Source organism: Enterobacter cloacae complex sp. AR_0002 (assembly GCF_001922365.1).
GTDB classification, from domain to species: Bacteria; Pseudomonadota; Gammaproteobacteria; order Enterobacterales; family Enterobacteriaceae; genus Enterobacter; species Enterobacter hormaechei_C.
This window is the reverse complement of record NZ_CP018814.1, coordinates 1,551,759-1,608,315: the sequence shown is the minus strand read 5'-3', so window position 1 is coordinate 1,608,315 and position 56,557 is coordinate 1,551,759. Positions and strand designations below refer to the sequence as shown.

53 protein-coding genes, 1 other RNA gene and 1 pseudogene (2 of these 55 only partly in view) are annotated in these 56,557 nt (G+C 54.9%); 31 read left to right on the top strand and 24 right to left on the bottom strand.

The genetic code is table 11. From position 1 onward, the window contains the following. From AM329_RS07895 to ppsR, 4 genes are all read right to left on the bottom strand, one after another. A protein-coding gene (locus AM329_RS07895) for a TonB-dependent hemoglobin/transferrin/lactoferrin family receptor (RefSeq protein ID WP_032609038.1) crosses the window boundary here: on the bottom strand, positions 1 to 1,801 show its 5' portion. Its footprint begins 182 nt before the window's first position; 1,801 of the gene's 1,983 nt are visible here — the first part of the coding sequence; its start codon is at positions 1,799 to 1,801; its stop codon lies beyond the left edge, outside the window. A 76-nt stretch (positions 1,802 to 1,877) separates the two neighbouring features. Next, positions 1,878 to 2,066, bottom strand: a complete 189-nt coding sequence (gene hemP, locus AM329_RS07890) for a hemin uptake protein HemP (RefSeq protein ID WP_015570723.1) — start codon at positions 2,064 to 2,066, stop codon at positions 1,878 to 1,880. 211 nt (positions 2,067 to 2,277) lie between these two features. Next, positions 2,278 to 3,324, bottom strand: a complete 1,047-nt coding sequence (gene aroH / locus AM329_RS07885) for a 3-deoxy-7-phosphoheptulonate synthase AroH (RefSeq protein ID WP_032609039.1) — start codon at positions 3,322 to 3,324, stop codon at positions 2,278 to 2,280. 150 nt (positions 3,325 to 3,474) lie between these two features. Then, positions 3,475 to 4,308, bottom strand: a complete 834-nt coding sequence (ppsR, locus tag AM329_RS07880) for a posphoenolpyruvate synthetase regulatory kinase/phosphorylase PpsR (protein WP_017384644.1) — start codon at positions 4,306 to 4,308, stop codon at positions 3,475 to 3,477. A gap of 335 nt (positions 4,309 to 4,643) precedes the next feature. Between ppsR and ppsA the strand changes: the two genes are divergently transcribed. From ppsA to AM329_RS07865, 3 genes are all read left to right on the top strand, one after another. Then, positions 4,644 to 7,022, top strand: coding sequence for a phosphoenolpyruvate synthase (ppsA, locus tag AM329_RS07875; RefSeq protein WP_023296353.1), 2,379 nt, complete (start codon positions 4,644 to 4,646; stop codon positions 7,020 to 7,022). A 234-nt stretch (positions 7,023 to 7,256) separates the two neighbouring features. Continuing rightward, the gene (locus AM329_RS07870) at positions 7,257 to 8,657 is read left to right on the top strand and encodes an MFS transporter (RefSeq protein WP_003857776.1); all 1,401 of its coding nucleotides are present in this window, start codon (positions 7,257 to 7,259) and stop codon (positions 8,655 to 8,657) included. Between the two features lie 3 nt (positions 8,658 to 8,660). After that, positions 8,661 to 11,036, top strand: coding sequence for a glycoside hydrolase family 3 N-terminal domain-containing protein (locus tag AM329_RS07865; RefSeq protein ID WP_032609040.1), 2,376 nt, complete (start codon positions 8,661 to 8,663; stop codon positions 11,034 to 11,036). 5 nt (positions 11,037 to 11,041) lie between these two features. Here the strand turns inward: AM329_RS07865 and rprA are convergent. Both rprA and ydiK read right to left on the bottom strand, forming a co-directional pair. Beyond that, an RNA gene (gene rprA, locus AM329_RS07860) (antisense sRNA RprA) lies at positions 11,042 to 11,149 on the bottom strand. A 209-nt stretch (positions 11,150 to 11,358) separates the two neighbouring features. After that, a complete protein-coding gene (gene ydiK, locus AM329_RS07855; RefSeq protein WP_015570721.1) occupies positions 11,359 to 12,474 on the bottom strand; it encodes an AI-2E family transporter YdiK in 1,116 nt (371 codons plus the stop codon). Positions 12,475 to 12,673: 199 nt separating this feature from the next. On the opposite strand from ydiK, the gene AM329_RS25190 reads away from it, so the two are divergent. The 3 genes from AM329_RS25190 to AM329_RS07835 all read left to right on the top strand — a co-directional run bounded on the left by AM329_RS25190 (position 12,674) and on the right by AM329_RS07835 (position 16,417). Next, positions 12,674 to 15,730, top strand: coding sequence for an FAD-binding and (Fe-S)-binding domain-containing protein (locus AM329_RS25190; protein ID WP_032609041.1), 3,057 nt, complete (start codon positions 12,674 to 12,676; stop codon positions 15,728 to 15,730). Further along, complete coding sequence (menI, locus tag AM329_RS07840) at positions 15,727 to 16,137, top strand: 1,4-dihydroxy-2-naphthoyl-CoA hydrolase (RefSeq protein ID WP_003857767.1); 411 nt, start codon at positions 15,727 to 15,729, stop codon at positions 16,135 to 16,137. The genes AM329_RS25190 and menI overlap by 4 nt, the downstream gene beginning before the upstream one ends. 85 nt (positions 16,138 to 16,222) lie before the next feature. After that, the gene (locus AM329_RS07835) at positions 16,223 to 16,417 is read left to right on the top strand and encodes a YdiH family protein (protein WP_003857766.1); all 195 of its coding nucleotides are present in this window, start codon (positions 16,223 to 16,225) and stop codon (positions 16,415 to 16,417) included. Positions 16,418 to 16,463: 46 nt separating this feature from the next. Here AM329_RS07835 and AM329_RS07830 read toward each other — a convergent pair whose 3' ends face one another. Together AM329_RS07830 and AM329_RS07825 are read right to left on the bottom strand one after the other, a co-directional pair. After that, positions 16,464 to 17,093, bottom strand: coding sequence for a helix-turn-helix domain-containing protein (locus AM329_RS07830; protein WP_032609042.1), 630 nt, complete (start codon positions 17,091 to 17,093; stop codon positions 16,464 to 16,466). Positions 17,094 to 17,170: 77 nt separating this feature from the next. Further along, positions 17,171 to 17,830 (bottom strand): winged helix-turn-helix transcriptional regulator, encoded by a 660-nt coding sequence (locus AM329_RS07825; protein ID WP_003857763.1) that lies wholly within the window; start codon positions 17,828 to 17,830, stop codon positions 17,171 to 17,173. 354 nt (positions 17,831 to 18,184) lie between these two features. Here AM329_RS07825 and AM329_RS07820 point away from each other — a divergent pair, with 354 nt between their 5' ends. The 6 genes from AM329_RS07820 to AM329_RS07795 are packed head-to-tail and all read left to right on the top strand — an operon-like array spanning position 18,185 to position 24,189. Beyond that, positions 18,185 to 18,715, top strand: coding sequence for a fimbrial protein (locus AM329_RS07820; protein WP_022650915.1), 531 nt, complete (start codon positions 18,185 to 18,187; stop codon positions 18,713 to 18,715). 57 nt (positions 18,716 to 18,772) lie between these two features. After that, positions 18,773 to 19,450, top strand: coding sequence for a molecular chaperone (locus AM329_RS07815; RefSeq protein WP_023315939.1), 678 nt, complete (start codon positions 18,773 to 18,775; stop codon positions 19,448 to 19,450). A gap of 27 nt (positions 19,451 to 19,477) precedes the next feature. Beyond that, positions 19,478 to 22,021: a fimbria/pilus outer membrane usher protein gene (locus AM329_RS07810; RefSeq protein WP_032609043.1), complete on the top strand. Its 2,544-nt coding sequence runs from the start codon at positions 19,478 to 19,480 to the stop codon at positions 22,019 to 22,021. 1 nt (position 22,022) lies between these two features. Continuing rightward, complete coding sequence (locus tag AM329_RS07805) at positions 22,023 to 22,970, top strand: fimbrial protein (protein WP_032609044.1); 948 nt, start codon at positions 22,023 to 22,025, stop codon at positions 22,968 to 22,970. Positions 22,971 to 22,981: 11 nt separating this feature from the next. Further along, positions 22,982 to 23,494: a fimbrial protein gene (locus AM329_RS07800; RefSeq protein WP_022650916.1), complete on the top strand. Its 513-nt coding sequence runs from the start codon at positions 22,982 to 22,984 to the stop codon at positions 23,492 to 23,494. 41 nt (positions 23,495 to 23,535) lie between these two features. After that, positions 23,536 to 24,189 carry a LuxR C-terminal-related transcriptional regulator gene (locus AM329_RS07795; RefSeq protein ID WP_023324523.1) on the top strand — a complete coding sequence of 218 codons (654 nt, stop codon included), beginning with the start codon at positions 23,536 to 23,538 and terminating at the stop codon, positions 24,187 to 24,189. A gap of 51 nt (positions 24,190 to 24,240) precedes the next feature. Here AM329_RS07795 and fdhF read toward each other — a convergent pair whose 3' ends face one another. From fdhF to ycgZ, 4 genes are all read right to left on the bottom strand, one after another. Beyond that, positions 24,241 to 26,391 (bottom strand): formate dehydrogenase subunit alpha, encoded by a 2,151-nt coding sequence (fdhF, locus tag AM329_RS07790; protein WP_032609045.1) that lies wholly within the window; start codon positions 26,389 to 26,391, stop codon positions 24,241 to 24,243. Between the two features lie 193 nt (positions 26,392 to 26,584). Beyond that, positions 26,585 to 26,863, bottom strand: a complete 279-nt coding sequence (locus AM329_RS07785) for a biofilm/acid-resistance regulator YmgB/AriR (protein WP_003857748.1) — start codon at positions 26,861 to 26,863, stop codon at positions 26,585 to 26,587. 29 nt (positions 26,864 to 26,892) lie between these two features. Further along, positions 26,893 to 27,213, bottom strand: a complete 321-nt coding sequence (locus tag AM329_RS07780; RefSeq protein WP_032658210.1) for a hypothetical protein — start codon at positions 27,211 to 27,213, stop codon at positions 26,893 to 26,895. Between the two features lie 4 nt (positions 27,214 to 27,217). Next, the gene (gene ycgZ / locus AM329_RS07775) at positions 27,218 to 27,457 is read right to left on the bottom strand and encodes a regulatory protein YcgZ (protein WP_003857747.1); all 240 of its coding nucleotides are present in this window, start codon (positions 27,455 to 27,457) and stop codon (positions 27,218 to 27,220) included. A gap of 339 nt (positions 27,458 to 27,796) precedes the next feature. Here ycgZ and AM329_RS07770 point away from each other — a divergent pair, with 339 nt between their 5' ends. After that, positions 27,797 to 29,017 (top strand): diguanylate phosphodiesterase, encoded by a 1,221-nt coding sequence (locus AM329_RS07770; protein WP_003857746.1) that lies wholly within the window; start codon positions 27,797 to 27,799, stop codon positions 29,015 to 29,017. A gap of 189 nt (positions 29,018 to 29,206) precedes the next feature. Beyond that, entirely contained in the window at positions 29,207 to 29,935 is a 729-nt protein-coding gene (locus AM329_RS07765) for a MerR family transcriptional regulator (RefSeq protein WP_003857744.1), read from the top strand. A 109-nt stretch (positions 29,936 to 30,044) separates the two neighbouring features. Here the strand turns inward: AM329_RS07765 and AM329_RS07760 are convergent, their stop codons facing one another. Together AM329_RS07760 and AM329_RS07755 are read right to left on the bottom strand one after the other, a co-directional pair. Continuing rightward, entirely contained in the window at positions 30,045 to 30,497 is a 453-nt protein-coding gene (locus AM329_RS07760; protein WP_032609046.1) for a DUF3828 domain-containing protein, read from the bottom strand. Between the two features lies 1 nt (position 30,498). Further along, on the bottom strand, positions 30,499 to 30,858 hold the full coding sequence (locus tag AM329_RS07755; RefSeq protein ID WP_017693570.1) for a hypothetical protein: 360 nt from the start codon (positions 30,856 to 30,858) through the stop codon (positions 30,499 to 30,501). 496 nt (positions 30,859 to 31,354) lie between these two features. On the opposite strand from AM329_RS07755, the gene sufA reads away from it, so the two are divergent. The 7 genes from sufA (at position 31,355) to AM329_RS07715 (ending at position 37,983) form a co-directional block, all read left to right on the top strand. Continuing rightward, positions 31,355 to 31,723 (top strand): Fe-S cluster assembly scaffold SufA, encoded by a 369-nt coding sequence (sufA, locus tag AM329_RS07745; RefSeq protein WP_003857741.1) that lies wholly within the window; start codon positions 31,355 to 31,357, stop codon positions 31,721 to 31,723. Positions 31,724 to 31,731: 8 nt separating this feature from the next. Then, the gene (gene sufB / locus AM329_RS07740) at positions 31,732 to 33,222 is read left to right on the top strand and encodes a Fe-S cluster assembly protein SufB (protein WP_003857739.1); all 1,491 of its coding nucleotides are present in this window, start codon (positions 31,732 to 31,734) and stop codon (positions 33,220 to 33,222) included. A 9-nt stretch (positions 33,223 to 33,231) separates the two neighbouring features. After that, positions 33,232 to 33,978, top strand: coding sequence for a Fe-S cluster assembly ATPase SufC (gene sufC / locus AM329_RS07735; protein ID WP_003857736.1), 747 nt, complete (start codon positions 33,232 to 33,234; stop codon positions 33,976 to 33,978). Then, positions 33,953 to 35,224, top strand: coding sequence for a Fe-S cluster assembly protein SufD (gene sufD, locus AM329_RS07730; RefSeq protein WP_022650922.1), 1,272 nt, complete (start codon positions 33,953 to 33,955; stop codon positions 35,222 to 35,224). The genes sufC and sufD overlap by 26 nt, the downstream gene beginning before the upstream one ends. After that, positions 35,221 to 36,441, top strand: coding sequence for a cysteine desulfurase SufS (gene sufS / locus AM329_RS07725; RefSeq protein WP_003857731.1), 1,221 nt, complete (start codon positions 35,221 to 35,223; stop codon positions 36,439 to 36,441). Before sufD ends, sufS begins: the two co-directional genes overlap by 4 nt. Positions 36,442 to 36,455: 14 nt before the next feature. Beyond that, the gene (sufE, locus tag AM329_RS07720) at positions 36,456 to 36,872 is read left to right on the top strand and encodes a cysteine desulfuration protein SufE (protein ID WP_003857730.1); all 417 of its coding nucleotides are present in this window, start codon (positions 36,456 to 36,458) and stop codon (positions 36,870 to 36,872) included. A gap of 97 nt (positions 36,873 to 36,969) precedes the next feature. After that, positions 36,970 to 37,983, top strand: a complete 1,014-nt coding sequence (locus AM329_RS07715; protein ID WP_022650923.1) for a L,D-transpeptidase family protein — start codon at positions 36,970 to 36,972, stop codon at positions 37,981 to 37,983. Between the two features lie 60 nt (positions 37,984 to 38,043). On the opposite strand, the gene lpp is transcribed toward AM329_RS07715, so the two are convergent. The 4 genes from lpp to AM329_RS07695 all read right to left on the bottom strand — a co-directional run bounded on the left by lpp (position 38,044) and on the right by AM329_RS07695 (position 42,920). Beyond that, positions 38,044 to 38,280: a murein lipoprotein Lpp gene (gene lpp, locus AM329_RS07710; protein WP_001082307.1), complete on the bottom strand. Its 237-nt coding sequence runs from the start codon at positions 38,278 to 38,280 to the stop codon at positions 38,044 to 38,046. 312 nt (positions 38,281 to 38,592) lie between these two features. Next, positions 38,593 to 40,014 (bottom strand): pyruvate kinase PykF, encoded by a 1,422-nt coding sequence (gene pykF / locus AM329_RS07705; RefSeq protein WP_003857687.1) that lies wholly within the window; start codon positions 40,012 to 40,014, stop codon positions 38,593 to 38,595. Between the two features lie 377 nt (positions 40,015 to 40,391). Further along, on the bottom strand, positions 40,392 to 41,537 hold the full coding sequence (locus tag AM329_RS07700) for a PLP-dependent aspartate aminotransferase family protein (RefSeq protein ID WP_032609047.1): 1,146 nt from the start codon (positions 41,535 to 41,537) through the stop codon (positions 40,392 to 40,394). Positions 41,538 to 41,549: 12 nt separating this feature from the next. After that, a complete protein-coding gene (locus AM329_RS07695; RefSeq protein WP_032609048.1) occupies positions 41,550 to 42,920 on the bottom strand; it encodes a cystathionine beta-synthase in 1,371 nt (456 codons plus the stop codon). Positions 42,921 to 43,320: 400 nt separating this feature from the next. On the opposite strand from AM329_RS07695, the gene AM329_RS07690 reads away from it, so the two are divergent. The 4 genes from AM329_RS07690 (at position 43,321) to fumD (ending at position 46,158) form a co-directional block, all read left to right on the top strand. Beyond that, on the top strand, positions 43,321 to 44,343 hold the full coding sequence (locus AM329_RS07690; protein ID WP_032609049.1) for a methionine ABC transporter ATP-binding protein: 1,023 nt from the start codon (positions 43,321 to 43,323) through the stop codon (positions 44,341 to 44,343). Further along, entirely contained in the window at positions 44,336 to 45,004 is a 669-nt protein-coding gene (locus AM329_RS07685) for a methionine ABC transporter permease (RefSeq protein WP_032609050.1), read from the top strand. Before AM329_RS07690 ends, AM329_RS07685 begins: the two co-directional genes overlap by 8 nt. A gap of 23 nt (positions 45,005 to 45,027) precedes the next feature. Next, complete coding sequence (locus AM329_RS07680; RefSeq protein WP_003857677.1) at positions 45,028 to 45,840, top strand: MetQ/NlpA family ABC transporter substrate-binding protein; 813 nt, start codon at positions 45,028 to 45,030, stop codon at positions 45,838 to 45,840. A 108-nt stretch (positions 45,841 to 45,948) separates the two neighbouring features. After that, a complete protein-coding gene (gene fumD / locus AM329_RS07675) occupies positions 45,949 to 46,158 on the top strand; it encodes a fumarate hydratase FumD (RefSeq protein ID WP_003857676.1) in 210 nt (69 codons plus the stop codon). Here the strand turns inward: fumD and AM329_RS07670 are convergent. From AM329_RS07670 to AM329_RS07655, 4 genes are read right to left on the bottom strand one after another with little or no spacing between them, the layout of a single operon-like run. Continuing rightward, positions 46,139 to 46,825 (bottom strand): amino acid ABC transporter permease, encoded by a 687-nt coding sequence (locus AM329_RS07670; protein WP_032609051.1) that lies wholly within the window; start codon positions 46,823 to 46,825, stop codon positions 46,139 to 46,141. The two genes, fumD and AM329_RS07670, sit on opposite strands and share 20 nt — an antisense overlap. Beyond that, on the bottom strand, positions 46,809 to 47,555 hold the full coding sequence (locus tag AM329_RS07665; RefSeq protein ID WP_032609052.1) for an amino acid ABC transporter permease: 747 nt from the start codon (positions 47,553 to 47,555) through the stop codon (positions 46,809 to 46,811). The genes AM329_RS07670 and AM329_RS07665 overlap by 17 nt, the downstream gene beginning before the upstream one ends. Then, on the bottom strand, positions 47,555 to 48,370 hold the full coding sequence (locus AM329_RS07660; protein ID WP_023324533.1) for an amino acid ABC transporter ATP-binding protein: 816 nt from the start codon (positions 48,368 to 48,370) through the stop codon (positions 47,555 to 47,557). Before AM329_RS07660 ends, AM329_RS07665 begins: the two co-directional genes overlap by 1 nt. A gap of 1 nt (position 48,371) precedes the next feature. Continuing rightward, positions 48,372 to 49,202 carry an ABC transporter substrate-binding protein gene (locus tag AM329_RS07655; RefSeq protein ID WP_003857668.1) on the bottom strand — a complete coding sequence of 277 codons (831 nt, stop codon included), beginning with the start codon at positions 49,200 to 49,202 and terminating at the stop codon, positions 48,372 to 48,374. A gap of 245 nt (positions 49,203 to 49,447) precedes the next feature. Between AM329_RS07655 and AM329_RS25865 the strand changes: the two genes are divergently transcribed. Both AM329_RS25865 and AM329_RS07645 read left to right on the top strand, forming a co-directional pair. Continuing rightward, positions 49,448 to 49,615 (top strand): hypothetical protein, encoded by a 168-nt coding sequence (locus AM329_RS25865; protein WP_032609053.1) that lies wholly within the window; start codon positions 49,448 to 49,450, stop codon positions 49,613 to 49,615. Between the two features lie 144 nt (positions 49,616 to 49,759). Further along, a complete protein-coding gene (locus AM329_RS07645; RefSeq protein ID WP_032609054.1) occupies positions 49,760 to 51,166 on the top strand; it encodes a DUF1996 domain-containing protein in 1,407 nt (468 codons plus the stop codon). A 56-nt stretch (positions 51,167 to 51,222) separates the two neighbouring features. On the opposite strand, the gene AM329_RS25455 is transcribed toward AM329_RS07645, so the two are convergent. After that, positions 51,223 to 51,363, bottom strand: coding sequence for a hypothetical protein (locus AM329_RS25455; RefSeq protein WP_003857665.1), 141 nt, complete (start codon positions 51,361 to 51,363; stop codon positions 51,223 to 51,225). A 125-nt stretch (positions 51,364 to 51,488) separates the two neighbouring features. Between AM329_RS25455 and AM329_RS07635 the strand changes: the two genes are divergently transcribed. Further along, positions 51,489 to 52,271, top strand: coding sequence for an MBL fold metallo-hydrolase (locus tag AM329_RS07635; RefSeq protein ID WP_032609055.1), 783 nt, complete (start codon positions 51,489 to 51,491; stop codon positions 52,269 to 52,271). 72 nt (positions 52,272 to 52,343) lie between these two features. Then, positions 52,344 to 52,979, top strand: coding sequence for a carbonic anhydrase (locus AM329_RS07630; RefSeq protein WP_003857662.1), 636 nt, complete (start codon positions 52,344 to 52,346; stop codon positions 52,977 to 52,979). Between the two features lie 28 nt (positions 52,980 to 53,007). Here AM329_RS07630 and AM329_RS07625 read toward each other — a convergent pair. After that, positions 53,008 to 54,603: pseudogene (locus AM329_RS07625) on the bottom strand (FAD-NAD(P)-binding protein). 594 nt (positions 54,604 to 55,197) lie between these two features. On the opposite strand from AM329_RS07625, the gene tssB reads away from it, so the two are divergent. Both tssB and tssC read left to right on the top strand, forming a co-directional pair. Next, positions 55,198 to 55,689 (top strand): type VI secretion system contractile sheath small subunit, encoded by a 492-nt coding sequence (gene tssB, locus AM329_RS07620; protein ID WP_003856899.1) that lies wholly within the window; start codon positions 55,198 to 55,200, stop codon positions 55,687 to 55,689. A 40-nt stretch (positions 55,690 to 55,729) separates the two neighbouring features. Next, a protein-coding gene (gene tssC, locus AM329_RS07615) for a type VI secretion system contractile sheath large subunit (protein WP_032610204.1) crosses the window boundary here: on the top strand, positions 55,730 to 56,557 show its 5' portion. 702 nt of this gene lie beyond the right edge of the window; only the first 828 of its 1,530 coding nucleotides appear in the window; it begins with the start codon at positions 55,730 to 55,732; its stop codon lies beyond the right edge, outside the window.

Genomic DNA, 56,557 nt, shown 5'->3' with positions numbered 1-56,557 from the left:
AGCTGCTGCTGATGTGCGTTGAACGTTCGACGAAGGTGCCGATCCAGCCCACGGAGAATCCGCTTTGCGCCACCGGGATATCCAGCTTGCTGGTGACGGTGTCCGGGTTGATGCTGGAGATGTATTCGCCCGTGTCGGTATCTTTCCCGCGCGTGCGGTTGTAGGCCACGTCCAGGTTGAACAGGCTGGTCGCGTAGGTTGCCATCATGTCCCAGCCCCAGATTTTGGCATTTGGTACGTTATAGGACATGGTGGTGGCCGCCGCAAAATCGACGGTAGTGGAGATGTAATCTTTCGCTTTGGTGTCGAAGTAGCTGGCTTTGAACTCCAGCGCGTCGTTGGCGAGCAGCAGATCGTCAAAACGTAGCCCAAAACCGAACTCCTGGGTTTCGTTAGTTTCCGGACGCAGGTTCGGGTTCGGCACCCAGTAGTTGGTGTAGAAGCTGCCGATAGAGAAGTGCTTCGAGTCGTTATACATCTCGCCCATCGTTGGCGCGCGGAAGGCCTGGGCGTAAGAGCCGAACAGCATCAGCCAGTCGGCTGGACTCACGGTTAACCCGGCGCGTGATGACCACTTATCCGCATCCACGTCATCGTAACCGCTGCTGCTGCCGCGGTAGTTGTCGTAACGCGTCCCGCCGAGAAGCGTTACCGGCAGGTCGCGCAGGGTAATCTCATCCTGCAACCAGCCGGAGCTGAAGTCGATTTTAGCGTCCGGGAAGCCGGTGGTCGCGCCGCCAGGGTGTTGCTCCTGACGATAGTATTCCCCGCCGTAGGTCAGCAGGTGCGAGGCGAAGGAGTCGCTGAACAGGCGGGTGCGGTTTTCGACTTTTCCGCCTTTGGTGGTCTGCTTACGGAACTCGCCGCTGGCGTCGATGTTCTGGGCGTTGATCCTCGCTTCGGACCAGTAAATTTTCGCATCGGCGTTGAGCCAGTTGTTTCCGGCTGGCGCAATGCGGTAGCCAAGCTGGGCATCGCGCTGAATGGTGGAACGATCGGTCATCGGGTTACTGCTGCTGGCATCCGTGGTCTGCGGATTTTTCGGCTCCTGCGCGTCGTTGTTGTAGTAGCGCAGGGAGCCGCTCAGCGTCTGCGCCGGATCGATTTTCCAGCTGCCTTTCGCCAGCATATTGTTGATGGATTCGTCGTTTGGCGCCCTCGCGCCGTCACTCTGGCGAATGTCGCCGCGATCGCGGCTGGACCATGAGACCAGGCCGTCCAGGGTATCGGTGCGGCCATAGGCGCTGGCGCCCATCCCGATGCTGTGATCGCCCGTTGCACCGGTAGCAAATACGCGATAGCCGCTGTTTTTACCTGCATCCAGCAGATCGCTGGCGTCGACGGTGTCATACGAAATTACGCCGCCCAGCGCGCCGCTGCCGTACAGCAAGGCGGAAGGGCCGCGCACCACTTCGATACGTTTGATCAGCGCCGGATCGAGGAACGTGCTGTTCAGGTGTCCGGTATCGGTGCCCTGGCGCACGCCATCCACCAGCACCAGCACGCCACGGCGGTCATAGCCACGGAGGTTAACGTCCTGACCGTTGGTGCGCCCGGTGCCGTCCAGCGTCAGACCTGGCACCTTGCGCAGCAGGTCGGCAGCGGAGCTGGCGGTCTGGTTTTCCGGCGCGGTGGCGTCAATCACGCTCACCATCATGGGGGCTTCAAAGGCGCTGCGGGCATTGCCGGTGGCGGTGACGGTGATCTCGTCTGCAGCGGCAAACGTAACGCCCGGCAGGGTGCTGACAATCGCCAGCGCCAGAAGAGACGGGCGTAAAGACGCGGATTGCAGGTGTGGCATAGCAACTCTCCATAAGAATTGAAAAGCGCTGGCTGCCTGGGGATCACCTGGGTGGCTGGCGAATGTGTTGTCTGGTTTATTTAGTCAGGATCAGTTTTCCGGCATTGGTCTGGCGCAGCAGGTAGTGCTGGCCGTCATGCTCGATAATGACCCGTCCCTCCTCACCCAACAGGCTTTTACTGTCGATTCGGCGATCGGTGGGAGCAGGGGACGGCGCTGTGTGTGTTTTTGTTGGCGTTGCCGCGCTGTTATCGGTCGGTGACATAATGTTTATAAATAACAATCAATGTAACAATGATAATCATTATCAATAAACTGCAAATTCACAGCAAGCGTTTTTGTGAAAATTGTATGACGGGATCAAATTTGGGGGAGAGATGCGGTCTGACGCCCTCACCCCGACCCTATCCCACGGGGAGAGGGAGAAGGGCACGAATCGTAGGCCGGGTAATGCAAAGCCGCTACCCGGCAAGGGGTTAGAAGCGCGAATCTACCGCAGACGCCAGCATCTCCAGCAGCCGTTCGCTGTCTTCCCAGCTCAGGCACGGGTCGGTGATTGACTGGCCGTAGACCATTTGCTGTCCGGCGACGATCTTCTGCGTGCCTTCTTTGATAAAACTCTCCGCCATAATTCCTGCAATGGCGGTCGAGCCGCTGCGGATCTGCTGGCAAACTTCCTCGCAGACGTCTAGCTGGCGGCGGTGCTGTTTCTGACAATTGCCGTGGCTGAAATCCACCACCAGATGCTCGGGCAGGTCAAATTCCGCCAGCGTTTCGCAAGCGGCGGCAATATCTTCTGCATGGTAATTCGGTTTTTTACCGCCACGCATAATGATATGTCCGAACGGGTTGCCGCTGGTCTGGTAGATGGTCATCTGGCCGTTTTTATCCGGGGAGAGGAACATATGGCTGGCGCGTGACGCGCGGATGGCATCTACGGCAATTCGGGTATTACCGTCCGTTCCGTTTTTGAAGCCCACCGGACAGGAGAGCGCCGACGCCATTTCACGGTGGATCTGACTTTCGGTGGTACGCGCGCCAATCGCGCCCCAGCTTATGAGGTCGGCAATAAACTGTCCGGTCACCATATCCAGAAATTCGGTGGCAGTCGGCACGCCCAGCTCGTTAACCTGTAACAGCAGCTTGCGCGCCAGCGCAATACCGTGATTCACCCGGTAGCTACCGTTCAGATCCGGATCGGAAATCAATCCTTTCCAGCCCACGACGGTACGCGGCTTTTCAAAGTAGGTACGCATCACGATCTCCAGGCGATCCTGATACCTGCCGCGCAGCGTCTGAAGGCGTTGTGCATAATCCATTGCCGCGTCCAGGTCGTGGATGGAGCAGGGGCCAATCACCACCAGAAGACGTTTGTCTTCACCATTGAGAATTTTTTCGATGCGGCGACGGGAGGCCGTCACATGGTCCGCCACCTCGGCGGAAACGGGATGCAGCCGGGCCAGTTCAGCCGGTGTGACCAGGCTATCAATGCGCGCGGTGCGCAGTTCGTCGGTTTTGTTCATGGAATGTCTCAGAAATTTTTTGCTTCATCGGCAGACTACCGGGAAGTGATGGGCATCACCTTAAACCAATCCCTGCTGATTTCAAGTTCGGGGCACGTCGCCCCGAGGATGGCATGATAATAACTGAAACTGGATTAATGTACTAGCATATTAGTACATGCGGCGATTTAGCCCCATGATATCGAGGATCTTGGTGGCAATTTCTTCTACTGAATAGTTGGTACTGTTCAGCCAGGGAATTTGATTTTTCCGGTACAGCGCTTCGACTTCAGAGACTTCCATTCGGCACTGGCGCATCGAGGCGTAGCGGCTGTTCTCGCGACGTTCTTCGCGGATCGCCGCCAGTCGTTCCGGGTTGATAGTCAGCCCAAACAGCTTATGCTGGAGCGGCTTGAGCGCGGCGGGCAGCACCAGGTTATCCATATCATCGGCAATAAAGGGGTAGTTGGCGGCGCGGATGCCAAACTGCATTGCCAGGTATAGGCTGGTGGGAGTTTTACCGCAGCGCGACACGCCGAGCAAAATCACCTGCGCCTGGTCGAGATTGCGCAGCGAGATCCCGTCGTCGTGCGCCAGGGTGTAGTCAATAGCGGCAATACGCGCATCGTATTTGGTCAGGTTACCGGGGTTCAGCCCGTGGGTACGGTGGGCGATCGGCGTCGGGTCGAGCTTCAGTTCGCTTTGCAAGGGGGCAACCAGCGCCTGCACGATGTCCTGACAGAAGCCCTCGCTTTGCAGAATGATATTGCGGATCTCAGGGATCACAATGGAATAGAACACCAGCGGACGAACGCCGGTCTGCTGGTAAATAGCGTCGATCTGGTCCTTGACCGCTTTGGCCCGGCTCTCATTTTCCACGAACGGCAGCGTGATGCTGTTTATCGATACCGGAAACTGCGACATCACCGCGTGTCCCAGCACCTCGGCGGTAATCGCCGTCCCATCAGAAATATAAAAAACGTGGCGATCGACAGCATTATCCATTTTATCCACCCTGAATAGCGTACGTAATTGCCTGAAAGCATAAATTAAAAAAGTTAATTTCACAGCAAAGAACTTATCTGAATTTAAAATGAAATGGTGTTTTTGATTTTCCTGAAAAGTGGATTTCATTTTCCGAATAGCGGCTTTATTTCTATGGTTTTTGCCGGAATCTATAGGAATCATCGGGTTAGCGAATGCCGGGAAACTGTCCGAAAAGTTGAAAATTTAAATTGCTTACACGATTCACCGTTTTTTTAGCGGAAATAAATATGCCAGTATAAATACGTAGTCAGGTGTTTCTTACTCCGATCAAATATCACAAAAGGATTGTTTCGATGTCCAACAATGGCTCGTCACCGCTGGTGCTTTGGTATAACCAACTCGGCATGAATGATGTAGACAGAGTTGGGGGCAAAAATGCCTCCCTGGGTGAAATGATTACAAATCTGTCCGGTATGGGTGTCTCCGTACCTAACGGATTTGCCACAACCGCCGATGCGTTTAACCTGTTTTTAGACCAGAGCGGTGTAAACCAGCGCATTTACGACCTGCTGGATAAAACGGATATTGATGATGTCACCGAGCTTGCCAAAGCCGGCGCGCAAATCCGCCAGTGGATTATCGACACACCTTTCCAGCCGGAACTGGAAAAAGCCATCCATGACGCCTACAACCAGCTCTCCGCTGACGACGCGCAGGCCTCCTTTGCCGTGCGCTCTTCCGCTACCGCAGAAGATATGCCGGATGCCTCTTTCGCCGGGCAGCAGGAAACCTTCCTCAACGTCCAGGGTTACGAGGCGGTACTGGTGGCGGTGAAGCATGTGTTTGCTTCCCTGTTCAACGACCGCGCCATCTCCTATCGCGTCCATCAGGGCTATGACCACCGCGGCGTCGCGCTCTCCGCAGGCGTACAGCGCATGGTGCGCTCCGACGTGGGCTCTTCCGGCGTGATGTTCTCTATCGACACTGAATCCGGCTTCGACCAGGTGGTGTTTATCACCTCCGCATGGGGTCTGGGCGAGATGGTGGTGCAGGGGGCGGTGAACCCTGACGAATTCTATGTGCACAAGCCTACGCTGGCGGCTAACCGTCCGGCAGTGGTACGCCGCACCATGGGCTCGAAAAAAATCCGCATGATCTATGCCCCGACGCAAGAACATGGCAAGCAGGTCACCATTGAAGATGTGCCGCAGGAGCAGCGGGATCGCTTCTCCCTGACCGACGCCGAAGTGGAAGAGCTGGCGAAGCAGGCGGTGCAGATTGAAAAACACTATGGCCGTCCGATGGACATCGAGTGGGCCAAAGACGGACACACCGGCAAGCTGTTTATCGTGCAGGCGCGTCCGGAAACCGTCCGTTCACGCGGTCAGGTCATGGAGCGCTACACCCTGCACGCGCAGGGCAAAATTGTCGCGGAAGGCCGCGCAATCGGCCACCGCATCGGTGCCGGTCCGGTGAAAGTGATCCACGACATTAGCGAGATGAACCGCATTCAGCCCGGCGACGTGCTGGTGACCGACATGACCGACCCGGACTGGGAACCGATCATGAAGAAAGCGGCTGCCATCGTCACGAACCGCGGCGGCCGTACCTGTCACGCGGCTATCATTGCCCGTGAGCTGGGGATCCCGGCGGTAGTCGGCTGCGGTGACGCGACCGAACGCATGAAGGACGACCAGAAGGTGACGGTCTCCTGTGCCGAAGGCGATACCGGTTACGTGTATGCCGATATCCTCGACTTCAGCGTGAAAAGCTCCAGCGTGGATACCATGCCGGATCTGCCGCTGAAGATCATGATGAACGTCGGCAACCCGGACCGCGCGTTTGACTTCGCCTGCCTGCCGAACGAAGGCGTGGGCCTGGCGCGTCTGGAATTTATCATTAACCGTATGATCGGGGTGCACCCGCGTGCGCTGCTGGAGTTCGACGACCAGGACGCAAAACTGCAAAACGAAATCCGCGAGATGATGAAGGGTTACGACTCGCCGAGAGAGTTCTATGTTGGTCGTCTGACGGAAGGGATCGCCACGCTCGGCGCGGCCTTCTACCCGAAACGCGTGATCGTGCGTCTGTCGGACTTTAAGTCCAACGAATACGCCAACCTGGTGGGCGGCGAACGCTACGAGCCGGAAGAAGAGAACCCGATGCTGGGCTTCCGCGGCGCCGGACGCTACGTGTCGGAAAGCTTCCGCGACTGCTTCGCGCTGGAGTGCGAGGCGGTAAAACGCGTGCGCAACGACATGGGGCTGACCAACGTGGAAATCATGATCCCGTTCGTCCGTACCGTGGATCAGGCGAAGGCAGTGGTAGATGAGCTGGCGCGTCAGGGGCTGAAGCGCGGCGAGAACGGGCTGAAGATCATCATGATGTGTGAAATTCCGTCCAACGCCCTGCTGGCAGAGCAGTTCCTGGAGCACTTCGACGGCTTCTCCATTGGCTCGAATGACATGACGCAGCTGGCGCTCGGCCTGGACCGCGACTCCGGCGTTGTCTCTGAGCTGTTCGATGAGCGTAACGAGGCGGTGAAAGCGCTGCTCTCCATGGCCATCCGCGCGGCGAAGAAACAGGGTAAATATGTCGGGATTTGCGGCCAGGGTCCTTCTGACCATGAAGACTTTGCGGCCTGGCTGATGGACGAGGGAATTGATAGCCTCTCCCTGAACCCGGACACCGTGGTGCAGACCTGGCTGAGCCTGGCAGAGCTGAACAAGTAAAACCTGCATAATCTGAAAAAGGCGAGGATATCTGTCCTCGCCTTTTTTATTTTCCTGCGAATATGCTCACCATCACAAATAAAGCAAAAAACCAAATATCATAATTTATCTGTTAATTTAGACAATTGTTAGCGGGCAGTGCGTTGCTAATACTTGAGCCTTACCGCGTACATCCGTCGGGATGATGCGCGACTGGTTGAAATACGTTTTAACCTGATAAAAAGGCAAATAACAATGACAATCTCCTCTGTATTACGTACCAAAGATAAAATAGGTTATGGCCTCGGCGATATGGCCAGCGCGCTGGTCTGGCAAACGGCAACGTTATTTCTCGCTTATTTCTATACGGACGTATTCGGTTTGCCTGCCGCCATTATGGGCACCATGTTTTTAGTGGTGCGCGTGGTCGATGCGTTTGTCGACCCGTGCATTGGCGCGCTGGTGGACCGCACTCAGACCCGCCACGGTCGTTTTCGTCCCTGGCTGCTCTGGTTTGCCATTCCGTTTGGCGTGAGCTGCCTGATTACCTTCTACGTACCGGATGCCGGGCAGACGGCAAAAATTGTCTATGCCTGCGTAACCTATGCCATCCTGAGTCTGATCTATTCTGCGATTAACGTCCCTTACTGTGCCATGCCCGGCGCGCTGACGCTCGACCCGCGCGAACGCCACTCGCTGCAATCCTGGCGCTTTGGCCTGTCGTTTATCGGCGGGTTGATTGTAACGGTCATCGCGCTGCCGCTGGTCTCATTATTAGGCCAGGGGAATGTGCAAAAAGGCTATTTCTATGCCATGAGCCTGATGGGGCTGCTGGGCATTGTTTTATTCTTCTGCTGCTTCTTTATGACCCGGGAGCGTTACTCGCCGCGCAATGACACCTCCGGTTCGATGCTGACGGATTTAAAACTGCTGGCCGCCAATAGCCAGTGGCGAATTGTTTTTCTGTTTAATATTTTACTGTTAACCGCCGTCGTGACGCGTGGCTCTGCGACCATGTATTACGTTAACTATGTTCTGTTACGTCCGGAACTGGTTTTTGCCTTTATTGTTTCCGGCATGGTGGCCTCCTTAAGCGGCGCATTATTATCTGAACGCCTGCTGGGGAAATTTGACCGGGTGCGTGCCTATCAGTGGACCATTATTTCTTTCGTTATTTTTGGCGCGCTGATTTTCTTCATTCCGCCTTCGCAGGTGTGGCTGATATTCGGTCTGAATATTGTGTTTAGCTTTATTCAGAACCTGACCACGCCGCTGCAATGGACCATGTTCTCCGATGTGGTGGACTACGAAGAACACCGTAGCGGCCGCCGCCTGGACGGGCTGGTCTTTTCTACCGCCCTGTTTGCCATCAAGTTTGGGCTGGCGCTGGGTGGGGCGGTGGTCGGTTGGGTGCTTGGCATGGTGGATTACGCTCCGGGTCAGGCAAACCAGGCGCCTCATGTTCTTGCAACCATCAATGCCCTGTTCACCCTGATCCCCTGCGCGCTGTTCCTCTGCATGGTGGCGCTCCTTGCCATCTACAAACTTAACAGCCGGCTGGTGGACAGCATCGCCCGCGAGCTGGCCAGCAAACGCGATAGTCGAAACGATGCGGGGCAGCTCAGCCCGGCAACCCAATCCGCACTACAGGAGTAAACCATGACTGCGATCTACAAGGACGCGGGACGTCCCGTACACGAGCGTGTCGCTGATTTACTGGCGCGTATGACGCCGGAAGAGAAATTTGCCCAGATGCACGCGTACTGGCTGATCCTCGATGAACACGGCAACCACCGCGAGCGCAGCGATCTGAGCGATGAATTCGCTGGCGTGAGCGAACAGGCGTCCCTCAATGAAAGGCTGAAGCTCGGCGTCGGGCAGATCACCCGTCCGCTCGGCACGCACATTGTTAATGCAAAAACCGGCGTGCGTGCCGCCAACCGCCTGCAACGCATGATGATGGAGGAGACCCGGCTCGGCATTCCGGCGCTGTTTCATGAGGAGTGTCTGGTGGGGCTGCTGTGCAAAGATGCAACCCTGTTCCCGTCGTCGCTAAACTACGGTTCCACCTGGGACCCGGCGCTGGTGCAGCGCGCGGCGGAGCAGATTGGCAAAGAGGCCCGATCCGTCGGGTGCCAGCAGGGGCTGGCCCCCGTGCTGGATGTCTCGCGCGATGTGCGCTGGGGACGGACGGAAGAGACATTTGGGGAAGATCCGTGGCTGGTAGGGGTGATGGCGACGGCGTACGTGGAGGGGTTGCAGGGCGATAAGCGCGATCTGCTGGCGACCCTGAAACATTACGTCGGCCACTCCTTCAGCGAAGGGGCGCGCAACCATGCGCCGGTCCATCTCGGTTTCAGCGAGCTAAACGATACCTTCCTGCTGCCGTTTGAGATGGCGGTGAAGCTGGCCAACGCCGGTTCGGTGATGCCAGCCTATCACGACATTGATAATCAGCCAGGGCACAGCGACCATTTCCTGCTCACTACCGTGCTGCGTGAACAGTGGGGCTTCGACGGCATTATCGTGGCGGATTACGGCGGCGTCAGCCTGCTGCACCAGCACCACGGAATTTCTCACGATCCAGCGGAATCGGCGGCGCTGGCGTTTAACGCCGGGCTGGACGTGGAATTGCCGAAGGATGACTGCGCGCGTCATCTGGCAGAAGCGGTAGAGCGTGGGCTTATCTCAATGGCGAAAGTGGATGAGATTGTGGCGCGCGTGCTAAGTGAAAAATTCCGTCTCGGGCTGTTTGAAAAACCGTACGCCGCCGAAGACGGCATCGATTTGCAGAGTGAGGCGACCCGGCAGGTGGCGCGCGAGGTGGCAACAAAATCGATCACGCTGCTGGAAAATAACGGCATATTACCTCTCGGCGGAAAACCCCGTGTAGCGGTGGTGGGGCCGACGGCTGACGATCCGCTGGCGCTGCTGAGCGGCTACAGCTTCCCGGTTCACCTGATCATCAGCGATATGGTTGAAGAGACCTCGCAGGTGACCACCCCGCGCGCGGCGCTGGAACAGTACCTTGGCGCATCGCTGATACGTTACGCCAAAGGGTGTCACATTATCGAAAAACGGATGGCGGGCGCGCCGGTGTTCCCGGGCGACAGCGGCGGTAAACCGATACAGCAATCGCCGGTTTCACAACGTATGGATCTGATCCCCGACGCCGTAAGCGCGGCAAAAGAGAGTGACGTGGTGATAGCCTGCGTCGGCGATCTCGCCGGGCTATTCCAGAGCGGCACAGTGGGGGAAGGCTCGGATACGGATTCGCTAAACCTGCCGGGCGTGCAGCAACAGCTGCTGGAGGCGCTGGTGGCAACCGGTAAGCCGGTGATTGTCGTCATGACGGGCGGGCGTCCTTATAACCTTCAGGGGCTGGAAGAGAAGGTGGCCGCGCTGATGATGGCCTGGGCGCCGGGGCAGGAAGGGGGCTGGGCGATTGCCGATGTCTTAACCGGCCGCGCGGAGCCGCAGGGCAGGCTGGTAGTGAGCGTGCCGAAAAACGCCGGGGCGATGCCGTACTACTATAACCACAAGCTGAAAAGCGGCGGCACGCCGTTTGCGTTCCATTTCGGCGCACTTTACCCGTTCGGTTACGGTCTCGGCTGGACGCAGTTTCGCTGGGGCGCGGCCCGCCTGGCTGAAAGCCGCGTCCCGATCGACGGAGAGGTGGCGTTAAGCGTCGATATCACCAACACCGGCGAGCGCAGCGGCAGCGAAGTGGTACAGGTGTACGTACGCGATAAGGTCGCCACGCAGGTGCGTCCGCTTCAGGAGCTGAAAGCGTTCCAGCGCGTTACGCTTTCACCGGGAGAAACCGCCACGCTGACCTTTACCCTGCCGGTGGAGATGTTTAATTTCACCCGCCGGGACGGAAAGCGAATTGTCGAGCCAGGGGAGTTTGAGCTACAGGTTGGCGCGTCCTCGGCGGATATTCGCGCGGTGGTGAACGTGCAGGTAAGCGGAAAGACGCGGGTACTGGCGGGGGATTGGCGGATGCTTAGTCGCTGTGACATTACACTGGCGTAAAAAGGATAAAAAAAAGCCCATCGTGGGAGATGGGCAAAGACTACACACAGCAATTCGTTGTTTCACTCAGGGGATTTCCATGCTTATAAATCAAGGTGTTGATTTATAACCGTGTCTTAATAGTAGGCATGCCAGGATTTTGAGTCGATCGGATTCGTCTCAATAGTTAAAGGCAGGTAAAGATTTCTTGAAGAGAATGACGGTTTTAGGCAGGAAAAGGCGGGTCTGACCAGTGTGCAGAGAATAAATAGTTTAGCAACGTTTAAGTATTGCTGTGGAGAGTGTAGGCCGGGTAAGCGTTAGCGCCACCCGGCATCCGTTCTTACTGCGCGTTCTTATCTTCCAGCTCTTCAAGTTCGCTTAAGATGACGTCTGGATCGGTTCCCGGCGGCGGTACTTCATGCACCCAGGCGGAGAAGAGACGCCAGGTCACCGCTAGCAGAACCGGACCGATGAACAGGCCAATCATGCCGAAGGCAATTAACCCCCCGATTACCCCGGACAGGATCAGAATCAGCGGCAGGTCAGCGCCCATGCGGATGAGGAGGGGACGGATCACGTTATCCATGGTGCCCACCACGCAACTCCAGACCAGCAGCACCGTGCCCCAGGTCGTATCCCCCGTCCAGTAAAGCCAGATAATGCAGGGAACCAGCACCAGCAGCGGACCGAGCTGCGCCAGACAGGTCATCAGCATGACGACGGTGAAAATGGTGGCATAAGGTACGCCGGAAATCGCCAGCCCGATTCCGCCAAGTACAGCCTGCACCAGCGCTGTGACCACCACACCGAGCGCCACCGCGCGGACGGCCTGGGCTGCCAGCAGCACGGCCGCATCGCCGCGTTTACCTGCCAGTCGGGTGGCGAAATGACGTACCCCCAGCGCAACCTGCTCGCCGCGCCAGTACAGCAGGGCGCTGAAGACCAGCATCAACGTACAGTGCATCATGAAGCGACCGATGTGCGCAGCCTGCCCCACAAACCAGGTGGTGGTTGTGCCGATGTACGGACGCACTTTGGCCATCAGGGCGCTACCGCCCATCTCCAGCAGGCTGTGCCAGCCGCTGTACAGTTTTGCGCCCACAACAGGAATACTGTTCAGCCACGCGAGATCCGGCAGCGTCATATCACCGCTGGTGACCGCGCGAATAACCGGGCCGCTACTGTCAACCAGGCTGTTAACCAGTAGTGCAATGGGAATAATAAACAGCAGGAACAACAGCAACGTCATCACCAGCACGGCCAGGCCGCGGCGACCAAACAGCAGTTTCTGCAAACGCAAGAGTAAAGGCCAGGTGGCGACGACGACGGTCGCGGCCCAGGCAAATCCGAGCACGAAAGGACGAACGATCCACAGACACGCAATAATCATAATGGCTAAGAACAGCACCGACAGCAGTATCTGCGCGACATCCCTGGGCTGACGAAGATTGACCATAAACGAAACTTTCCTTAAATGAACACCAGCAAGGCTGATGGGAATATAAACCGCATCTCTCTAATCATTAGTGATTTCAGCGATTTTTGACAGGCGGATTTTGCCCGTAATTCTACGAAGCACATAAGAAAAAAATGTGATAAAACTTTCCAGACACAACGCAAACGATTTCACACTATTCTCATTAGGGTCGACAGCAATGATCCCACAGATTTCTCAGGCACCGGGCGTCGTTCAGCTGGTGCTTAATTTTTTGCAGGCACTGGAGCAACAGGGTTTTACAGGTGACACCGCTACCGATTATGCCGACAGGCTGACGATGGCGACCGATAACAGTATTTACCAGCTTCTTCCCGATGCCGTCGTTTTCCCGTGCTCTACCGCCGATGTGGCGCTCATCGCCCGTCTGGCATCGCAGGAGCGTTTCAGCTCCCTGGTCTTCACCCCGCGTGGCGGCGGGACGGGTACCAATGGGCAGGCGCTGAACCAGGGCATCATCATTGATATGTCCCGCTATATGAACCGCATCATTGAGATCAACCCGGAAGAGGGGTGGGTGCGTGTGGAAGCGGGGGTGATCAAAGATCAGTTGAATCAGTTTTTGAAACCTTACGGCTATTTTTTTGCGCCGGAGCTTTCCACCAGTAACCGCGCGACCATTGGCGGGATGATCAACACCGATGCCTCGGGGCAGGGCTCACTGGTGTACGGCAAAACCTCCGACCACGTTATGGGTGTGCGGGCGGTGCTGCTGGGGGGCGATATCCTCGATACCCAACCGATGCCGATCGAGCTGGCCGAAACGCTGGCAGCAGAGAGCACCACCAGCGGACGGATTTATCGCACCGTGCTGGAGCGCTGCCGCGAAAATCGCGAGCTGATCCTTGACAAATTCCCGAAGCTAAACCGCTTCCTGACGGGCTACGATCTGCGACATGTCTTCAATGACGATATGAGCCAGTTTGATCTTACCCGCGTACTGACCGGGTCAGAAGGGACGCTGGCCTTCATCACCGAAGCGCGTCTGGATATCACCCGGTTGCCAAAGGTGCGCCGTCTGGTGAACGTCAAATACAACTCCTTTGACTCGGCGCTGCGTAATGCACCGTTTATGGTGGAGGCGCGGGCGCTGTCGGTGGAAACCGTCGATTCAAAAGTCCTGAACCTGGCCCGGGAGGATATTGTCTGGCATTCGGTGAGCGAACTGATTACCGACGTGCCGGATAAAGAGATGCTCGGCCTGAACATCGTCGAGTTCGCCGGGGATGACGCAGAGCTGATTGAGAGCCAGGTAAGCACGCTCTGCCAGCGTCTGGACGAGCTGATTGCGCAGGGGGAAGGCGGCGTCATTGGCTGGCAGCTGTGTAACGATCTCTCCGGCATCGAGCGAATCTACGCGATGCGTAAAAAGGCGGTGGGGCTGCTCGGCAACGCGAAAGGGGCGGCGAAGCCGATTCCGTTTGCGGAAGATACCTGCGTGCCGCCGGAACATCTGGCGGATTATATCGTGGAGTTTCGCGCGCTGCTCGACAGCCATGGTCTGAGCTATGGCATGTTCGGGCACGTTGACGCGGGCGTGCTGCACGTGCGCCCGGCGCTGGACATGTGCGATCCGCAGCAGGAGATCCTGATGAAGGCGATCTCCGACGAGGTCGTGGCCCTCACGGCCAAATACGGCGGTTTGCTGTGGGGCGAGCACGGCAAGGGGTTCCGCGCCGAGTACAGCCCGGCCTTTTTTGGCGAACAGCTCTACGCCGAGCTGCGTAAGGTGAAGGCCGCGTTCGATCCTCATAACCGCCTCAATCCGGGAAAAATCTGCCCGCCGGAGGGCGTTGATGCGCCGATGTTGCAGGTGGATGCCGTTAAGCGCGGCACCTATGACCGCCAAATTCCGATTGCGGTACGCGCTTCCTGGCGCGGCGCGATGGAGTGTAACGGCAACGGGCTGTGCTTTAACTTCGATGTGAAAAGCCCGATGTGTCCGTCGATGAAAATCACCAGCAACCGCATCCACTCCCCAAAAGGGCGTGCCACGCTGGTGCGCGAATGGCTGCGCCTGCTGGCCGACCGCGGCGTTGACCCGCTCAAGCTGGAACAGGAGCTGCCGGAAAAACGCGCGAGCCTGCGCGGGCTTATCGAACGCACCCGCAACAGCTGGCATGCGAACAAAGGCGAATACGATTTCTCGCATGAGGTGAAAGAGGCGATGTCCGGCTGCCTGGCGTGTAAGGCGTGTTCAACCCAGTGCCCAATTAAAATTGACGTACCGGAATTCCGTTCCCGCTTCCTCCAGCTGTACCACACGCGTTATCTGCGCCCGATGCGCGATCATCTGGTAGCAACGGTGGAGAGTTACGCGCCGCTGATGGCCCGTGCGCCAAAAACCTTTAACTTCTTTATCAACCAGCCACTGGTGCGAAAACTGTCTGAAAAACATATCGGCATGGTGGATCTGCCGCTGCTGTCGGTGCCATCGCTCCAGCGTCGGCTGGTGGGGCACCGCTCGGCGAATATGACCCTGGAACAACTGGAAGCATTAAGCCCTGAGCAGAAAGCGAAGGTGGTGCTGGTGGTGCAGGATCCATTTACCAGCTATTACGATGCGCAGGTGGTGGCCGATTTTGTCCGACTGGCCGAGAAAATCGGCTACCAGCCGGTGGTGCTGCCGTTCTCGCCGAACGGCAAGGCGCAGCACATTAAAGGCTTCCTCACCCGCTTTGCGAAAACCGCGCAGAAAACTTCAGATTTTCTGAATCGCGTGGCGCAGCTCGGCATGCCGATGGTGGGCGTCGATCCGGCGCTGGTGCTCTGTTACCGGGACGAATATAAGCAGACTCTCGGCGATAAGCGCGGTGATTTTCAGGTCTTACTGGTACACGAGTGGCTGCCTGCGGTGCTGACGCAAACGCCCCCTCAGGAGGTCAGCGGAGAATCCTGGTACCTGTTTGGGCACTGCACCGAAGTGACGGCGCTGCCGACGGCGCCTGCCCAGTGGGCTTCTATCTTCTCCCGGTTTGGCGCGAAGCTGGAAAGCGTCAACGTGGGCTGCTGCGGTATGGCCGGAACCTACGGCCATGAAGTCAAAAACCACGCTAATTCGCTCGGCATTTACGAGCTGTCATGGCATCAGGCGATGCAGCGCCTGCCACGCAACCGCTGTCTGGCGACGGGCTACTCCTGCCGCAGCCAGGTGAAACGGGTGGAAGGTAACGGCGTCCGCCATCCATTGCAGGCTTTACTGGAGATTATCGGATGATCTGGAAACGTGCGGTCACGCTGGAGGCCTTAAATGCCATGGGCGCGGAGAACATGGTCGGTTTGCTGGACATCCAGTTCACGCGCATTGGCGACAACGAACTGGAAGCGACGATGCCGGTAGACTGCCGTACTCATCAACCGTTTGGCCTGTTACACGGCGGCGCGTCCGTCGTGCTGGCCGAAACGCTGGGATCGGTGGCGGGCTACCTGTGTACGGAAGGAGAGCAGAAGGTGGTGGGTCTGGAGGTCAATGCCAACCACATCCGCTCCGTTCGCAGCGGGCGCGTGCGCGGCGTCTGCCGGGCGCTGCATGCTGGAAGCCGCCATCAGGTGTGGCAGATTGATATCCTGGACGAGCAGGATCGCCTGTGTTGTTCATCAAGGCTGACGACGGCCGTTGTGTAAAGTTTCCGGATGTCTTGCTTTTGGTCAAAAATTAGCCGCCTGATTGTGATATACTGGTCACGTTTTGAACATAAGCGAGGACATCATGGATACTGAAATAACCCCAACACAGCTGGCAATTGAATATTTACGTCGCGATAAAAGCAATCTGTCTCCAGCGCAGTACCTGAAAAAGCTGAAACAGCTTGAGCTGGAATTTACGGATTTGCTGGCGCTCTCTTCAAACGAACTGAAAGAAGAGATCTACTTTGCCTGGCGGTTGGGCGTTCACGTCCATTAAGCAGTGAAGAAAAGGCCGCAAGCGCGGCCTTTTTTGTGTCTGACAGTCAGTATCTGGCAGGCAGTTTATTAATTTTAATCAGCCGGCCTTCTTCCATTTCGATGAACCCGCCCGTTTTCAGGTCAGCCAGGATCCGCATTACGCCGCTGCGGGAAAGCTGGGTTTTATCCCTGATATACCTTTCCGCCGTCACGCTACGTCGGTAGCTGTCATCTTCCTGCATCAGCAGCACGAGCTGCTGGCGAATCATCTCGTACGCGGTTGGCGCGCCTTTCGGCATGACGTTGTGATAAAGCCGGTTATAGACAAACATTAGATGATTAGAAAGCAGCCCCCACAGCGCCTTCTCTTTGATAATTTCAGCCACCCGATCGGTCGTGAGCACACCAATCAGGCAAGGCGTTACCGTTCGAAGGTAGTCGGTAAAATAGATGTCCGTCAGGTTAGCGAGGCCAAACAGGGCGGGACTGCGCGCCGTCGAAAGCATCATGTCGTCGCTTCTTCTGTATATGGCGACCGTGCCGTCAAGAATTAAATAACACATGCTCTGCCCGTTTACCTGGAGATTAAGTTGCTCGCCGGGATCGGTTTTATGCGTGGTGCAGTGCGGCTGTAAATGAGAAATCAGTTCCTGAGCATAGGGAGATCCGCGATGCGATGGTTTGTCAGAAGACATAGCGTTAACCTGGAAAGAGACTGTACTCTCTATAGTGTCGCTCTTCTTTTCCACCTTCTCCAGAGATAAATACAGCCTCAGTATTTACGGGGTAAGTGATGGATCTCTACTAGAACGCCACGCTCCATGGTGATGTATTTCCCCGTCCGCAACTCCGCGAGGATCCGCATAATGCCGCTGCGTGAAAGATAGGTGCGGCTTTTGATATAGGCTGCGGCGGTAATGTTTTGTCTAATGGCTTCAGGCTCCTGCATCAACTCAACCAGCTGAAAGCGGATAATGTCATAAGCCGACATTTGCGATATCTGGGCGCAATGTTCGTAAACGCGCGATGCGGTATAGATCAGCAGGTTTGAGAAGTGCTCCCATAAATTCTGTTGTGCGACAACATGATTGAAACGCGCCAGCGAAACGCTGGCCACCTCTGAGGTTTCCAGCGCTCTGACGTACAGGTGCTCAGACGATAACTGGCTGCTCACGCCGAGTATAAATGGCGCAGATTCAGAATTTAAGACGATACCGTCCCCGCGACGGTGCAACGCCACGCTGCCATGCAACAGTAAAAAGCATTGACGGGTATCGCCGGAGCAATAATGGATAATTTCTCCTCTGGCAATAATGCCTCTCTCCGCATGCGGCAAAACATTATCGATTATTTTTTCAATGTGCTTAAAAGGCTTAGCGCCGAGCACTGTTGATTTATCAATTTCTGACTCAGGCGCGAATCGGGTATTCATTTGAGACCTCACTGACTGATGCGATCATTTTTTGATCGGCATAAAGAATTATCTTAAAAAACAGCAGGTCAGGGAATGTTAGCAGCGAGTCTAATTATAGACTTATCTTTTTTTAAGTGTTAATTAATTGAAATTGCAACTTTTTTTGTTCAGGTCTAAAAGTAGACTGTGGACATTATTCTTAAGCTATTCCCGAGTGAATATGTTTTTTATTTGTTAAAAGAGGGTCTACAGCTAGACCTCAAAATTGATTGTATGCGGAAAAGGAGTTGTATAAATTTTGACTCGTCGGAAGGGGTTTAATTTCTGCAACTGAATGTCGGTAATAAATAGAGTAATACGGGATATAAAATTATGAATAAAAAATTGATGATGGCAATGTTAGCGGCAGGTTCTGTACTCACTATGACCAATGCATTGGCAGCGGCCGGTACCGTTAATTTTAACGGAAATATTCTGGATTCTGCCTGCGACGTTGATGTGGCATCCCAGAATCAGGTGGTGGTATTGGGCGATTATTATAAAACGGAATTCCCGACAACCGGGGCGAGAACGGCTGCGACGCAGTTTAATATTATTTTGAAAAACTGTCCGGTAACGGTCACCAATGCAAAAGTCCGTTTTGATGGCACGCCGGATTTAACCAACGCCAGCCTGCTGGCGATTGATACGTCCGTGGCGGGAGCGGCTACCGGGGTGGCGATTAACCTGATGACGGCAGATAAAGCCGATCTGCCGCTGCACGGCAGCAACAGCTATACCTACGCACTCAGCAGTACGGCTGATAATACGTTGAGCTTCTACGCGCAGTATATTTCCACCGCGGCATCCGTTACCGCGGGCCCGGCTAACTCGGTCGCGAACTTCTCTGTGGTGTACAACTAAGTCAATGGCAGTAATTAGCAGGGGGCCGCCTGGCCCCTTGTTTTATGAGGTAAAAAAATGCGTTTTATCACCACAACGGGCCTGGTTATGGCGCTGTTACCGCTGACGTTAACATCCGCCAGTGCAGGAGTAATTATTGGCGGCACCCGTGTTATTTTTGATGGGGCTAAAAAAGAAGCGTCAATAAATATTACGAATCCTGATAACGGTCCTTATTTAATTCAGTCGTGGATAGATGTTCAGGATGAACAATCGGGTAAAGCGCCTTTTATTATTACTCCTCCGCTGTATCGGCTGGACGGCGGACAAAAAAACCTCGAGCGTATTGTCATGACAGGCTCTCTGCCTCAAGGGCAGGAGAGTTTATTCTGGCTGAACATCAAAGCTATTCCGTCAGCCTCTAAGCAGATGAACTCGCTGCAAATTGCCGTCAAAACGCGCATCAAATTAATTTATCGACCAGAGGCTCTTCGTGCGTCTACCCCCGAGGAGCAGGCCAATAAATTAACCTGGCGTCGTGCGGGAAATACCCTTCTGGTTAATAATCCAACGCCGTACGTTATCAATTTCAATGAAATTACGTTGGGTAATAAGAAACTTGACGATGTCACGTATGTGATGCCTTCGGGCACAGCCCGTTTCCCGTTACCGAATGGAACCAGTGGCAATACGCTGACGTTTAAAGTCATTAACGATTATGGCAGCCCTGGTGAATTACACCGGGCCAGTTTGTGATCCTTACGCGTTAATCAGGTGCTCGTCATGACAACGGCATTGAATACAATGCAGCCTGCGCGCCTGGCAATATTTATTGCCCTCGCGCTTGCTGGTGTCTCTCCCACACTGTATGCCAGTGAGACGTTTAATACGGAACTGGTAGAGCTGGATAATCCCGGAATGGGGAAAGCGGATTTATCTGCCTTTGAATCCGGCTCGCAGGCGCCCGGGACATACCATGTTGATATTATTCTTGACGATCGGCTGCTGGAAACGCGGGATATTCGTTTCATGGCAGTGAAGGATGCTAACGGCAGTGAAACGTTGCAGCCGTGCCTGAGTATCGGGCAGTTAAAAGCGTGGGGCGTGAAAACGGCGCTTTTCCCGCAGCTCGACGCCGGGGAAGGAGAATGCGCCGATCTCAGGGCGATTCCACAGGCCAGCGCGGATTTCCAGTTTGGCGCCCAGCGCCTGGCGATCAGCATCCCACAGGCGGCCATAGACCTGCCAGCGAGAGGTTACGTTCCGCCGGATATGTGGGATGAAGGCATTACCGCGGCCATGCTCAACTACAGCCTGAGCGGGGCAAACAGCCGGGCAAGAAGCGGGGCAGGCACCCGCAGCGACAGCCAGTATGCAAACCTGCGGCCGGGGATCAACGTCGGTCCCTGGCGGTTACGCAACTACACCACCTGGTCCCGCGATGCGTCCGGCCTGGATAAGTGGGACAACGTCTACACCTTGATGCAGCGCGCGATTATTCCCCTGCAAGCCCAGCTTACGCTCGGAGACAGTTCCGCGCCTGCCGATGTCTTTGACAGCATGCCGTTTCGCGGCGTCCAGCTGGCGTCCGACGACGATATGCTGCCGGATTCCCTGAAAGGCTATGCGCCGGTGGTGCGCGGTATTGCGCGAACTAACGCGCAGGTCGTGGTGCGTCAGAATGGCTATCAAATCTACCAAAGCTACGTGGCGCCGGGCGCGTTTGAGATCGCGGATATGTATCCCACCGGCGGCGCGGGCGATCTTGATGTCACGATCGTCGAAGCCGATGGCAGTGAGCAACATTTCACCCTGCCGTACGCTTCGCTGCCGGTCCTGCAACGGGAGGGGCGACTGAAATATGCCCTTACCGCCGGGCAATATCGCTCGTATAACCGTAGCGTGGAGAAAACCCCCTTCGGGCAACTGACCGGAATTTACGGCCTCCCTCACGGAATCACGCTCTATGGCGGCGTCCAGGGGGCAGATAAGTACCAGTCGGCGGCTCTGGGGATGGGCAAGAACATGGGCGATCTCGGGGCAGTATCCGCAGACGTCACCCTGGGCTGGTCAACGCCGGAGCATACCGCGAAAACAAACGGTCAGTCGTGGCGGGCCAGATACAGCAAGAATTTTATCACTACCGGAACCAACTTTTCGATTGCCGGGTATCGCTACTCGACCCGCGGCTATTACGGGATGCATGACGTCCTCGGTTCGTACGGCGACAGCAGCGCGCTTCAGGACAGGCGACGTAACCGTGCCGAGCTGACGATGAGCCAGACGCTGGGGGACAACCTGGGCGCGCTTACCCTCAGTGCGGCGCGGGAAGATTACTGGAATGACGGTAAGTCGATGGCTTCGTGGAGCGTCGGCTATAGCAACTACTGGCACAACATCAGCTATGGCCTGACATGGACCTACAGCAAAAATGTCCGCTCAGCGTCAGAAAACCGCAAAAGCCAAAAAAACGCTGACCACGACCAGCTTCTGTCGTTCAACGTCAGCATTCCGCTGGATAAATTTTTGCCGCAGACATGGGCTAATTATGGCATGAACGCCAGCAGCAATAACGGGACGACGCATAACGTCGGCCTGAACGGGGTGGCACTCGAGAACCGTGCCCTGAGCTGGAACGTCCAGCAGGGATATGGCACAGAGGGCGTGGGGAATACCGGCAACGTGAACGCGGACTATAAAGGCACCTATGGCGAAGTCACGGCAGGTTATGGTTATGACAAAAACAGTGAACGCCTGAATTACGGGCTGCAAGGCGGCATTCTCGCCCATGCTGATGGCATCACGCTTTCCCAGCCGCTGGGGGAGACCAGCGTCTTAATCAAAGCCCCAGGCGCCTACGACGTGGATATCCGCAATCAGCCCGGTGTACGGACAGATTTTCGCGGATATACGGTCGTGAGCAACCTTTCTGTCTACCGGAAAAACGATCTCACCCTCGACCCGGAAACGATGCCGGACGATGTCGAGCTGGAGATCAACACCCGCACGGTGACGCCGACGCGGGGAGCGGTGGTGAGAGCCGATTATCTGCCGAAGTCAGGTCGCCGGGTGCTGATGACCTTGACCGACAACGACCGCGCCGTTCCGTTTGGGGCGGTGGTCACCCTTGTGGGTGATGAAAGCGGCAGTTTTATTGTCGGCGATCGCGGTCAGGTCTATTTAACCGGGATGCGCGAGCAGGGAACGTTAGTCGCCACATGGGGAAGTCAATCCAGCCAGCAATGCCGCGCTGATTTCACGCTGCCGAATCACTCAATGTACGGTGGGATCGCTGATATGCGCGCCACCTGCCGTCAGGAACGCTAACATGAAATGTCTTAACTCGATGCTGCTGCTCTGTTTGCTCGCGGCGGGAAGTATCGCTCGTGCCGGTACCTGCACCACCATCATCCCGCAGCTTTCCACCCTGTCCGTGGGGACGATCAACGTGCAGCGCGATGCGCCTGTCGGCACGGTGGTATTTTCCGGCGCGGCGTCAGCCACAGGCTCCTATCTTACCGGGTGTACGAATCCGCTGATGCTGGGATTCAGCATGCGCTACAACAGCGCCACGTTGAGCAGCTACGGCAACCATGTTTACAACACGAACGTCATCGGGATAGGGATACGCTTTTCCTCCAACGGCTATTTTGAAAACCCGAGCAATACGTTCTCGTACAATGCGCAGACCTCCTATGTGGACTGGTACGGCGGGAGGATTGAGCTGGTGGTGACCGGCCCGGTCTCATCGGGGGCATTAACCCCGGGGGTGATTGGCGTCGTGACGCTTCAGGGAAGCGACGGCCTCTACCGTGACGGTCTGACCACGCAGCTCACCTCCGGCAACATCAATGCCCTGGCGTGCACGGTGAATACGGCCCAGCTGACGTTTCCGATAGGGGATATTCCCGCTTCGGCGTTCGGCACCGTGGTGGGCACCACGCCAGCGGGAGCACAGAACACGCAAAACCTGGGCTTAACCTGCGCCGCCGGAACCAATATTACGGTCTCGCTCAGTGGAATACAGAATCCGGACAGCGCCAATACCAGCGTGATGGCCTTAACCGGGCAGGGAAATGCCGGCACTGCAAAAGGGGTGGGGGTGCAGCTAATCTATAACGGTGCACCGCTGGCGATGAACAGCCGACTATTTTTGCGACAGTCTGCCGGGGGGCAAGAGACGTTGCCATTAACGGCCCGATATTACCAGACGTTAACCCGCGTGGAGTCAGGTTCAGCGAATGCCTCCGCCACCCTGAATTTGACCTACCAGTAGCAGGTAAGAAGATGAAAATAAGATGCAGGACACTGCTGTTACTTGCCTTACTCAGCGGGAAGGTATGCTCCGCTGATAGCGTCAACATCGGTGTGACGGGAAATATCGTGGCGTCGCCATGCATATTTAATGGCGGCAATAACAATCTCGATGTCAATCTGGGCAATATTCAGGCAACCAATATGGCGACGCCGGGCTCAACATCGGATCCGGTGCCTTTCAGTCTGCTGTTTACCCAGTGCCCAACGGGAACGCAGAGTGTGACCGTCGCTTTCACCGGCAGCCCCGATCCTGAGGCGGGCGCGGACTATTTTATGAACAGCGGTTCGGCCACACATGTGGCGATAGCCATGCGCGATGCCCAAACCGGTGCGCTTAAAGGAACAGGCTCCAGCATGACCCAGACCATTGCCGCGGACAGAACCGCGACATTAGCTATGCTGGCCTCGGTAAAATCCATGACGGGGGGCGCCACGCCGGGAAGCATCCGCGCGGTTGTGGTGATGACGATGCAGTACAACTGAATGCCGGTGATAAGCCTTTTTTAAAGACGTTGGTGTGAACTATGTTAAATATTCTGATTCAGGAAACGGATCTGTTTTTTCAGGCTGGGCTACAGAGCTTTTTCGAAGATTTTTTTAAGCATAACTTTCATCGCTCCATCACTTTTCACCTGGCGCTGACCAATGAAAACGTCAGCCAGGCCGATATTATTGTTCTTTCATTATGTCAGGGGGAAACGCTGACCTGTTTTCCGGAATTACTGGCCCGGCAAAAAGGAATTGTGATAGGTCTCGTCGACGATGAGCTGCGCTTTTCGGCGCTGCCTTCCTGCTTTCAGGACATTATTTTTCTTCCTCGCCGGGCATCGCTTGATCGTATTAGCGGCGTTCTGTTTATTGCGTGGTTCACGACGCAATTACCGGGTTACACCTGGAATAAAAAGACCTGTTTCGACTGCCAGCATAAAGGGTTATCCCGGCAACAAATTCGTATTCTGGTCAATTTTTACCGAGGGCTGTCGGTAGTGCAGACCGCTCAGGCGCTGGAGATGAGCGAAAAAACGGTCTTTACCCATAAATATATGATGATGCAAAAATTTAATCTGCGAAGCGATTACGAGCTGATCGTACTGTTGAGAAGGCTGATGGAGAAAAAGAGCCGGCCGAACCTGCTTCGCGATTACCTGGAAAATAATTATGCACAACAAATAGCCTGAAACGGCAGCGGATAGCTGGCCGGGCAGCGATAGCCGCCACCCGGCAAGCATTTAAACGTTAACCGCAGCGATCAACCGCGTCTTCATGGTCTGGTACGCGGAAGCCGCAAAATCCTCCGCCCAGCGCTGGTCCTCGATTGCCTCAAGCTGCACGGCGCAATACTTCGTTTCCGGCGTTCTGGAGATCGGGTCGAGATTATCCTGCGTCAGCTCATTACAGGCGCCAATCCACCACTGGTAGGTCATATAGATTGCTCCCGCATTGATGCGCTCGCTGATGCTGGCGCGGGTGATCACTTTACCCCGGCGTGAACGTACCCAGACCAGCTGGCCTTCGGCAATCCCCCGTTCATCCGCGTCGGCCGGGTTAATTTGCACCCGGCCCGGCTCGTCGGCCAGGCTTTGCAGCGCGGCGCAGTTCCCGGTCATGGAGCGGCAGGAGTAGTGGCCCACTTCGCGCACTGTGCACAGTACCAGCGGGTAATCCGCATCCGGTGTCTCCGCCGGGGCGCGCCAGGGGGCGGCAAATAGCTGGCCTTTGCCAGTGGGGGTGTCGAACTGATTATCCTTGTACAGGTAGGGAGTGCCGGGATGATCGAGGGTTGGACAGGGCCACTGCACATGACCCATCTCGCCCATTTTTTCGTAGGTCACGCCGTAGAAGAGGGGGCACAGCTCGCGCATTTCGTCCCAGATCTGCTGGTTATCCTCGTAATGCATGGGATAGCCCATTTCCGTGGCCAGCAGGCTGATGATCTCCCAGTCACGCCTGACATTGCCGCTGGGCTCAATGGCTTTGCCGAAACGCTGAAAGCCGCGATCGGCACAGGTGAACACACCGGCGTGTTCTCCCCATGAGGTGGCAGGGAGCAGCACGTCAGCCAGCTCTGCCGTTTTGGTCATAAAGATGTCCTGAACCACCACAAAATCGAGCGCCTCAAAGCCGCGGCGGACCAGACCCAGATCGGCTTCTGTCTGAAGCGGATCTTCCCCCATGATGTAATACGCTTTGATCTTACCTTCCAGCGCGAGATGCGGCACTTCGGTGATACGCGTTCCGACGCGATCGTCCATCCGGTTGACATTGATTTTCCACGCATCGGCAAATTTCAGTCTGACCGCCGGATCAGTGACGTCCTGGTAGCCGGGGAACATATTGGGCAGAACACCCATATCGCAGGCGCCCTGAACGTTATTTTGCCCGCGAACCGGCCCCACGCCGACGGCAGGGCGGCCCAGATTGCCGGTCAGCAGTGCCAGGCTGGAGAGACCTTTCACCACATCGACCGCCTGACCAAACTGCGTGACGCCCATTCCCCACATCACCGTTGCTGAAGGCGCCGCTGCGAACATGCGCATTGCCTGACGAACATCCCGCGCGGGGATCCCCGTCAGATGTTCAACCTGCTCGGGTGCGTAATCTTTTACCGTCAGTCGGTACGCCTCAAGCCCTTCTGTAAAGCGAGCAACGTAGTTTTTGTCGTACAATTCCTCTTCAAGCAGGACATAGCCAAAGGCATTGACCAGCGCCATGTTACTGCCATTTTTTAACTGAAGATGAAGATCGGCAATGCGTGCCGTTTCAATATGACGCGGATCGCAGACAATGATTTTAGCGCCATTTTCACGTGCTTTAAGCACGCGTCGGGCGACGATGGGGTGAGAGTCGGCGCAGTTATAGCCGAATACCAGCAGGCATTTTGAGTTTTCAATATCGTTAATGGAATTGCTCATGGCGCCGTTGCCGAGGGTCTCCTGTAAACCGGCAACGGAAGGACCGTGACAGACGCGGGCGCAGCAGTCGACGTTGTTAGTATTCAACACCGCACGGGCAAATTTTTGCATCACATAGTTGGTCTCATTGCCCGTTCCCCGCGAGGAACCCGTGGTCATAATGGACCGAGGGCCGTACTGTTCTTTGATGCTTTTAAGCCTGTAAGCGGTATAGCGAATGGCCTCTTCCCAGGTAACAGGGGTAAAGGCCTCGCCTTTGCTGTAGCGGATCATGGGCTGCGTCAGGCGGGGGGTAAGCAGCCGAGTATCATTAAGAAAGTCCCAGCCGTAGAACCCTTTCAGGCAAAGCGTGCCCTGATTAGTTACGCCATCAGCGGCTTCGGCACGGATAATCCGGTTATTTTTAACGACGAGGTTAAGTTTGCAGCCTGCACCGCAGTAGGGGCAGACGCTGGCGATTTTTTTCATCAATAACAGACCTGTTAAGAAATGAAGCAATGTTTACTGGAAAGCCCAGTCCCTTAGCGGACTAAGCAGGATCCATGCCAAATTCGGCGTGCTTGATTAACAGGGCGTTAGGGGAGAGAGGGCGTGTCATCGTCAGTCCGTTCGTCAGAATTGACGATGACACGCTATCCGAAGAGATGGGAAGAGTGAGGCGTTAAAGATCGTCCATGGTGTAACCGACGACAATTTCCAGCGTCTTGCGGATCACATCCGCCTTAACGACATCATCGGTGGATTCCAGCGTCTGGATCAGCCAGAGAATGATCGCTTTGTTGGTCAGATGACCTTCGGAAGCAAGAACACAACGAACCGCAGTCGAAAAAATGGCAGACTCTTCAGCAAAGCGATCGCCTGCGTGACGGAAATACTCCGACAACGCGCTATCTAAAAAGGCGGAGTGGTATTCGGGTTGAAGCTGAATATTTTGTCTCATTTGTTCTCACCGTAGCTGTAAAGTTGTAGTCAATGTATCTTTTTGGGATCGGACGGTTTTCCATTTCCAAATAACGGCACTACATTGTCTCGGTTATTTTTGAGAGATCCCTCTCTCTGAATTCGTCCTTGTGCGGTTCTGCGACCTTTAAAAGCGACCGTGCCAGAGCTGATTTCAGCTATCACCCTCGCTAATGTCTCCCGCCGCTGGGGATCCGTCTCACAGGCTTGCATGTTACGCAGACGCTGAACCAAACCCTCGGTCGTTACAGGACCGCGCTCCTTCAAAAGTGAAAGAGCGGCTTCTCCAATAAGCTGGTCGATCAGTCTGTCCGCATCACTGCTGTTCATAACATTAACGTTCGAAGAGCAGGCCAAGAAGCATGTGATAATGATGCTCCTCTTCCGGGCCATTGGCCTTTTCAAGGCGACTTAACAGTTTTGTGCAGAGCGATTTGCGATTCAGATTCCGCCCGTCGCTAAGGATTTCAACAACAACCTGACCCAATGTTTCCTGTTGGGTTGGAAGCGCGGCTTTTTCGAAGTACTGCGCAATTGCTGTTGCTGTGTCTGCGAGGTGTCCGTTCTGCTGCATGTTTCGCTCCTGTAAATTTTCGTAATCAGTAACGTTACATTTAAGGTATACATAATTTTCAAATCTGTACATTAAAAATGTACAATTTTTTAAATATTTTATAATATATTTGATAAAGTATATATTTATCATATGGTTATATGTATACAGCTTACTGCTAAATTCACAAAATATATTGTACAATTCGAAGTGGCGTTGCAGAGTTGTACAAGCCCGGAAAAGGCGCAAAGAAGTCATGTAAATTGTTGAGATGTAAATTATTTATTGGGTAATTAATGTGCTATAACAGAGTTCTCCCCACGTGTTTTCGTGGTCACCCCCTCAATCTTCAGGATTAGCATGCTCACAACCATTATTTACCGCAGTCATATCTGCGAGGACGTTCCAGTGAAAGCGCTGGAAGACATGGTCGCTGCTGCAAATTGTAGAAATCGCCAGTTCGATGTGACGGGGATTTTGCTGTTTAACGGCACACACTTCTTTCAGTTACTTGAAGGGCCCGCTGATAACGTTAAGGAGATCTATCAGCTCATCTGCCGTGACCCACGGCATCACAACGTGGTCGAATTATTAAGCGATCACGGGCCTTCAAGACGTTTTGGCAACGTAGGTATGGAGCTCTTTGACCTTCGTCAGTACGACACCGACGAAGTGCTACAAAAGGTACTCGATAAAGGCACAACCCGCTATCAGCTGACCTATAACGATCGCGCCCTACAATTTTTCCGCACCTTCGTTGAGGCCACTGAAAAAGCCAACTACTTTGAGCTGCCTCCGGCTGACGCCTGGGAGTTTGTCACCGAAAACACGCCATTATCCTCCCAGCCAACGGTAGTGGCAAAGGGCGCGGACTGTAGTTTCGCATTTCAACCTATCGTCGATCCGTTTATGCAGCAGGTGGTTTCCTGGGAAGCCCTGATCCGCACGCCGTCCGGTGAGTCCCCGGAAAGCTACTTTGCCAACCTGTCGCGTGAGGCGCTGTACGAATCGGATCTGAAGAGTAAGCAGGTGGCTTTGTCGATGGCCAGCGCGCTGGGCCTACAGACTCAAACGTTGTCCATTAATCTGTTGCCGATGACGCTGGTTAATGTTCCTGGCGCCGTCGATTTTTTACTGACGGCAATTGAGGCGAACGGTTTTGTGCCGGAGCAAATTGTGGTCGAGTTCACCGAGAGCGAGGCGATCTCGCGCTTCGAAGAGTTCACCAGCGCGGTCAGACAGCTTAAAAGCGCCGGGATCAGCGTGGCCATCGATCACTTTGGCGCGGGATTCGCCGGTCTGCAACTGCTGGCCCAGTTCCAGCCGGACAGAATCAAGATCAACCGTGATTTGATTGCTAACGTGCACAAGAGCGGCCCGCGTCAGGCAATCATTCAGTCAATCATTAAATGCTGCGCCTCCCTGGAAATTCTGTTCTGTGCGGTAGGCGTAGAGCTAGCTGAAGAGTGGATGTGGCTGGAATCTGCCGGGATTTCTCAGTTCCAGGGTCACCTTTTCGCCAGCCCGCGTCTGGGGGGCATTCCGGCGATTGCCTGGCCCGAGAAAAAGTACGATTTATAAAAAACCTGTACGTAACTGTTAAAAGTGACCTGTACGTACGGCTAAATTTATACAACAATATATTAACGAGTGAGTGGTTCTTTGAGCCATTCACTTGTCTCAGAACGAGGAGTTAGTTATACAAATGATTTGTACAATCTGATAAGGTTGGTTTGGTTAGGTATGGAAGTATTGTGCGTGAGGGAGTTAATGGCCTATTACAGTATCGGCGAAGTGGCCGAACGATGCGGTATCAACCCCGTTACGTTGCGTGCCTGGCAGCGCCGTTATGGATTGTTGAAGCCGCAGCGAAGCGAAGGGGGCCATCGTCAGTTTGACGATGAAGATATCCTGCGTATCGAAGAGATCAAACGCCTGATGAAAACGGGTGTTTCGGTCGGTAAAGTAAAAGCGCTTCTTGAAAATACAGAAGTGATGACTCAGGGGAACTGGGCATCGTTTCAGGAAGAGATGTTAACCGTTCTGCGCTATGCCAGCCCGGCAAAACTGCGCGCCAAAATCGGCGAGTTCCGCCGTGACCATGCGATGGATGTTCTGATAGATAACATCATCACCCCTGTGCGGCAGCGAATGAACCAGGACCAGAATACGGTGCGTCACATGGCGAGCCTGCTGGACGGTGTCCTGATTGAGTTTGCCGTTGCAAGCCTGGGTGAGTCGCGAAAAAAAGCAGGTAAGGATGCGCTGCTGATTGGGTGGGAGTGCGACGACCGTACGCATTTGTGGCTGGAAGCGGCCCGTCTTGCCTACAAAGGCTGGCATATCGACGTGCTGGCTGAGCCGATTGATTCTCCACGTCCTGAACTCTTCCCCGGGCAAAAAATCTTCGTCTGGACCGGTAAAGCGCCTACGCCTCGTCAACAGGAGCAGCTCGACCACTGGCGTGAACAGGGTTTCGCCGTTTCGATCCATCACTGATGTTAAGGGGGCCAACGGTAAACCGCCAGTGCGGGATTTTGCCTTCTGGCGATACGACAGGGGTATCCGCGAAGATGCATAGCATCAGTACCCCTGTCATATCGTCGGTTTATTCCATCATCAGGTTGTCTGAAATATTCATACTGGCCACGGATTCAACTTTCCACACGCCATCTTCCTTGACCATGCAGTCAATCACGGTGTGATCCCGCTTTTTGCCGAATGAGATATAAACCTGCATACAGGCGGCATCGTAATCCAGCGCCCGCGCACTGACGATGTCCCAGTCATCTTCATATCCCTGAGCCTTGATGAACATATCGACGTCAGGCACGTCATATTCATCTGGATCCAGCTTATCCATGGCTTTGAGTTTGCTGATAGTTTCGCGGGTTACATATGGCCTCAGCGCTTCATAGTTTTTCAGGGGCTCTTTCCCGATAATAATTTGCGAGATGTACCACTTATTAAACTGAAGGGCAGCGGATACCTCAGGGGGGAACTTCTGTGCAGCGGATGCGAGAGTGGGCAGAAGCAGGATCGCCAGAATTTTTTTTTTCATGTCAGTCATGCCTGTAAATTGCATATGCTGGCTTTAATTCCCGGTATTCCTTTCCCGGATACATTGTTCGCTGAACAAAATCAGAGTACCAGACGCCGTTCCCACCATAGATGCAAGCGTGGCCATATGGGTGGTGCGCAGTGGGCTGGATCACCGCCACATCGCCCTCAACAGGCTCACCGTAAACCTGGTGGAAACCCGCCAGAATTAAATTGCTTTTCATATCCTTAGCATAATGCGTGTTCTGTAGATTAGCACCGCCGGCGCGAATGGATTTCGAAACAAATTCTGCACATCTTTTCTGGCTATACTGACCTGCATGCTGGCGAGCATGAACTGCGGCTTTATGGGCACTCCACATAATTTAATCCCTTATTGAATAAATGGTTAACAAGGGAAACATTACGCCGAAAAGGGATGAGTTTATGTAATTAATCATGATCGGAATTTAACCACTATCAGACTGATAAATAATGGTTAACTTATCCATCAAACGTCTTTATGCGCGCCCAGGTAAGGCAAAAAAGGATTAAAAAGAACCTGGCTTAAGGGGGAGGCATACGTAAATAATGTATTTGGTGCCTGGGCGTACTTTAGCTATTTTAAAAATAGGTATTTCCAATACAATTTTTATCATTGCCCGCCACCTTACCGCCTTTCTTATGAAATGCATTATTTATCAATGCATTGAACAAATCTAACCATCCCATCCGCATCCCGTCACAGGGTCTATGCTTAATGAAAGTAGCCAAAAAGGGCGGTTTAGCCCAAAGCCCCTGCACGCAGGGGGTTGAAGTGATAATCGTTATCACTAACATGGTGTTATGCCCTGGTGGCTTATCAGATGAGGTGGACCTATGGAACTGCATTCAGAAACCTTCAATCCGGCCGATTTTGCCTGGCGTGGCTTAACGCTGACGCCCGCGGCGGCGGCGCATATTCATGAGCTGGTGGCAAAAAATCCCGACATCCTCGGCGTACGCTTAGGCGTTAAGCAGACTGGCTGCGCGGGATTTGGCTACGTGCTGGATACCGTAACCGAACCTGAAAAGGACGATCTGGTCTTTGAAACCGACGGTGCAAAGTTATACGTCGCACTACAGGCGATGCCTTTTATCGATGGAACCGAAGTCGACTACGTTCGGGAAGGTTTAAACCAGTTATTCAAATTTCATAACCCGAAAGCCCAGAACGAATGCGGCTGCGGCGAAAGCTTTGGGGTATAGGCGGTACTATGTCTCGTAATACTGAAGCAACGAGTGATGTAAACACCTGGAGCGGCGGACACCTCAACTATAAAGAGGGTTTCTTCACGCAGCTGCAAACCGATGAACTGGCGAAAGGCATCAACGAAGAGGTCGTGCGCGCCATTTCGGCGAAACGTAACGAGCCGGAGTGGATGCTGGAGTTTCGCCTGAGCGCATTCCGCGCGTGGCTGGAGATGGAAGAACCCCACTGGCTGAAAGCGCATTACGATAAGCTGAACTATCAGGATTATAGCTATTACTCTGCGCCCTCCTGCGGCAGCTGTGATGATACCTGCGCCTCGCAACCCGGTGCGGTACAGCAAACCGGTGCGGAGAACAGCTTCCTGAGTAAAGAGGTGGAAGAGGCGTTCAATCAGCTCGGCGTGCCCGTGCGCGAAGGCAAAGAGGTGGCGGTAGACGCCATTTTTGACTCCGTCTCGGTGGCAACCACCTACCGTGAAAAACTGGCGGAGCAGGGGATTATTTTCTGCTCCTTCGGGGAAGCCATTCACGATCACCCGGAGCTGGTGAAAAAGTACATTGGCACCGTGGTACCCAGTAACGATAACTTCTTCGCGGCACTGAATGCGGCGGTGGCGTCAGACGGTACCTTTATCTACGTGCCGAAAGGCGTGCGCTGCCCGATGGAGCTCTCGACCTATTTCCGCATCAACGCGGAAAAAACCGGCCAGTTTGAACGCACCATCCTGGTGGCCGATGAAGGCAGCTACGTTAGCTACATCGAAGGGTGCTCCGCTCCTGTGCGCGACAGCTACCAGCTGCACGCGGCGGTGGTGGAGGTCATCATCCATAAAGATGCGGAAGTGAAGTACTCTACGGTACAGAACTGGTTCCCGGGCGACGGTAACACCGGCGGTATTCTGAACTTCGTCACCAAGCGTGCGCTGTGCGAAGGCGAAAACAGCAAAATGTCCTGGACGCAGTCAGAAACCGGCTCCGCCATTACCTGGAAATACCCGAGCTGTATTCTGCGCGGCGACAACTCAATCGGTGAGTTTTACTCCGTGGCACTGACCAGCGGTCATCAGCAGGCCGATACCGGCACCAAGATGATCCACATCGGTAAAAACACCAAATCGACCATCATCTCCAAAGGGATCTCTGCCGGTCACAGCCAGAACAGCTATCGCGGGCTGGTGAAAATCATGCCGACGGCAACCAACGCGCGTAACTTCACCCAATGTGACTCCATGCTGATTGGCGCGGACTGCGGGGCGCATACCTTCCCGTATGTCGAATGCCGCAATAACAGCGCCCAGCTTGAGCATGAGGCAACTACGTCACGTATTGGTGAAGATCAGCTTTTCTACTGCCTGCAACGCGGGATCAGTGAAGAAGATGCGATTTCAATGATCGTTAACGGCTTCTGTAAGGACGTGTTCTCTGAACTGCCGCTGGAATTTGCCGTTGAAGCCCAGAAACTCCTCGCCATTAGTCTTGAACACAGCGTCGGTTAAGGAAAGCACATGTTAAGCATTAAAGATTTACAGGTTAGCGTGGAAGAGAAAGAGATCCTGCGTGGCCTCAATTTTGACGTCAAACCGGGTGAAGTTCACGCCATCATGGGGCCAAACGGCTCCGGGAAAAGTACGCTTTCAGCGACGCTGGCAGGACGCGAAGATTATGAAGTTACCAGCGGCTCCGTTGAGTTTAACGGCAAAGATCTGCTGGAGATGTCGCCGGAAGAGCGTGCCGGCGAGGGCATCTTTATGGCCTTCCAGTATCCGGTGGAAATTCCGGGCGTCAGCAACCAGTTCTTTCTGCAAACCGCGCTGAACGCGGTGCGCAAGTATCGCGGCCTTGAGGCGCTGGATCGCTTTGACTTCCAGGATCTGATGGAAGAGAAGATCAAGCTGCTGAAAATGCCGGAAGATCTGCTGACCCGCTCGGTAAACGTGGGTTTCTCCGGCGGTGAGAAGAAACGTAACGATATTCTGCAAATGGCGGTTCTGGAGCCAGCGCTGTGCATTCTCGATGAGACCGATTCAGGGCTGGATATCGATGCCCTGAAGATCGTTGCCGACGGGGTGAACTCCCTGCGTGATGGCAACCGCTCATTTATCATCGTGACACATTACCAGCGAATTCTGGACTACATCAAGCCGGACTATGTCCACGTGCTTTACCAGGGACGCATTGTGAAATCCGGTGACTTTACGCTGGTTAAACAACTGGAGGAGCAGGGTTATGGCTGGCTTACCGAACAGCAGTAATGCACTTCAGCAGTGGCACCGGCTGTTTGAAGCGCAGGCTGGAGCGCGCTCTGAACAGGCTCAGCACCATCTCCAGCAGATGCTGCGTCTCGGTTTACCGACGCGTAAACATGAGAACTGGAAATATACCCCGCTGGATGGCCTGCTGAACGGCGAGTTTGTCACCCGTCTGGCGCAGGTCAGCCCCGATCAGCGCGACATGCTGGCGCTGAGCGTGGATGCCGTGCGTCTGGTGTTTGTCGACGGTCTGTTCCGTGCGGAGCTGAGCGACAGCGTGCAGGAGAGCGGGTTCGATATCGTCATTAACGATGAACGTCAGTCGCTGAACGCGCCTGTTCAGCCTGAAGTCTTCCTGCACCTGACAGAGAGCCTGTCACAATCTGTCACCCATATTCGCGTTAAGCGTAACCAGCGCCCGGCGAAACCGCTGCTGCTGATGCATATCACCCAGGGCGTTGCGGGTGATGAGATTAACACCGCCCACTATCGCCACCATCTTGAGCTGGCAGAAGGGGCGGAGGCGACGGTGATCGAGCATTACGTCAGCCTTAACGACACCCGTCATTTTACCGGTTCGCGTCTGACGATGAACGTGGCGGCCAATGCCCAACTGCACCACATCAAGCTGGCGTTTGAGAATCCGCTCAGTCACCACTTCGCCCACAACGATATTCTGCTGGGCCAGGATGCCGCGGCGTACAGCCACAGTTTTCTGCTTGGCGGCGCGGTGCTGCGCCACAATACCAGCACCCAGCTGAACGGTGAAAACACTACGTTGCGTATTAACAGCCTGGCGATGCCGGTGAAGTCAGAAGTGTGCGACACGCGCACCTGGCTTGAGCATAACAAAGGCTACTGCAACAGCCGTCAGCTGCACAAAACCATCGTCAGCGACAAAGGACGTGCGGTGTTCAACGGCCTGATCAACGTGGCGCAGCACGCCATCAAAACTGACGGGCAGATGACCAACAACAACCTCTTGCTGGGACGTCTGGCAGAGGTGGACACCAAACCACAGCTGGAAATCTATGCGGACGACGTGAAATGCAGTCACGGCGCGACGGTCGGGCGTATTGACGATGAGCAGATGTTCTACTTGCGCTCGCGCGGGATAGACCAGCAGGCCGCGCAAAAGATGATTATTTACGCCTTTGCGGCTGAGCTGACGGAAGCGCTGCCCGATGGCGGACTTAAACAGCAGGTGCTGGCCCGTATCGGTCAGCGACTGCCTGGAGGCGAAGCATGACATTTCCCGTAGAGAAAGTCCGGGCAGATTTTCCGGTACTGACCCGTGAAGTGAACGGTCTGCCGCTGGCCTATCTCGACAGTGCGGCCAGCGCGCAAAAACCAAATCAGGTGGTGGATGCGGAAGCCGAGTTTTACCGCCACGGTTATGCGGCGGTACATCGCGGGATCCACACCCTGAGCGCCGAGGCGACCCAGCGCATGGAAAACGTGCGCACGCAGGTTGCGGCCTTCCTCAACGCGCGTTCGCCGGAAGAGCTGGTGTTTGTGCGTGGCACCACCGAAGGGATCAACCTGGTGGCTAACAGCTGGGGTAATGCGCAGGTGCACGCGGGGGATAACATCATCATCACCCAGATGGAGCACCACGCCAACATCGTGCCCTGGCAGATGCTCTGTGAGCGTGTGGGGGCGCAACTGCGGGTGATCCCCCTGAATGAAGACGGCACGCTCCAGCTGGAAAAGCTGGACGCTCTGCTGGACGACAGAACGCGGCTTGTGGCGGTGACCCACGTTTCAAACGTGCTGGGCACGGAAAATCCGGTGGCGCTGATCGTCGACAAAGCCCATCAGGCCGGTGCGAAAGTGTTGATTGATGGTGCCCAGGCGGTGATGCACCATGCGGTTGACGTTCAGGCCCTGGACTGCGATTTCTACGTCTTCTCCGGGCACAAGCTGTATGGCCCGACGGGCATCGGCGTGTTGTATGTGAAAGAGGACATTCTCCAGGCCATGCCGCCGTGGGAAGGGGGCGGGTCAATGATCGCCACCGTCAGCCTGACGGACGGCACAACATACGCCCGTGCGCCCTGGCGCTTCGAGGCGGGTACGCCCAACACGGGCGGGATCATCGGGCTGGGCGCGGCCATTAGCTATGTCTCTGAAACGGGGCTGGCGGCGATTCAGGAGTACGAACAGCTGCTGATGCATTACGCCTTGCAGGAGCTGGTCAGCGTCCCGGACCTGACCTTATATGGTCCTGCTGACCGTCTGGGTGTGATAGCCTTCAACCTCGGCAAGCATCACGCCTATGATGTGGGCAGTTTCCTTGATAATTACGGCGTCGCTGTGCGTACCGGGCATCACTGCGCGATGCCGCTGATGGCGTATTATGAGGTACCGGCCATGTGCCGCGCATCGCTGGTGATGTACAACACAACGGAAGAGGTCGACAGACTGGTGGCGGGATTAAAACGTATTCATCAGCTGCTTGGCTAACGGAGAGGCGAGAGATGGCAGATTTGCCGGACAGAGATAAATTGCTGCGCAACTTTGGGCGTTGCGCGAACTGGGAAGAGAAATACCTTTATATCATCGAACTGGGTCAGCGCCTGCCGCCGCTCAGCGAAGAGGCGCATAACCCGGACAACATCATTCAGGGCTGCCAGAGCCAGGTCTGGATCCAGATGCAGCAGACGGATGATGGCGTAATCGATTTACAGGGTGACAGCGATGCCGCCATTGTGAAGGGGCTTATTGCCGTCGTATTTATTCTTTATCACCAGATGTCGGCGCAGGATATTGTCGCCTTTGACGTTCGCCCGTGGTTTGAAAAAATGGCCTTAACCCAACACCTCACCCCGTCCCGATCCCAGGGACTGGAAGCGATGATCCGCGCCATACGCGCCAAAGCCGCAATCCTTAGCTAAACTGACAGAACAGCATTCATTCTGTTTCGCGGGGTGGTTTCCACCTCGCTGGTTTTTCAGCTTTCTGACGTTTGGTCAGTGAATAAGGAATCTCAGCATGAAGCGCGCGTCTCTAATAACTCTATTACTCCTTGGTTCGCTCAGTGCTGTTAATTCAGCCAGGGCGGTTGATTATCCTTTACCGCCCGCAGGCAGCCGCCTGATTGGGCAAAACCAGACATACACCATTCAGGAAGGGGACAATAAACTTCAGTCTATCGCTCGTCGGTTTAATACCGCCGCACAGCTCATCCTTGAAACCAATAATACCATTGCACCGGTGAATCCTGCGCCAGGAACGGTCATTACGATCCCTTCCCAGATGCTACTGCCGGACACCGAGCGTGAGGGCATTGTGGTGAATCTGGCGGAGCTGCGTCTTTACTTCTATCCGCCTGGCGAAAATATCGTGCAGGTCTATCCGCTGGGTATTGGTCAGCTTGGGCTGGAAACACCGGTCAGCACCACCCGTGTGAGTCAGAAAATCCCTAACCCTACCTGGACCCCCACAGCGGGCATCAGAGCGCGCTCACTGGCCCAGGGAATTAAACTGCCGCCTGTGGTACCCGCAGGGCCAAATAACCCGCTGGGGCGCTTTGCGCTTCGTCTGGGTATCGGGAATGGGGAATATCTTATTCATGGCACCAGCGCGCCGGACAGCGTAGGGCTGCGGGTCAGCTCGGGCTGTATGCGGATGAACGCGCCGGATATCAAAGCGTTGTTTGAGCAAGTGCGCGTCGGCACGCGGGTGCAGATTATCAATGAGCCGGTGAAGTTCTCCGTCGAGCCGGACGGCAAACGTTATATCGAAGTGCACAGGCCGCTGGCGCAGGCAGAGGGCGAAAACCCACAGACGGTGCCGTTCACGCACTCGGCGGCGTTTACCGCTTTTGCAGCGGAGTCAGGTAGCGATAAAACGCTTATCGATAAAGCCCTGGCGCGCAGAGCCGGGATCCCGGTTGCCGTTTCAACAGGCAATGGTTCGTCAGCCAGCAATTCTGTCCTGTCGGTTCAGAATAGTCGTGTCTCAGCGGCGGTGGCGGAAGACGAGGGAGAGAAAGCGCTTCAGTAGAGGTTTGACGAAGGCAAAAAAAATGGCGCACAATGTGCGCCATTTTATTAACAGGTACTATTACTTACGGTATTTAGTAGCCTGGTTGTCCAGACGCTGGTTAGCGCGAGCTGCGTCGTCTTTAGCAGCCTGAACGTCGGAACGCATTGCGTTCACGTCGTTGCTCAGCTGGTCAACTTTAGCGTTCAGAGTCTGAACGTCAGAAGACAGCTGATCGATTTTAGCGTTGCTGGAGCAACCTGCCAGCAGAGTAGAACCCAGGATTACCGCGCCCAGTACCAGTTTAGTACGATTCATTATTAATACCCTCTAGATTGAGTTAATCTCCATGTAGCGTTACAAGTATTACACAAAGTTTTTTGGGTTGAGAATATTTTTTTGATGGGATTACGCCTATTTTTGATCGTTCGCTCAAAGAAGCAACGAAATCGGCAATTTTGACGAAAAAGCTATGTTAAAAAAGGCATTTTTCATCGGATTCATCTTAGATAAATCGCGATTAAATAGAAAAACCCGATTTGCTTTTTGAATAGTTCTGGTTAAAGGCGGGAATAAAAAAAGCGCCCCGAAGGACGCTTTTTAACAAAACAATAATTTGTTCGTGAAATATTACAGCACGTGGACAGATGCCGTGTTGGTGGTGCCGCTTGGAACCAGCGCGCCAGAAACCATAACCACCACGTCGCCTTTCTGAGCCAGGCCACAATCAACCAGTTCCAGAGCCACTTCTTTACCCAGACGATAGAAATCATCGGTAGAGGCAATCTCTTTCACCAGGTGTGGGATCACGCCTTTGCTCAGCACCAGCTGACGCGCGGTGGTTTCGTTGGTGGTCAGCGCCAGAATGGTCGCATCCGGGAAGTATTTACGCACGGCACGCGCAGATTTACCGCCCTGGGTCGCCACGACAATCAGCGGGGCTTCCAGTTTCTCGGCGGTTTCTACCGCACCACGGCACACGGCTTCGGTGATGCGCAGTTTACGGCTGTCGTTGTTGTAATCCAGACGGCTTTTCATCACGCGGTCGGTACGCTCACAGATGGTCGCCATGATGCTGACCGCTTCCAGAGGGTATTTCCCTTTTGCAGATTCGCCAGACAGCATAACGGCATCGGTACCGTCGAGGATGGCGTTCGCAACGTCGCCTGCTTCAGCGCGGGTAGGGCGTGGGTTTTTGATCATGGAGTCCAGCATCTGCGTTGCGGTGATAACCACTTTACGCGCGCGAACACATTTCTCGATCATCATCTTCTGCGCGAAGATCACTTCTTCAACCGGGATTTCAACGCCCAGGTCGCCACGCGCTACCATGATACCGTCAGACGCTTCGAGGATTTCGTCGAAGTTGTTCAGGCCTTCCTGGTTTTCGATCTTGGAGATGATCTGGATGTTCTCGCCGCCGTGCGCTTTCAGGTGCTCACGGATCTCAACCACGTCAGAACGTTTACGGATAAAGGAGGCAGCAACGAAGTCCACGCCTTGTTCGCAGCCGAAGATCAGGTCTTGTTTGTCTTTTTCAGCCAGCGCTGGCAGAGCAATGGACACACCCGGCAGGTTGACGCCTTTGTTTTCGCCCAGATCGCCGTTGTTCAGCACTTTACAGATAACTTTGTTACCTTCGATAGCGGTCACTTCCATGCCGATCAGGCCGTCATCTACCAGCACGGTGTTGCCAACAGACAGGTCGCTGGTGAAGCCTTCGTAGGTCACGGCAACGATTTCGTTATTACCCACAACGGATTTGTCGGTGGTGAAGGTGAAGGTCTGGCCCGCTTTCAGGGAAACGTCGTTACCGCCTTCCAGTTTGATAGTGCGGATTTCAGGACCTTTGGTGTCGAGCAGGATTGCCGCTTTTTTCCCGGTCTTGCTCATCACGTTGCGCAAGTTCTGGATACGCTGGCCGTGTTCAGCATAGTCGCCGTGGGAGAAGTTCAGACGCATCACGTTCATGCCGGCATCCAGCATTTTGCTCAGCATCTCTTCTGATTCGGTTTTCGGGCCGATAGTACAAACAATTTTCGTCTTTTTCATGACAGTCTTAGTCTTTAAGTTGGGAAGGATATGGAAATCTCGCTCCGGGGGCGCACCGCCGCGGAGTCAAACCTGTGTTGCGAAAGAGTATATGACACGCACTAAGAATAGGTGACATCAAATGAGCGTGCAGAAGAAAGTGTGCCTGAGTGCCAGCCCAACGAAGGAGAGGAGAAGTTGTACGTTGTTTTTTGTATTCCAAGCGCTGAAACCATTCACCAGGGATTTGGCGCGCATTATACGCTGATTTACAGTAAAAAGGAAAATGGAAACAGCGTTTCAAAAACAATCTGTGCAGATTCACATAAGTTTGTTATCAAGGCGTTAAGGCCTAATGTCATCTTATGACGGCAGGCGCAACGCCCGCCGTTTTTTGCTCACTTTTTCAGCGCTTGTTTAAGGTCGGCGATCAGATCCTTCGCATCTTCAATCCCCACCGACAGGCGGATAAGCTGCGGCACAATGCCGTTTGCAAGACGCTGCGCCAGTGGAATGGAGGCGTGGGTCATGCTGTAGGGCTGGCTCACCAGACTCTCCACACCGCCAAGGCTTTCCGCCAGGGTAAAGAGCGTAAGATGACGGATCACCTCTGTCGCGCGCTGCGCATCGCCTTTAATCACAACGGAGATCATGCCGCCCGGCAGCGCCATTTGTCTGCGGGCCAGCGCATACTGGGGATGTGACGCCAGCCCGGGATAGAACACGCTGTCTACCTGCGGATGCTGCTCCAGCCATTGCGCAATCGCCAGCGCATTGGCGCTGTGCTTCTCAACGCGCAGTGAGAGGGTGCGAATGCCCCGCAGCGTCAGGAAGCTGCTGAACGGATCCAGAACGCCGCCAATCGCGTTTTGCAGATAGCCCAGACGCTCCGCCAGATCCTTATTCGCCCCCACAACAGCCAGCCCGGCAACCACGTCTGAATGACCGTTGAGATATTTGGTGGCGGAGTGGACCACTATGTCGAACCCCGCCTCCAGCGGCCGGTGAATGACCGGGGAGGCGAAGGTATTATCCGCCACGCTGATCGCATTATGGCGCCGGGCAATGTCCGCGATGGCCTCCAGGTCGGCCAGTTTCAGCAGCGGGTTCGTTGGCGTTTCCACCCAGATCATGCGCGTGTCCGGGCGAATGGCGGCCTCAAGTCCGGCTACATCGTCCGGCTTAACCCAGCTCACCTGTAACCCGGTGCTGCGCTTGCGCACGTTTTCGATCAGGCGATACGTACCGCCATACACGTCGTCAATGGCGACGATATGGCTGTCTTGATCCAGCAGTTCGAGCACGGTGGAAATGGCCGCCAGCCCTGACGCGAAGGCGTACCCGCGCGTGCCGCCTTCCAGTTCGGCGATGGCGGTCTCCAGCGCATGGCGGGTTGGGTTGCCGCTCCGGGAGTATTCGTAGCCGGTATGTTCACCCGGTGCCGGTTGCGCAAACGTAGACGTGGCGTAAATTGGCGGCATCACGGCGCCGTGCGGGTCGTGATACTCACCACTGTGAACGCTGAGGGTGGCCAGGTTTTTCATCTTTTGCTCCTTTTATTTTGTCAGGCGGTTACGCCAGGCGGTGAGTACGTCACTGCGTGTGATCAAACCCAGAAAGCGGTTTTCGTCATAAATAATCGCCACCAGGCCACGGTCAAAGATGGCGTACAGGGCGCTCTCCGGGGCCTGCTTATCCAGATATTCGACCTGACGCGTCATGGCCGCCGTCACGGGGAGGGAGAAGCGATCGGCATCTCCCCCGATGTGTCGCAGCAGGTCCCACTCGTCGATGATGCCGACGACCTTGTTGTTATCGAGCACCGGCAGCTGAGAGATGTCGTACAGGCGCATGCGGGCCAGCACGGTGGAAAGCGTGTCGTCCGGGGCGGCAGTCACCGTCGCGCCTTCATCGTGGCGCAGGGCAATATAGTCCGAGAGATCGCCTGCCTGCGGACGCGAAATCAGCCCCTGCTGGCGCATCCAGTCGTCGTTGAACATCTTCGAGAGGTATTTATTGCCGCTGTCGCAGGCGAAGGTGACCACACGTTTTGGCGTAGTCTGCGCCTGGCAATATTTCAGCGCTGTCGCCAGCAGCGTGCCGGTGGAGGAGCCTGCCAGGATCCCTTCCGTTTTTAGCAGATCGCGGGCGGTGGTGAACGCCTCGCGATCGGTAATGCGCCAGGCGCGGTTAACCCCCTCGATGTGCGCCAGCGGAGGGATAAAGTCTTCGCCAATCCCTTCAACCAGCCACGATCCGGCATCGTGATGGCGTCCGGTCTCAACCTGGTCCGCCAGCACCGACCCGGCCGGATCGGCAAGCACAAATTCCGTCTGCGGCGAATGTTCTGCAAACCACGCCTGTAAGCCCCCCAGCGTACCGCCGGACCCCACGCCGACGACGATGGCATCGATCTGGCCGTCAAGCTGTTCAAACAGTTCCGGTGCGGTAGTGGTACGGTGCGCCAGCGGATTGGCCGCGTTATTGAACTGGTCGATATAAAACGCGCCTGGCAGTTCGTTCGCCAGCCGCCGGGCATAATCCTGATAGTAGGCCGGATGCCCTTTATTCACGTCCGAGCGGGTCAGCACGACCTGCGCCCCTAACGCCCGCAGGTGGAAAATCTTCTCGCGGCTCATTTTGTCCGGCACCACCAGGATCAGCGAGTAGCCCTTCTGCGCCGCAATCAACGCCAGCCCCAGGCCGGTGTTCCCCGCCGTAGCTTCAATAATGGTGCCGCCGGGCCTTAGCTGGCCCGTACGCTCGGCTTCGTTAATCATCGACAGCGCGACGCGGTCTTTAATCGATCCGCCGGGATTCTGGTTTTCCAGCTTCAGAAACAGCGAGCAGGGGCCGGTGTCCAGCTTGTGCAGCTGGATGAGCGGCGTACGGCCAATCAGTTCGGTGACGGAGTGGTAAAGCGTCATGGTCATGTCCTGTGAAGAGGTGATGACCGGATGATAGAACCATGAAATTTTCTCAATAAAGAACGTTTCACCAGGTTTAAGAACAGAAAGGAATAATCCTTGTGTTTTCAGATGGAAAGACAGCAAGACGTAAAGTTGTCCGGATGTGAGGATGGCTAAATCCGCATAAAGTGCTGCAAAATTAACCGATTTCGCCGGGAGAGTGTGACCTGATATGCAAATGGCAGATAATTATTGCTGATATTCATCTAAATGCTTTTTCACCCGCCAGTTCGCTGCTTATTCCGCAGAATTATAAGAAATTCTTTTTTGGTCATTTAAAAGCTGATAACGGCTGTTTACTATCTTTTGGACATCCATACTGCTAAACCGCTATATGCGTAACGGATAACGAATAAGAATGATCGTACTCAGCAATATTTCGAAGGTCTTTGACAACGGAAAGCTGGCGCTGACAGCCGTTGATAACGTCAACTTGACGATAGAGCAGGGACAGATTTACGGGATCATCGGTTACAGCGGGGCCGGGAAAAGTACGCTGATCCGTCTGCTGAACGGTCTGGAAAAGCCCAGCGCCGGCAGCGTCACCATTAACGGTCAGGATATCTCCGCCGCGAAGGGAGAAGCGCTGCGTCAGGCACGCCTGAAAATCAGCATGGTGTTCCAGCACTTTAATTTGCTCTGGTCGCGCACGGTGAAGGAAAACATCGCCTTTTCAATGCAAATTGCCGGTGTGCCAAAAGCGCAAATTCAGGCTCGCGTTGCCGAGCTGGTGGAGCTGGTCGGCCTGAAGGGACGCGAGAATGCTTACCCGTCGCAGCTGAGCGGCGGGCAAAAACAGCGTGTGGGCATTGCCCGCGCGCTGGCCAATCATCCGGACGTACTGCTGTGTGATGAAGCCACCTCGGCGCTGGATCCACAAACCACCGATCAGATCCTCGATCTGCTCCTGGACATTAACCGTCGCTTTAACCTGACCATCGTACTCATTACGCATGAGATGCACGTGGTGCGCAAAATCTGCGACCGCGTGGCGGTTATGGAGAACGGTAAGGTGGTGGAAGAGGGCGACGTGTTGAGCGTCTTTACACATCCGCAGCAGCCGATTACGCAGCAGTTTGTCCGTCAGGTGAGCCAGTATGCTGAAGAAGAAACCTTCAATACCGAACTGGCAAACGATCTGGAAGGTACGGTTATCAGGCTGACCTTTACCGGGCACAGCACGCATAAACCGATTGTGGGCGAACTGACGCTGCGCTACGGCCTGCCGTTTAACATCCTGCACGGAAAAATGACCCAAACCGCTCACGGCGTGTTTGGTCAACTCTGGGTGCACGTCGTGGCATCTGATGAACAACTGAACAATATCCTCGCCGACCTGCAGCACAGCGATATTGAAGGCGAGGTGATTAAACATGGCTGAGAATCTCTTTCCGCACCTGAAGTGGGATCAACTTTGGGCTGCAACCCAGGAGACGCTCTACATGACTGCGCTTTCCGGCGTGGCGACGTTTGTCCTGGGGATCGCGCTCGGTCTGGCGCTGTTTTTAACCGCCCGCGGCGGGTTATTCCACAACCGCACGGTCTACAGCGTGATGTCGATTGTGGTGAACGTGTTCCGCTCGATTCCGTTCATCATTCTCATCGTTCTGCTGATCCCGTTCACCAAGACCGTTGTGGGGACCATTCTCGGCGCTAACGCTGCGCTGCCCGCCCTGATTGTGGGCGCGGCGCCGTTCTACGCCCGTCTGGTCGAGATTGCCCTGCGAGAAGTGGACAAAGGGGTCATTGAGGCCACGCGTTCGATGGGCGCGCGGCTGAGCACGTTAGTATTTCGGGTTTTATTGCCGGAATCCTCACCCGCACTGGTTTCAGGTATGACGGTGACGCTGATTGCGCTGGTGAGCTACAGCGCAATGGCAGGGGTGATAGGTGCCGGCGGTTTGGGAAATCTGGCTTATCTGGAAGGATTCCAGCGCAACCATGGTGACGTCACGCTGGTGGCAACGGTGACCATTCTGATCATCGTGTTCATTATCCAGTTCTGCGGCGATGCCATTACTTCACTGTTAGATAAACGCTAATAAATACACACAGGAACCACATCATGAAAAAGACACTGACACTGATCGCCGCCGCAACCCTGAGCGCCCTGAGCTTTGCCTCCTGGGCGGACACGCTCACCGTGGGGGCGTCCAATACCCCCCACGCGGAAATTCTGGAGCAGGCTAAGCCGATTCTGGCGAAGCAGGGGATCGATCTGGAGATTAAACCCTTCCAGGACTACATACTGCCAAACACTGCGCTGGCGGGGCATGACATTGACGCCAACTATTTCCAGCACATCCCTTACCTGAACAGCGTGCTGAAAGATCACGCGGGCGATAAGGATTATGATTTTGTCAGTGCGGGCGCAATCCACATTGAGCCGATCGGTATCTATTCAAAAAAATACAAATCGCTGAAGGATCTGCCGGAAGGCGGCAAAATCATCATGCGTGATGCGGTTTCCGAGGAAGGGCGTATTCTCTCCATCTTCGAAAAAGAGGGCGTGATCAAGCTGAAGCCGGGCATCGATAAAGTGACCGCGCGCATCAGCGATATCGTGGAGAACCCGAAAAAGCTGCAATTTACCCCTAACGTCGAAGCGTCTCTGCTGCCGCAGATGTACAACAACGACGAAGGTGCTGCGGTGGTGATCAACGCCAACTACGCGATTGATGCTGGCCTGGATCCGGTCCACGATCCAATTGCGGTTGAAAGCGGTGAGAATAACCCGTACGCCAACATCATTACCGTTCATCGCGGTGACGAGAAGAAGAAGGATATCGTCGCGCTGGTGAACGTGCTGCACTCCAAAGAGATTCAGGACTGGATCCGCACCAAATACAAAGGCGCAGTCATCCCGGTTAACAACTAATCGACTGATTTTCCAGACGAAGCCCGGCGAACAACACGCCGGGCTTCTTTTTTGTATCCAGCCGACGAATGATTTAAGCTGACGGTTTAGGGCAACGGAGTGATGGCAATGGGCAATGTGACCAAAGACGAAGCGCTGTACCAGGAGATGTGTCGGGTGGTAGGCAAGGTCGTTCTCGAAATGCGTGATTTAGGGCAGGAGCCGAAACATATTGTCATTGCGGGCGTACTGCGTACCGCGCTGGCGAACCAGCGCGTTAAGCGCAGTGAGTTGACCACCAAAGCGATGGAAACGGTGGTTAAAGCGCTGGCCGGCTAACGCGCCAGCGCTTCGCGAGCAGCTCAAGCGAGCTGCAGAGCAGGTAATAGATCACACCCGTAAAGATAAAAATGGCCGCCGGGTAAATTTGCACCCGGTTGTTGACCTGTCCCGCCACCGTGGTCAGTTCAGGAACGTTCACGATAAACGCCAACGACGTATCCTTCAGCAGGCTGATAAAAATCCCCACCAGCGACGGCAGAATATTTCTCAGCGCCTGCGGCAGCAGCACGCGCCACAGCGTTTGCTGCGTACTGAACCCTTGAGAAAGCGCGGCCTCATTCTGGCCCGACGGTAGAGCTCTCAGTCCGGCTAATACCGAATGCATCACCGCAGCCGCGGTAAACCAGGCCAGCGCCAGCGTGACGGTCGTCGCGCCAGGGAGATCCCTGCCGGTTATCAGCGGCAGCAGATACCACATCCAGAATATTACGAAGATCAGGGGGATCCCGCGAATCAACTCTGCCCACGCAAACAGCGCACTGCGCACCACGCCGGGATAGCGCCAGGCGACGCATGCCAGCACAATCCCGCCGGGCAGGGCAAGCGCGGCGGCGCCAGCGGCCATCAGCAGTGAGAGCAGTACGCCGCCGGGTTCTCCCGCAATCGCACGTCCCCAAAGCAGATAATCCAGGTTTTCGACAATAACGTTAAATCCGGGGATCATGATTTTTCCTCCCTGAATGGGGGCCGAGGCGCCCCAGCATGCTCCCCGTCACCATCCCGGTAAGTAAGTAGAGCACCGTACCGACGGTAAAGGCTTCCAGGGCATGGGCGTTGTAACTTTCTATCTGGCGAACCTGGTAGGTCAGTTCGGCGAAGCCAATTCCGCTCGCGAGCGAGGAGAGCTTCATCAGGTTAAGGTACTGGCCAACGACGGGTTGCCAGGCGTTAGCGAGCCCCTGTGGCAGAAGAATGTAGCGAAACAGACGCCATGAGGAAAATCCCTGGGCGAGCGCCGCCTCCCGTTGCCCGGCAGGTACGGAACGGAGCCCCGATTCGACTTCTTCAATTAAAAACGCCGAGGTAAATACGCCTAACCCCCAGGCGGAGCATAAAAATTCGGGCGTAAACCACCAGACGTCACCGGGCAAAATGGACCAGCTGTGGTCTGCATTCACCGCGTCACGCAGCTCCTGCGGCAACCCGTTCCAGGCGGCGAAATACCAGAACAGCAGCTGCACCAGCAGCGGCGTATTGCGAAACAGCGATACCCAGCCGCTGACGAACGAGGTCCCGAGACGTCCCCCGGAAAGCCGCAAAAGCATAAAGAACAAGGCGAGCAGGCTTGCCAGCATAATCCCCGCCAGCGTCACCCACAGAGTGGTGAGAAATCCTGAGAGGATCCAGTGCAGGGGCTGTCCGGCCAGCACCCCCTGCCAGTCCAGAGCGGGCATTACAGTTGCTCCTGACGCAGCGGATCCAGCACTTTTTGCAGGAACCGCCTCGCACGCGGATGCGACGGTTGGTTGAAAAATTGCGCCGGGGACGCGGTTTCCAGAATGTGTCCACCGTCGATAAAGACGATTCGATCGGCAATTTCCCGGGCGAACTGCATCTCATGGGTGACGACAATCATGGTGATCCCGCTGTGGGCAAGGGCTTTCATCACCAACAGCACTTCGCCAATCATCTCCGGGTCGAGTGCCGACGTTGGCTCGTCAAAGAGAATGATTTGCGGCGACGAGGCCAGAGCGCGGGCAATCGCCACGCGCTGCTGTTGTCCGCCGGAAAGTTCAGCAGGGTAGCGGTGCGCCTTCTCCAGCATGCCGACCTTCTCCAGCAGCGCCAGCGCGCGCTCCTGGGCGGGCAGGGGTTTCCAGCCGTGAACGTGCTCCAGTGCCAGGGTGATGTTCTGGCTGGCGGTAAGGTGGGCATAGAGATTGAACTGCTGGAATACAAACCCGACGCGGCTGCGTAACTGACGTAGCCTGCTGCCGGAAAGCTGTCCGGTCGGCTTGTGGTCGACCAGAATCTCCCCGCCGCTCAGGCTTTCAAGCTGGTTGATAAGCCGAATCAGGGTCGATTTTCCGGAACCCGAAGGGCCGAGAATGGCAACCACTTCACCCGGCATGATGGTGAGATTAATGTCGGTTAAAACCGGATGGTCGCCGTAGCGTTTGTCCACATGGCGAAACTCAACGCTGGCCTGTTCCAGACGTGAAAAATCCGCGGCATTGGCCGCGGAGTGCGAAAATAAACCTGAGAGCATATTACCGGGCTTCTATTTTAAAGTTACGAGGCTGTGGAGCAGGGCTGCCTGGACCGAACCAGACGTCATAGATTTTTGCCGCCTGGCCGTTTTTCTCCAGGTTAACCAGCTCATCGTTAACGGCTTTCAGCAGCGCCGTTTCACCCTTTTTCACCCCCACGCCAATCTCTTCTTTACTGAGCAGGTCGGGCAGGATTTTGAAGTCGGCTTTATCCGGCGCCTGCGCCAGCAGACCAGCCAGAATGGTGCTGTCCTGGGTAATGGCCTGCACGTTGCCATTGCGCAGTGCCGTCAGCGCCAGCGGGATGTCATCGTAAGAGAGGACGCGGGACTGCGGAAAACGCTGGTGCAGCGCCTGTTCACCCGTCGTACCTTTTACGGCGCCAATGCGTGCCCGGCTATAGTCATCAAGCTTGTCCGGTGATTTTACCGGGACCAGGAACTGCTGGCCGGTGACGAAGTAAGGCGTCGAGAAATCAATGACCTGTGCGCGTTCCGGGGTGATGGTGATATCCGCCACGATGAGATCCGCTTTTCCGGACTGTAGCAGCGGAATGCGGTTAGCCGGATTGGTGGTGACCAGTTCAAGCTTGACGCCGAGCGATTTCGCCAGCGCTTTGGCGAAGTCCACATCGTAACCCACGATCTCATGCGTTTTGGCATCAATCGAGCCAAAGGGTGGATTAGCATCAAATGTGGCCACTTTCACCACGCCTGCTGCCTTGATATCCGCCAGCCGATCGGCCTGCGCCTGCGCTGAAACCAGGCCCCAGGCTGCCACTAATCCCAGAACCTGCGCCCGTTTTTTAAACCCTTTCATTTTTGCAGCCATAGTCATACGCCATCCCGTTGTTTTTGTTTTACCCCGTTACGCTCCCATAAGGGAAAGCTATCGCCAAATAAGAAATCGTTCTTTGCTATGTGAAAAAAAGCATGAGTGAACAAGGTGTTAAAGAAGAGAGCAGACGGTGGGGCGCTATTTGCAGATCCTGCACATCGACAGTGGATTTTGATATTTCCCCCCGGCGCAATTTGGGTGTTTAACTGAGGACAGGTTAAGCGAGAAGGGTAATGACGATGAAAAAATGGATAAGCACGTTACGGCGGTTTTTTGCGCCCCGACCAGCGAATGCGGAGAACAGCGCGCAACGTGTTCTTGAGTCAATACTGCCTGTCGCCAGCCTGTATGGCGTGGACGTAGCCAACATCGACCCGGAGTGGTTCCATGATAAAACGTCACGCTGAACTGCGCCGGACGCGCGAAATGTACTGGAATGAGTTGTGCGTGGTGTCTGTAAAGCGAGGATGAAGGGAAAAATACCCAGGCTAATCCTCGGTAAATGATGGCCGTTTTGTTACCACTATCTCCTTTCACAGATGGAGATAATAATGAAACGGACAGTATTAACCCCCGCGCTTTCTGCCACCGCACTTCTGCTTACCATGCAGGCGGCACACGCTGGACCACAGGCACATGTTGTATGCAGTTATTCCCACACCCTCGGCGATGATGCCATTATGATGTTCGGCATGCCCAACGAGGCTATGCTGCACGATTTTTTTGGTAACGTGCATACGGATGCTTACTCCAGCCGTGAATCGCTGCGTACCCAGGAAAAGACCACCTGCGATAACAAAGCAGACAGCTCGGCCTACTGGGCTCCGTCGCTAAAATTGCCGGACGGAACGGTGGTCAAACCCGCCTATCAAAAAACCTATTATCAAGCATCGAACGTTGACGCCTGGCCGCTGCACCCGTTCCCGGCGGGGCTGTCGCTGCTGGCGGGCGATCACCACGGCACCGCGCCAAATCCGCATATCACCTTTTTATGCGCCAATGGCAAGGGTTACACCACCAGAACGGGTGAAGTCTGCGGCTTACGCAAGGCGAAGGATGCCGTGCAGTTTAATATCGGCATTCAGTTCCCGAACTGCTGGGACGGGGTCAACCTGAAGCCCGCCCACGGCCTGGCTAACGCCACCTACGATACGAAAGGACAGTGTCCGTCCGCCTTCCCGGTGAAGATCCCGACGGTGAACATGAATATTGCGTACGTGCTCCCGACAATTAGCTCTCTGGATACCAGTAAAGTCCAGCTTTCCCTCGACCCCATCATGCATGGCAGTGAGCGTGAAGAGCGGTGGGGTAGCCTGTATACGGCACATGCTGACTTCATGAACGGCTGGACGGAAGATGCCGCGCGCTTTATGACCGACCTGTGCATGAACCGCGGAATGGATTGCGGCACCACCGTGCCGTATGGTTATTCAAAAGCGAAGGCCAACGTCTGGCTCAGCAGCATGGAACCCGCACTTTCACAGCCCGATCCCCAGGTCTTACTGGTGCAGGATAACTGGAAGAACGGTGGACGCACGAAAAACAGCGAAACATTGTCGCTGGTGAAGTTCCACATTCCACCGCTGCCTGCCGGACAGGATCCTGCCCAGTTTAAATACCGCGTAAGAATTTTTGGCGGGAAAGTGGAAACCAACGGCGCGGATCAAATCTTCTTCTATCCGGCGAATAACGACTGGGATCCGGCCACCGTAAGCTGGCATTCACGACCGTCCTGCAACTACCGCTCGGATGCGGTGCTTTACCTGAACCACTCCCGCGAATACCGGATGGTGGACGTGGATAAAGTGGTGCGTAAGGCGCTGGCAGAAGGGAAAACCGAAATTTCGTGGTATATCGGCGGCGATCGTCAGGGAAATCACTATCAGTTTGAGACGGGCTCATCTCCCCAAAGCCTGATCCTGATGCTGACCGGGTTTAGCAAAACGCCGGAGATCTGATATCGGGTAGCAAAAGGCATCCATAAAAAAGCACCGGGGAGCCCGGTGCTTTTTCTTCAGATCTTGCAGGCATCGCCGCAGTCGTCATCGGCGACAATCGCCTGGGCTTTTTTATCCGCATCGTCGAGACGTTCCGCGTTGCGCTCTTCTGCTTCATCCAGCCCGTTAAAGACTAAGTTATCGAGATCAATTTCCATGTGCCACCTGCGTTATTCAGTTTTTGATACTGGCACAGTATAAGTCAAAAAAAGTGGGCCAGACACCCCTCAGCACATATGGATAATCCCTGCCATACTCAGTGCTTTATTGCTGAGGAAAGCCGATGATTACACTCTGTAAAACCTGCGGTACCGCTTACGATGAACAGCCCAAAAACTGCCCGATTTGCGACGATGAGCGCCAGTATGTCCCGGTGACGGGCCAGGCATGGACGGACTTCTACAGCCTTACGACCACGCACACCAACAAATGGCAACAGCTGGAGCCGCAGCTGTTCAGCATCAAAACCGTTCCCGCTTTTGCCATCAACCAGCGCGCGCTTCTGCTGCGTACGCCACAGGGCAATGTTCTGTGGGACTGCATCGCCAATCTTGACCCGGCGACCAGAGCGTTAGTTGACGCCCTCGGGGGCATCAGCGCGATCGCGATTTCGCACCCGCATTACTACACCACCATGCAGGAGTGGGCCGCCGCGTTTAACGCGCCGATCTACCTGCACGCCAGCGATCGGCAGTGGGTGATGCGTGACAGCCCGGCGATACGCTTCTGGGAGGAGGACGCCCTGGAGATTATGTCTTTGGTGACTCTGCTGCGGCTGGGCGGGCATTTTGCAGGCGGCACGGTGCTGCACTGGCAGTCAGGCGACGGCGTGCTGCTGGCCGGTGATATTTTGCAGGTTACACCCGGAAAAGACGCCGTGTCGTTTATGTGGAGTTATCCGAATATGCTGCCGCTGCCTGCCCGCACCGTTGAGTCGGTGATCGGCCGACTGACCGGGAAAACGTACCAGCGCCTGTACGGGGCCTTTGAAGGGCAGAACATCCCGGTGAACGCAGATGAGATCGTGCAGCGGTCGGGCCAGAAATATATTGCTTGTCTCCGCTAAGACGCGGTGGTTAAATTTTACGAGTGTGATCGCGATCATACCTAAACTAAAACAGATAAAAGAGAAATGGCTATGCAACATATCATTGAAGGTTTTCTCAGCTTTCAAAAAGAGATTTTCCCGCAACGTAAAGAGCTTTTTCGTAGTTTAGCGTCCAGTCAGAATCCCAAAGCGCTGTTTATCTCCTGCTCCGACAGCCGTCTGGTTCCGGAACTGGTTACGCAACAGGAGCCAGGACAGCTCTTTGTCATTCGAAACGCGGGCAACATTGTGCCTCCGTTCGGGCCGGAGCCTGGCGGTGTCTCTGCGACCATCGAATATGCGGTCGTGGCCCTGGGCGTGACCGATATCGTTATTTGCGGCCACTCCAACTGCGGCGCGATGAAGGCGATTGCTGACAACGCCGATCTGGAGCCGATGCCGGCCGTTTCCCACTGGCTGCGCTATTCTGATGCGGCAAAAGCGGTCGTGGAGAAGAAAACCTGGGATAAGCCAATCGATAAAGTGAATGCGATGGTGCAGGAAAACGTCTTTGCGCAGCTGAGCAACATCAAGACCCATCCGTCGGTGGCGGTAGGCCTGCGCAACAATGCCATTCGCCTGCACGGCTGGGTATATGACATCGAAAGCGGCAAAATCCTTGCCCTGGACAAGAACACTAAATCGTTCGTGTCGTTGTCGGAAAACCCGGAAGTCTTCTTCGAGTAATCCGACACCGCAGGGCAGGGAAGCCCTGTTAAAACTCCATGTAAGGTAACTTCCTTCGCACCCCCGACGCAGGTTTTCCAGCCGCTTTCGCCATCGCTTTACCAATTTCAGCTCACTCAGACAAACCCTGAACAAACGGATGATCGTGCATCAGCCAGGGGATCGCCCCAAAAGCGATACGCCCCCGCAGTGATGCCGGCGCCAGCAACGTATAGTCTTCCCCCACGTCCGGAACGTCATCGCCGGTTCCCGCAAGCTGTTTACGCAGGGTGGGGAAGGGAATGTCCTTGTTTCTGAGCGGCTTTTGTCCGCGCGCGTCGATAAACACGTCGAAGCGGTAACTTTTTTTTGCCGTGGTGATGACGGTCTGATCGCTGCCGATATCCAGATCGTAATCATCACCGAGTGCGACCACGCTAATGATCCCTGCCTCGCGCAGCGCCAGTAACCGGCGGATAGACTGCGGTGGAATGGCGGCATAATTATCGATAAACACACGCTCCAGCCCGGATTTAAACCGCTCTCTGTCATGCTCATTGAGTGAAGGGACGATGGCCTGTACCACTTCATGCAGACGAAGCACGGTATAGCGCCAGGCAACGGTGCGTTTTTCGCGCTTGTTGCGCTCCACTTCTTTCAGATTCGCTTCGGCCCAGGTGAAAGGACCGTGCTTTTTACGATCCTCAAACCAGGCATCACGGAGCGTGTCGGCATTCAGCGTGCCGAGCGCTATCGCCTGACACCATCGCGGATCGGCCAGCTCAAGCTCTTTCACCATCAGCGCAAAGATGCGGTCAAGCAGCCCATCCGGGCCTTTGTCGATTTCGCTTGCCACCACACAATCCGTTAACACCGACAGTGGTTCATAAGGGATAGGGCAGTAAAAATCGGCCTCCGGCAGAACGCCCGTGCGGGACATCAGCATGATTTTTAGCCCTTCGCTGCCTTTATTGACAACGAACTGCTTCCCGCTAAACCGGCCATGCTGCATCACAACCGCCATTGCAGCGTCCAGCCCGCTGAGGGAGGTACCCATGATCCCCACCTCACAGGCTCGGACCTCCGCTTCCATCAGCCCTGACCATGGGCTTGGGAAATATGCGCGGGTGGTTTCATCTTCATCAGGCCAGACGTGGCCGGTGGCAATAACCGCAAGATCAAACCGCCTTGAGAAAGGGGCATCGTTCACTGAAAGGGCCACGCCGTCTGCATCAGCCTTAATATCAGTGACTTCTGCGTTGGGGTGAACCTCGATATGAAACCCAGCCTTTTTCGCCTCGGCAGCGACAGCGAGAAACCGGTCGTGGAAATATTCACCCAGCAGAATACGGGGCAGAAATTGCCGGTCGTGCAGCTTCTCACTGTCGACGTTATAGCGGGCAAGGCGGGCCGCATTCTGCTGTTTGAGCCAGTCCAGGTAAGTGATGAAAATGGGCGGTATTTCAATACTGGCGATGTTCGCCAGCATCAGCCGGGAATTATCCTCGTCGCTGTAGGGCATTCCGACACCGGGTTGGTCTGCCTTTTCGAAAACGGTGATCGAAAGCGGCGCTGCGTTGTTAAGAAGTGTGTAAAAGGTGTAAATCCCTGTTGGGCCTGAGCCGATAATGGCGATTTTTTTCATCGAAAGCGTTCCTGCGTTTCTGAACCATACAACAAGCGTAGCAGGAGAAAGGCTAAGTCATTCAATGAAGGGAGAAATTAAGACGTTTAGAAGAGGGGATGTTGCGCCCCTTCCTGAATTTATGGGAAAGTCAATTCAATTGACCCTGCTGATTAGATATAATTCTGCCTGATTTTCTGAAAGGAATAACTGTTTGGTCCCAGGTTTATCGATTATCTGTATGTGATAGGGGTTAAAAAAAGAGATAGGATATTTAAATATATAGTGGGGCCAATATTATCCTTATTTTTATAACTGTGAGTGATGGAATAGTCCGTGGCTGGACTATTCCATCACTTCGATAAAGTAAAAAATAATCTGGTAGCCAACCTTTGAGCAACTTTTTGTCAGGCTCACAAAAAGCGCGCAAGGGCATTTCGGCAGGCCGCTACGCGGCGTTCTTTTTTATTCTTATTGGTGGAATATTCTTAAGAAAAGTCCAATTGTAGATCTTTGATCTGAAAAGTTGATTTCAAATGGACATTTGCTCTAATATGGCTTTGTAAACAAACGTCACTCACTTAACATTTATTTCTTTTAAAGAAAGGGACTGCTATGGCCGATTCATTCCAGAATGAGGTGCCCAAGGCACGCATAAATTTAAAGCTGGCTCTGCATACAGGTGGCGCGCAAAAGAAAATCGAACTGCCGCTTAAACTCCTCACCGTCGGTGATTTCAGTAATGGAAAAGAGAATCGCCCATTATCGGAAAGGGAGAAAATTAACGTCAATAAAAATAACTTCAACAGCGTACTTTCGGAATTTAACCCGGAAGTGAATCTGACGGTTCCTAACACAATGGCCGGGGATGGCTCGGAAGAAAGCATAAAACTGAATTTCTCCGATATTAAGGATTTCGAACCTGAACAGGTTGCCCGCCAGATCCCCCAGCTCCGCGCCATGCTGGCCATGCGTAATTTATTACGCGACCTCAAATCCAATCTCCTTGATAACGCTACTTTCAGAAAAGAACTCGAGAAAATTCTCAAAGACCCGGCGCTGTCTCAGGAATTACGCGACGAAATGAGTGCACTGGCCCCGAAATAAGCGGCATGTGTAATTTAATGGATTAACCGGGAATATGCTGATGTCTGTGAATACTGAAACCGCCTCCGCGCAGGGGCAGACCACCGTACTGGAAAAAGAGGGCGTTTACGCCTCCCTGTTTGAAAAAATCAACCTGACCCCGGCCTCCAGCCTGGGTGATATCAATGCGTTTCTGGATGACGCCGCGCTTTCTGACGCTCCGGCGGGTGAACGCCTGACGGCGGCAATGCAGGTGTTTATGGACTGCATCCGCAAATCCGGTCAGCCGGTGGAGAAGCTCGACAAAACGCTGATTGACCACCATATCGCTGAGCTGGATTTCCAGATCAGCCGTCAGCTGGATGCCGTAATGCATCACCAGGAGTTCCAGAAGGTGGAGTCCCTGTGGCGCGGCCTGAAGCAGCTGGTGGACAGCACCGACTACCGCCAGAATGTGAAAACCGAAATTCTGGATGTGTCGAAAGAAGATCTGCGTCAGGACTTTGAAGACGCGCCGGAACTTATTCAGAGCGGCCTCTACTGGCACACCTATACCGCCGAATACGACACCCCGGGCGGCGAGCCGATTGGTTCCGTGATTTCATCCTATGAATTTGACGCCAGCCCGCAGGATGTGGCGCTGCTACGCAACATCTCTAAAGTATCAGCTGCCGCACATATGCCGTTTATTGGCTCTGTCGGTCCGAAATTCTTCCTGAAAGACTCGATGGAAGAGGTCGCTGCAATTAAGGATATCGGCAACTACTTCGACCGCGCGGAATACATCAAGTGGAAATCCTTCCGCGACACCGACGACGCCCGCTACATCGGCCTCGTGATGCCGCGCGTGCTGGGGCGTCTGCCGTATGGCCCGGACACCGTACCGGTA

Excerpts from the sequence above, each read along its gene's own strand:
- hemP (WP_015570723.1), bottom strand. The coding sequence starts at position 2,066 with ATGTCACCGACCGATAACAGCGCGGCAACGCCAACAAAAACACACACA.
- aroH (WP_032609039.1), bottom strand. The coding sequence starts at position 3,324 with ATGAACAAAACCGACGAACTGCGCACCGCGCGCATTGATAGCCTGGTC.
- ppsR (WP_017384644.1), bottom strand. The coding sequence starts at position 4,308 with ATGGATAATGCTGTCGATCGCCACGTTTTTTATATTTCTGATGGGACG.
- ppsA (WP_023296353.1), top strand. The coding sequence starts at position 4,644 with ATGTCCAACAATGGCTCGTCACCGCTGGTGCTTTGGTATAACCAACTC.
- AM329_RS07870 (WP_003857776.1), top strand. The coding sequence starts at position 7,257 with ATGACAATCTCCTCTGTATTACGTACCAAAGATAAAATAGGTTATGGC.
- AM329_RS07865 (WP_032609040.1), top strand. The coding sequence starts at position 8,661 with ATGACTGCGATCTACAAGGACGCGGGACGTCCCGTACACGAGCGTGTC.
- ydiK (WP_015570721.1), bottom strand. The coding sequence starts at position 12,474 with ATGGTCAATCTTCGTCAGCCCAGGGATGTCGCGCAGATACTGCTGTCG.
- AM329_RS25190 (WP_032609041.1), top strand. The coding sequence starts at position 12,674 with ATGATCCCACAGATTTCTCAGGCACCGGGCGTCGTTCAGCTGGTGCTT.
- menI (WP_003857767.1), top strand. The coding sequence starts at position 15,727 with ATGATCTGGAAACGTGCGGTCACGCTGGAGGCCTTAAATGCCATGGGC.
- AM329_RS07835 (WP_003857766.1), top strand. The coding sequence starts at position 16,223 with ATGGATACTGAAATAACCCCAACACAGCTGGCAATTGAATATTTACGT.
- AM329_RS07830 (WP_032609042.1), bottom strand. The coding sequence starts at position 17,093 with ATGTCTTCTGACAAACCATCGCATCGCGGATCTCCCTATGCTCAGGAA.
- AM329_RS07825 (WP_003857763.1), bottom strand. The coding sequence starts at position 17,830 with ATGAATACCCGATTCGCGCCTGAGTCAGAAATTGATAAATCAACAGTG.
- AM329_RS07820 (WP_022650915.1), top strand. The coding sequence starts at position 18,185 with ATGAATAAAAAATTGATGATGGCAATGTTAGCGGCAGGTTCTGTACTC.
- AM329_RS07815 (WP_023315939.1), top strand. The coding sequence starts at position 18,773 with ATGCGTTTTATCACCACAACGGGCCTGGTTATGGCGCTGTTACCGCTG.
- AM329_RS07810 (WP_032609043.1), top strand. The coding sequence starts at position 19,478 with ATGACAACGGCATTGAATACAATGCAGCCTGCGCGCCTGGCAATATTT.
- AM329_RS07805 (WP_032609044.1), top strand. The coding sequence starts at position 22,023 with ATGAAATGTCTTAACTCGATGCTGCTGCTCTGTTTGCTCGCGGCGGGA.
- AM329_RS07800 (WP_022650916.1), top strand. The coding sequence starts at position 22,982 with ATGAAAATAAGATGCAGGACACTGCTGTTACTTGCCTTACTCAGCGGG.
- AM329_RS07795 (WP_023324523.1), top strand. The coding sequence starts at position 23,536 with ATGTTAAATATTCTGATTCAGGAAACGGATCTGTTTTTTCAGGCTGGG.
- fdhF (WP_032609045.1), bottom strand. The coding sequence starts at position 26,391 with ATGAAAAAAATCGCCAGCGTCTGCCCCTACTGCGGTGCAGGCTGCAAA.
- AM329_RS07785 (WP_003857748.1), bottom strand. The coding sequence starts at position 26,863 with ATGAGACAAAATATTCAGCTTCAACCCGAATACCACTCCGCCTTTTTA.
- AM329_RS07780 (WP_032658210.1), bottom strand. The coding sequence starts at position 27,213 with ATGAACAGCAGTGATGCGGACAGACTGATCGACCAGCTTATTGGAGAA.
- ycgZ (WP_003857747.1), bottom strand. The coding sequence starts at position 27,457 with ATGCAGCAGAACGGACACCTCGCAGACACAGCAACAGCAATTGCGCAG.
- AM329_RS07770 (WP_003857746.1), top strand. The coding sequence starts at position 27,797 with ATGCTCACAACCATTATTTACCGCAGTCATATCTGCGAGGACGTTCCA.
- AM329_RS07765 (WP_003857744.1), top strand. The coding sequence starts at position 29,207 with ATGGCCTATTACAGTATCGGCGAAGTGGCCGAACGATGCGGTATCAAC.
- AM329_RS07760 (WP_032609046.1), bottom strand. The coding sequence starts at position 30,497 with ATGAAAAAAAAAATTCTGGCGATCCTGCTTCTGCCCACTCTCGCATCC.
- AM329_RS07755 (WP_017693570.1), bottom strand. The coding sequence starts at position 30,858 with ATGTGGAGTGCCCATAAAGCCGCAGTTCATGCTCGCCAGCATGCAGGT.
- sufA (WP_003857741.1), top strand. The coding sequence starts at position 31,355 with ATGGAACTGCATTCAGAAACCTTCAATCCGGCCGATTTTGCCTGGCGT.
- sufB (WP_003857739.1), top strand. The coding sequence starts at position 31,732 with ATGTCTCGTAATACTGAAGCAACGAGTGATGTAAACACCTGGAGCGGC.
- sufC (WP_003857736.1), top strand. The coding sequence starts at position 33,232 with ATGTTAAGCATTAAAGATTTACAGGTTAGCGTGGAAGAGAAAGAGATC.
- sufD (WP_022650922.1), top strand. The coding sequence starts at position 33,953 with ATGGCTGGCTTACCGAACAGCAGTAATGCACTTCAGCAGTGGCACCGG.
- sufS (WP_003857731.1), top strand. The coding sequence starts at position 35,221 with ATGACATTTCCCGTAGAGAAAGTCCGGGCAGATTTTCCGGTACTGACC.
- sufE (WP_003857730.1), top strand. The coding sequence starts at position 36,456 with ATGGCAGATTTGCCGGACAGAGATAAATTGCTGCGCAACTTTGGGCGT.
- AM329_RS07715 (WP_022650923.1), top strand. The coding sequence starts at position 36,970 with ATGAAGCGCGCGTCTCTAATAACTCTATTACTCCTTGGTTCGCTCAGT.
- lpp (WP_001082307.1), bottom strand. The coding sequence starts at position 38,280 with ATGAATCGTACTAAACTGGTACTGGGCGCGGTAATCCTGGGTTCTACT.
- pykF (WP_003857687.1), bottom strand. The coding sequence starts at position 40,014 with ATGAAAAAGACGAAAATTGTTTGTACTATCGGCCCGAAAACCGAATCA.
- AM329_RS07700 (WP_032609047.1), bottom strand. The coding sequence starts at position 41,537 with ATGAAAAACCTGGCCACCCTCAGCGTTCACAGTGGTGAGTATCACGAC.
- AM329_RS07695 (WP_032609048.1), bottom strand. The coding sequence starts at position 42,920 with ATGACGCTTTACCACTCCGTCACCGAACTGATTGGCCGTACGCCGCTC.
- AM329_RS07690 (WP_032609049.1), top strand. The coding sequence starts at position 43,321 with ATGATCGTACTCAGCAATATTTCGAAGGTCTTTGACAACGGAAAGCTG.
- AM329_RS07685 (WP_032609050.1), top strand. The coding sequence starts at position 44,336 with ATGGCTGAGAATCTCTTTCCGCACCTGAAGTGGGATCAACTTTGGGCT.
- AM329_RS07680 (WP_003857677.1), top strand. The coding sequence starts at position 45,028 with ATGAAAAAGACACTGACACTGATCGCCGCCGCAACCCTGAGCGCCCTG.
- fumD (WP_003857676.1), top strand. The coding sequence starts at position 45,949 with ATGGGCAATGTGACCAAAGACGAAGCGCTGTACCAGGAGATGTGTCGG.
- AM329_RS07670 (WP_032609051.1), bottom strand. The coding sequence starts at position 46,825 with ATGATCCCCGGATTTAACGTTATTGTCGAAAACCTGGATTATCTGCTT.
- AM329_RS07665 (WP_032609052.1), bottom strand. The coding sequence starts at position 47,555 with ATGCCCGCTCTGGACTGGCAGGGGGTGCTGGCCGGACAGCCCCTGCAC.
- AM329_RS07660 (WP_023324533.1), bottom strand. The coding sequence starts at position 48,370 with ATGCTCTCAGGTTTATTTTCGCACTCCGCGGCCAATGCCGCGGATTTT.
- AM329_RS07655 (WP_003857668.1), bottom strand. The coding sequence starts at position 49,202 with ATGGCTGCAAAAATGAAAGGGTTTAAAAAACGGGCGCAGGTTCTGGGA.
- AM329_RS25865 (WP_032609053.1), top strand. The coding sequence starts at position 49,448 with ATGAAAAAATGGATAAGCACGTTACGGCGGTTTTTTGCGCCCCGACCA.
- AM329_RS07645 (WP_032609054.1), top strand. The coding sequence starts at position 49,760 with ATGAAACGGACAGTATTAACCCCCGCGCTTTCTGCCACCGCACTTCTG.
- AM329_RS25455 (WP_003857665.1), bottom strand. The coding sequence starts at position 51,363 with ATGGAAATTGATCTCGATAACTTAGTCTTTAACGGGCTGGATGAAGCA.
- AM329_RS07635 (WP_032609055.1), top strand. The coding sequence starts at position 51,489 with ATGATTACACTCTGTAAAACCTGCGGTACCGCTTACGATGAACAGCCC.
- AM329_RS07630 (WP_003857662.1), top strand. The coding sequence starts at position 52,344 with ATGCAACATATCATTGAAGGTTTTCTCAGCTTTCAAAAAGAGATTTTC.
- tssB (WP_003856899.1), top strand. The coding sequence starts at position 55,198 with ATGGCCGATTCATTCCAGAATGAGGTGCCCAAGGCACGCATAAATTTA.